Origin of the sequence: Hylemonella gracilis ATCC 19624 (assembly GCF_000211835.1) — a bacterium.
GTDB classification, from domain to species: Bacteria; Pseudomonadota; Gammaproteobacteria; order Burkholderiales; family Burkholderiaceae_C; genus Hylemonella; species Hylemonella gracilis.
Map to the genome: position 1 here is coordinate 113347 of NZ_AEGR01000029.1, position 54847 is coordinate 168193.

Below are 54847 nucleotides of genomic sequence, written 5' to 3' on the forward strand. Positions count from 1 at the left end.
CGGCGGCCAAACCAGACGCTGGGCAGCACCACCAGCACCAGCACGCCCAGCACCTGGGTCATGATCCACGGATTGGTCCAGATCAGCATGGCCAGCGCACCCAGGCCGGTCACGGCGCTGCGCAGGCCCATCGAGAAAGACGAGCCCACCACGGTTTGCACCAGGGTCGTGTCAGCGGTCAGGCGCGAGAGCACCTCACCGGTCTGCGTGGTTTCGAAGAACTCGGGACTTTGCCGCAGCACGTGGGCATAAATGCCGTTGCGCAGGTCGGCGGTGACGCGCTCACCCAACCAGCTCATCAGGTAGAAACGCACGGCGGAGAACAGGCCCAGGGCCGCTGCCACGCCAAACAGCAGGGCGAAATGCTCGCGCAAGGCCAGCAATTGTTCGCCGCGGCCTTGCGCCGAGGCGGGGGAGCTCAGGCCTTGGTCAATCAGCGCACGCAGGGCGAGGGGAAAAGCCAGCGTGGCGGCCGCGGCCAAGGCGAGGAAGACCAGGGCCAACACGATGCGACCCCGGTAGGGCCGCAGAAATGGCCCGAGCCCACTCAAGGACTGAGGGCGAGCGCGCGGCGGCTCAGAAGAGGAGGGGGTGGCGGAGGGCGGGGGCGTTGCGGTGTCGGGCATGGCGGCAGAGCATAGCCGCCTGGCGTGAAATGTGTTGCGGGTAGACGTTGTGTCCGTGGCCGCGCACGGTTACGCGCGGGCTTGGCAGGTGCTTCGCGGCCACCGTGCCGCTTGTGTTGCCCCCGGCAGGGGCACCATCCGCCGATAGACCCCCACGCGCGGTCGGGAACGGCGTGCTCAGCGCTTGGCCAACACCTCGCGCAGCTTGTCCGCGAGTTCGTCGATGTCGAACTTGGTGATGTAGGCGTCCGCCCCCGCGCTCTTGGCCTGAATCTCGCTCGCGCTGCCCGTGAGCGAGGAGTGGATCACGACGGGGATGTCACTGAACTGCGGGTTCGATTTCACCAGACGCGTCAGATTGAAACCGTCCAGTTCAGGCATTTCCAGGTCGGTCAGCAGCAGGGCGACTTTGTCCTTGGCGCGTTTGCCTTCCCGAGCCGCCTGGGCGGCCAAGACTTGCAGCTGTTCCCAGGCTTCCTTGCCGTTGTGGGTCATGACGCAGGGAACGCCCAGCGCCTCCATGCCCTTTTGGATCAGCTCGCAGGCCATGACGGAGTCGTCGGCGGCCAGCATCACCACGCCCGGCGGCAAGGCGATGCGGCCGCCCGTGGGCTGGTCAAACTTGGCGTGCTCAGGCTGGACGTCGTGCAGGATGCGCTCCACGTCGATGACCTGGGCCAGGCGGGAGTTTTCGGCATCGCCATCGACCCTTGCGATGCTGGTGACGAACTGACCGCCGCGCCCGGCCGCGGTCAGCACATGCTTCCAGTCCACCTGCACGATTTCGGTCACCTCCTCCACCGCGAAGCCCTGGGTGGTGCGCGCGAACTCGGTCACCAGCAGGATGCGGTCTTCCTTCTGCGGTTTGCAGCCCGTGAGCGCGGGCAGGTCAATCACCGAGATGATCTGCCCGCGGATGTTCGCCACACCCAGCACATGGGGCGGCGCGCTCACCATCTTGGTCAGCGCGGGCATGGTCATGATCTCGCGCACCTTGAAGATGTTGATGCCAAACAGCTCGCGTCGATCGCTGTCCGCGGCTTCTCCGAGGCGAAAGAGCAGCAGTTCGAAACGGTTGTTGCTCGACTGGCCCTGGTGTTGGCTTGGGTTCAAGGAGCCAGCAGATGCTGCGGGGGAGCTCATGGGAGTGTCCTTTGCGGTTTGTTCTTGGCCTAGGAGCCTCGACGAGGCACCAGCCTAATACAACGGCAAGAGTTTAAGCAAGTTCAGAGCGGATAAATTGACACATCTGCATCAGAAACGGTGCGAAGGCGTCACTGCTTGCGCCTAAACCACTGTCCGAATCCGCGCAAGCCACGGCGTGAACGGCCAAACACCCGATCGGGGCATCGGTGCACAGGGCTGCGCGGTTCGTGTGCTTGATGCACCATCGACGCTGTTGGATTCTTGTCCCGCTCTTCAACCCGTTTTGACCATCCATACACCATGACCGCTGCTCTTTTTTCTCCCTTGCAAGTGGGCGCCTTGACCGTGCCCAACCGTGTCTTCATGGCGCCCCTGACCCGCGCCCGGGCCGGCGAGGCCCATCTGCCCAACGCCCTGATGGCCGAGCACTACGCTCAGCGTGCCAGCGGCGGCCTGCTGATCGCCGAGGCCACCATGGCCCTGGACGGCAACTCGGCCTTCTGGAAGGAGCCGGGCGTGCATTCCCAGGCCCAGGTCGAAGGCTGGCGGCTGGTGACTGACGCCGTCCACAAGGCGGGCGGGCGCATCTTCCTGCAAATCTGGCATGGTGGCCGCGCCTGCCACCCCGATCTGAATGGCGGTGCTCAGCCCGTGGCGCCCAGCGCGATTCCCATCACCAGCGACATGGTGCACACCCCCAAGGGCAAGGTGGCCTACGCCACCCCGCGCGCGCTGCGTGATGATGAACTGCCTGGCATCGTGGAGGGATTCCGCCAGGCTGCCCGGAACGCCAAGACGGCGGGCTTTGACGGCGTGGAAGTGCATGGCGCCAACGGCTACCTGTTGGATGAGTTCCTGCGCGATGGTTCCAACCAGCGCACGGGCCCCTACGGCGGCTCGCGCGAGAACCGCGCCCGTCTCCTGTTCGAAGTGCTCGAGGCCACCATCGGCGTGTGGGGAGCCGACCGCGTGGGCCTGCGCCTGTCGCCCCTCAACAGCTTCAACAGCATGAAGGACAGCGACCCCGTGGGCCTCACAACCTGGCTGGCCGGAGAGTTGAACCGCTTCGGCCTGGCCTACCTGCACCTGATGCGGGGTGATTTCAAGGGCCTGCAAAAGGGCGACCTGATGACCCCGGCGCGTGCTGCCTACAAGGGCGTGCTGATCGGCAACATGGGTTACAGCGGAGCGGAAGCCGCCCAGGCCATCGCCGAGGGCAAGCTCGACGCCGTGGCCTTCGGCACCGCCTACTTGGCCAACCCCGACCTGCCCGAGCGCCTGCGGGCTGGTGCTCCCCTCAACGCACCCCATCCCGCCACCTTCTACACCGAGGGCCCGGCGGGCTACACCGACTACCCGCGCTGGGACGGTGTGAGCCGGGCCGTCTGAAGGCGCTCACATGGCCGTGTAAGCCTTCTTGGCCTGCACGGCCTTCACGATGTAGCCGCGCGTCTCCTCGTAAGGCAGTTTCAGACGCAGGGCGTTGTAGACCGCGTCCGCGCGCATGGCATTGATGCGGTCGATGGCCTCGTCCTGCCGGGCCTTGCCAGCCTTCTCGCTGAAGGCACGGTACACATTGCCGGTGCCCGTGTTGTAGGCGGCGATCGCGCAGTATTCACGCGCGAGCGGGTCCCGGATGTCGTTCAAGGGGCTGTCATGGAGCAGCAGGCCGAGGTAGGTGGTGCCCAGCTCGATGTTGTTCTCGGGCACGAAGAGAAACTCCTTGCTGGGCGCCAAGTCCTCCCCGCGTGCCTTGCGGTAGGCGTCTCGACCGCCGCTGGAGGGCACGAGCTGCATCATCCCGTAAGCGGGCGCGCTGGAGACGGCGTAGGGGTTGAACGCGCTCTCGATGCGGATGATGGCGTAGATCAGGCTGCGGTTGACTTCGTTCTTCTCCGAATGCTTGCGCACGACGCTGGCGTAGCGCAGCGCGCGCTGGTCGATGCTCGCGTTGACCATCTTCATCTGCACGTAGTGGACGGTCTTGGGCTTGCCATTGACATCAATCTGGCGCTGTTGGACGCTGCGGGTGCTCAGCCAATCGGCATAGGCTTCGGCTTCGCGGCGCGTGTCGATGACCGCGTTGTTCTGGTTGACCACCAAGCCCTGCAGATAAGGCGTGCCACTCAACACCACTTCCTTGTCGGAGAACAGGTCCACCGCGCCCGGATCACTGGGCGTGAGCAGGGCCACGACGCTGGCGCGCCGGAGTTTGTCGCGCACCTGGGGATCGTCCAGATGCTCGATCAGGAGGGTGCCTGCGTCGTAGTCGACCACCACGCGGCTTTTGTAGTCGTCCGTGTACTTGACGTAGCGCGTGCGACTGGGCAGCGTGTTCGATTCGCGCTCACCCCATTGCTTGCCGCTGTTCTTGCGCAAGGCCTCCATGAGCTTGTTGTACTCGGCTTGCGCGCGCTTGATGTCGGCCACCAGCAGTTCGGGGTTCGTCTTGTAGGCCTCGACCCGGTTTTCCGCCAGGGTCTGAAGCGCCGCCTTGGGGTCCTTGGCCATGGCGATGTTGAGTGCCTGCTGGGTGCTGCACCCCGAGAGGGCCAAGGTCACGCCCGCGGAGCCGGCCGCGCCCAGCAGCAGGCGACGGTGCCTGTTCATGCCGTTCTTCCTTCCATCGAGGGGTGGGATGGGCCGCGCGTCGCGACGAACTGTGTCGCCAACTCCAGCACGCGGGCTTGCGCATCCGGTGCATCGCAGGCCACCGCATGGCGCACGAGGCCATCTTGGGCCAGGCCGCGCAGCCAAGTGATCTGGCGCTTGGCCAGTTGGCGCGTGGCGGTGATGCCGCGTTCGCGCAGCTCGTCCAGCGGCGTCGCGGAGGCAGGCTTGCGCGGCCTGACCTGGGCCTGCCCGTGCGCGCCGTCGGTGTCTCGCGCGGCCCTCGCCTCATGGCTTAGCTGGGCGTCCAGGAATTCCCAAGCCTGACGGTAGCCCACGCAGCGCATGGAAGGCAGGTCGGGGTGCAGGTCCCCGCGCGCGCGCAAGGCCCGCACCTCGTCGAGCAAACCGGCTTGCAGCATGGTGTCGAAGCGTTGCGCGATGCGTTCGTGCAGCCAGGCCCGGTCTCGCGGTTCCAGCGCGATCAAGGTGATGGCCGTCGCGGGGGACGACGTGTCAGGTGGTGCGGGGCTCTCCGTGCGCGTGTGGAAACTCGACAAGGGGCGCCCCGTCAGACGCTGCACCTCCAGCGCGCGCTGAATGCGCTGCGTGTCACCCGGTGGCAGGCGCGCCGCGGTCACCGGGTCCACGCGACTCAGCTCCGCGTGCAAGGCGTTCCAACCCCGCGTCCGGGCTTCGGCCTCCAGAGCGGCGCGCACCGTGGCATCGGCCGGGGGCAGGTCGTCCAGGCCTTGCAGCAGGGCCTTGAAATACAGCATGGTGCCGCCGACCAGCAGGGGCAGATGGCCGCGCGCGTGGATGTCATGGATCAGCCGTGTCGCGTCGCGGACGAACTCCGCAGCGCTGTAGGCCTGCGAGGGGTCGAGGATGTCGATCAGGTGGTGCGGCGCCAGCGCCTGCTCCGCCGCGTCAGGTTTGGCCGTGCCGATGTCCATGCCGCGATACACCAACGCCGAATCCACGCTGACGATTTCCACGGGGCAGGTGTCTGCCAGGGCCTGTGCGATGGCCAGCGCGGCCGCTGTCTTGCCGCTGGCGGTCGGGCCGGCGATGGCCAGCGTGGCCGGCAGCGGGCTGCCCAAGTCGGTGCTGCGGAGCGGTGGCGAGTAAGGGCTGCGGGCGGACATCGCCGCAAGGCTAGCAGATCAGCGGGTTCGCCCGGAGTCCGAAGCGGTGCTTGGATTCAGCGGCTGGCTTGACGCGGCGAATGGAGCGTGCCGGAGTTGCTCACGGCGGCGCCCAGACCGAACAGCTCCGCCAGCGCCTCGCGGTAATACGGCCGACCGATGGTGTTGGTGTTGTGGTGGGTGCCGCCTTCGACCAGCACGAAGCGCTTCGGGCCGGTCGCGGCGTCGAACAACTGACGTCCGAGCGCGGGCGGGATTGTGCTGTCCTCGCTGCCATGCACCACCAGCAGGGGCGAGCCGATGTGGCCGACACGCTGGATGGCTTCCATCTTCTGGGTGATCAGCGCGCGGTCCAAGGGCCAGAACAGCAGCCAGCCCCATTTGTAGCTGCTCACCACGTCGGGGATGGAGGTGAAGGTGCCCTCGACGAGGGTGCCTCGCTCGTCGGGCACCTCGGCCGCCAGGTGGATGGCGATGGCGCCCCCGAGTGAGTGGCCGAAGATGTAGCGCGGCCGATCCGGGTACTGGCGCGCCAGCCAGTCCCAGGCGGCACGCGCGTCCTCGTAGGCGCTCGCCTCGGACGGCAGGGCGGCCGTGCTTTTGCCAAAACCCCGGTAGTCGATCGCCAGCACCGAGAACCCCAGTTCTTGCATGTGACGCGCGCGCAGGGCCGAGCCCACCACGTTGTAGCGCGCGCCATGCAAGTAGAGCAACACGGGGGCTTCGTCGGGCTTGAGATGGCGTCGCGACAGATCGGGGTGGGCCAGCCAGAGTCCGTGCAGGCGGGCGGGTCGAGGCGTCCCGGCGTCATCGTCATGCTCCCGCGCCATGAAGTCGATCCAGACCTCGCTCATCCCTTCCGCGGCGCTTTCGCCACCCCACCAACTGCGGTCGGAAGGCTGGAAGATCCAGCCGCGTTGCTTTTCGTCGAGCGTGCCGCAGCCCGCGAGCAGCCCGAGAAACGTCAACAGCAGGAGCAGGGGCAGCAGGGGAATGAGCCAGAGTCGCCGGTTTTTCATGGAGGCCGATGATGCATTGCCGGATGAGGAGCCTGCTGCCGTGGGGGCATCCGCTCAGCGTCCGCGCAGGAAGAGCGCGTCCAGGTCCTTGAGCGTGACCTGGCGCCAAGTCGGGCGACCATGGTTGCACTGGTCCGAGCGCTCGGTGCGCTCCATGTCGCGCAGCAGCGCGTTCATTTCCGCCAGGGTGAGCTGGCGGTGGGCGCGCACCGCACCGTGGCAGGCCATGGTGCCCAGGATCTCGTTGCGGGCGCGCTCGATCACCCGCGCGCCTTCGCCGTGGGGCAACTCGGCCAGCTCGGCCAGCACGCCGCGAGCCAACTCGACCGGGTCGCCCTGGGCCAGGGTGCTGGGCACGGCCCGCACCGCCAAGGTCTTGGGCGACAGGGCACTGACTTCCATGCCCAGGCTGTTCAGCGTGTCCGCGTGGGCCTCGGCCGTGGCCACTTCCTGGGGCGTGGCGGCGAAAGGCGCCGGGATCAGCAGGGGCTGGCTGGTCAGGGTGTGCAAGTCCAGCTGCTGCTTCAGCCGTTCGTAGACGATGCGCTCGTGCGCGGCGTGCATGTCGACGATGACCAAGCCCTGCGCGTTCTCGGCCAAGATGTAGACGCCCTGCAACTGCGCCAGGGCCTTGCCCAGGGGCCAGTCCGATCCGTCCGAGCCTTCTTGCGTGGAGCTGTCTCGCATCACCGCGGATGCCTGGGCGTCCGCGCCGATCGTACCGCCCGTGCTGTACACGTCGTTCGTCATCGCCTGTGCGTCGCCGATTGGCGTGGTGCGAACCGTGGACGGTTGCCAGAGCGCGGCCAGGTCCTGAATCGGGTGGCCACGGGGGGCGTCCGCACGCGCACCGCTCCAAGGAGCCCCGTAACTCCGGGGCGCGGCTTCGCGTGCCTCGGTGTCGGAGGCGTCGAAGCGCATGGCGGGTTGTGTCCAGGCCGGTGCGGGGGGCGACAGCGTCGCGCTCAGTTGCGCGTAGGCGGGAGCAATGTCCCCACTCACGGCGGCCTGCGCGCGCGGCGCGGCGAGTGCATCCTCCAGCGCATGGCGCACCGCCTGGTGCACCTCGCGGCTGTCGCGAAAGCGCACCTCGATCTTGGTGGGGTGCACGTTCACGTCCACCCGGGTTGGGTCGATCTCGATGTGCAGGGCGTAGACCGGCTGTCGCTGGCCGTGCAGCACGTCTTCGTAGGCACTGCGGGCCGCGTGGGTCAACACCTTGTCGCGCACATAACGGCCGTTGACGTAGCTGAACTGCTGGTCGGCGCGGCTGCGCGCGGTGTCGGGCACGCCGGCCCGACCGCGCACGCGGATCGCCCTGCCGCTGGCGTCGCGGCCCCGGTAGTCCACGGCGACGGAGGCGGTGATGAAGTCCGCGCCCAGGACGTCGGCCAGCCGTTGGTCGAAGGCCCGGCTGCCTGCGGCCTCGTCAGCGTCATCTGACGTCACCGTTCCATCCTTCCCGCAGGCGCGCCATTGCTCGACCAGCTTGCCCTCGTGCCAGATCGCGAAGCCGACTTCGGGCCGTGCCAGCGCGTGGCGCCGCACGGCGTCGATGCAGTGGGCCAGCTCAGTGGCGTCCGTCTTGAGGAATTTGCGGCGTGCGGGCGTGCTGAAAAACAGTTCCTTCACCTCGACCGTGGTGCCGGGCCCGCGCGCCGCCGGCTGGATCTCGCCCGTGCGGCCATCGAGCATGAATGCAGTGGCTTGATCCGCCGAGCGCGAGAGCAGGGTGAGTTCGGCGACCGAATTGATGGCCGCCAAGGCCTCGCCCCGAAACCCCATGGTGGCGACCGATTCCAGTTCTTGCAGGCTGGCGATCTTGCTGGTGGCGTGGCGCTTCAGAGCAATCGCCAGTTCACCGGGCGGGATGCCTCCGCCGTCGTCCTCGACCGTGATCAGGCGCACACCCCCGGCCAGCAGGCGCACGGTGATCTGGTTCGCGCCCGCGTCCAGCGCGTTGTCCACCAGCTCGCGCACCACCGAGGCCGGTCGCTCCACGACCTCGCCCGCGGCGATCTGGCTGATGAGCTCATCGGGCAGTTCGCGGATGGGGCGTCGGGGTGGGGCGGAAAGGGGGGCGTTCACCAGCGGAATTGTAGGGCGATGGGCGCGGGCAGAAGGTGCAGGTGACTGGGCAAGTGCACTCAGTGCTTGCGCTGCTCGCGTTCGAAGGCGGCGGCCACGAAGTCGATCAAGGCCTGGATGCGCACGGAGGATTTGTGCCGCTGCGCGTAGACCGCGTAGATGTCGGCGTCCGGGGTGGTCCAAGGCCGCAGCAATTGAACCAGGCGCCCGCTGCGCAGGTAGCGGGCCACATCCCATTCGGCGCGCAGCAGGATGCCCCGGCCATCCAGCGCCCAGTTGACGGCGATCTCGCCGTCGTTGGTGGTGAGGTTGCCCCGGATCTTTACCTGCTTGCCACCACCGCTGGGGGTCTTGCTTGCCTTGGGGCTGCTGAAACGCCAGACGCCATAGGCTTCGTCACCTTGGCGAATGCCGATGCAGTTGTGCCGAACCAGGTCTTCTGGTGCGCGCGGCTCGCCGTGTTTGCGCAGATACGCGGGTGAGGCGACGACGATGCGTCGGTTCGGCGCGATCAGTCGAGCGATGACGCGGGAGTCGGGCGGGTGTCCGAAGCGGAAGCAGACGTCGCAGGCGTCGTCCGTGATCGGGGGTGGGTTCACGGAGAGCTGCAGCTGGATGTCCACTTTGGGATTGCGTTCCACGAATGCGGAGATCAGGGGAGCGATGCGGATGCGGCCGAAGCCCAGCGTCGCGTTCACGCGCAGCAGCCCCTGCGGTTCGCTCTTCGCGCCCCTGAGCTGGTGCTCCAGATCGTCGATGTCGCCCAAGATGCGGCGCGCATGCTCCAGATACACCTCGCCCTCGGGGGTGAGGCTCATCCGTCGGGTGGTCCGATTGATCAGGGTGAGGCCCAGGCGTGCCTCCATCTGAGCCAGATGCTTGCTCACGGCGGGTGTGGTGACGCCCAGTTCGCGGGCTGCGCCGCTCAGGCTGCCCGCCAGCACGAGCGTGGAAAAGAAGCTCAGATCAGCGGGATGAACACTTTGGGGCATCGATGGATTGTTGAATATTAGTTATCAAATATTTTACTTTCGCGGTTAATTTTTATTTCCAGCGGTTCTAGAGTTCGAGCCAGCCCAAAGCCTGTGAACGGCTGGCTTCATAAAAAACCCGAGGAGATACCCATGTTGAAGTGTTTTTTCAGAGGACTGGTCGCCGTTCAACTGGCTGCCGCGTCCTTCCTGGTCGCTGCACAAGGCTGGCCCGCCAAGACCGTGACCATCGTCGTCCCCTTTCCCCCGGGCGGGACCACGGATGTGCTGGCCCGTGCCGTGGCGAACAAGTTGTCCCCCGTGCTCGGACAACCGGTGATCGTGGACAACAAGCCGGGTGCTGGCGCCACGCTGGGCGCGTCCTTGGTGGCCAAGGCCCCCGCCGATGGCTACACCCTGCTCATGGGCGCGGTCCATCACACGATCGCTCAAAGCGTGTTCAGGAAGTTGCCCTATGACTTCCAGAAGGATTTCGCCCCCATCACCACCGTGGCGATCGTCCCCAATGTCCTGGTGGTGAATGCGCAGAACCCCGCCGCCAACGTGCAGGATTTGGTGACCATCGCCAAGAGTGCCGCGAACAAGCTTTCTTACGGCTCCAATGGCAATGGCACCGCGCAACACATGATCGGCACCCAGTTCCAGCAGATCACGGGCGCGCAAATCCTGCATGTGCCCTACAAGGGCAGCGCGCCTCTGACCACCGATCTGATCAGCGGTCAAGTCGACATGTCCTTCGACACGGTCACGCCGGTCCTGCCCTTCATCAAGGAAGGCCGCCTGCGTCCACTGGCCGTGACCACGGCCAAGCGTTCCTCGGCCTTGCCCGACGTGCCCACCTTGCAGGAGGCCGGGGTGCCCGGCATCGCCATCGGCACCTGGTTCGGCCTGCTGGCCCCGGCGGGTACTCCCGCGCGTGTGGTGACGCGACTCAACGGCGAGCTGGTCAAGATCATTCAGTCGCCCGATTTCAAGAAGCAGATGTTCGACATCGGCGCCGAGCCGGTGGGCGACAAGCCCGAGGAGATGGCGCGTCAGATCAAGGAAGAAACCGCGAAGTTCGCCAGCCTGATCAAGGCCGCGAACATCACGCTGGATTGAATTTTTTTGCCCAATGCAGGAGTCTCTCGTGAACAAAGAAGCAGCGGTCGCTGACCTGACCCATCTCATGGCCAGATTCACGGCCTACATCGGCAAGCGCCTGCCGGTGGACGTGACGCACAAGCTGGGTGAGCTGCGCGCGCAGGAAGTGAATTTCCTGGCGAAGGAGGTCTATGAGTCCATGCGGGCGAATCAGGAAGCCGCTGACAAGCTGGACCGTCCGAGTTGCCAGGACACGGGCGTGATCCAGTACTTCCTCACCGCCGGCGCGCGCTTTCCGCTGCTGGGTGAGTTGGAGGACATCCTGCGCAACGCTACCTTGGGTGCCACCCGCGATGGCCCGCTGCGCCACAACGCGGTCGAGACCTTCGAGGAAAAGAACACGGGCACCAACACGGGCTCCAAGATTCCCTGGCTGGACTGGGACATCGTGCCCGACGACGACACGGTCACCATCGACGTCTACATGGCCGGTGGCGGCTGCACCCTGCCGGGCGCGGCCAAGGTGCTGATGCCGGGGCAGGGTTACGAGGGCGTGGCGGAGTTTGTGTTCGACGTCATCACCTCGCGCGGCGTCAACGCCTGCCCTCCGCTGCTGGTGGGTGTGGGGGTGTCGACCTCGGCCGAGACTGCCGCGCGCCTGTCGAAAAAGGCCATCCTGCGCCCCGTGACTTCGCGCAATGCCAATGACAACGCGGCCCTGATGGAAGAACTGCTGGCCGAGGGCCTCAACGAACTGGGTCTGGGTCCCCAGGGCCTGACCGGCAACGCTAGCGTGATGGGCGTGAACATCGAATCGTCGGCGCGCCATCCGTCCACCATCGGCGTCGCGGTGTCCACGGGCTGCTGGGCCCATCGCCGCGGCAAGATCAAGATCAAGTCCGACATCTCTTACGAAGTCATCTCGCACCAAGGATTCAAGCTGTGAAGAAAATCCTGACCACGCCCATCAAGGACGAGGACCTGGAGTCGCTCACTATTGGCGACGTCGTTTACCTGACAGGCACTCTGGTGACCTGCCGCGACGTGGCGCACCGCCGCCTCATCGAACTGGGCCGCGAACTCCCCGTCGATCTCAAGGGCGGTGCCATCTTCCATGCGGGTCCCATCGTGCGCGACAAGGGCAATGGCGAGTATGAAATGGTGTCCATCGGCCCGACGACCAGCATGCGCATGGAGAAATTCGAGAAGGAGTTCATCCGGCAGACCGGCGTGAAGCTGATTGTCGGCAAGGGCGGCATGGGGCCGGAGACCCAGGAAGGCTGCGCCGAGAACAAGGCCGTGCACGCGATTTTTCCCGGCGGCTGCGCGGTGCTCGCGGCGACCAAGGTGGAGAAGATCGAGGCGGCCGAGTGGAAAGACCTGGGCATGCCCGAGACACTGTGGGTCAACCGCGTGCGGGAGTTCGGTCCCCTGATCATTTCGATCGACACCCAGGGACGCAATCTGATCGAGGAAAACAAGAAGGTGTTCAACGAGAAGAAGAAACCGATCCTAGAGCGCATCAATGCGCAGGTGCGCTTCATCAAGTGAGCTCCAGGCGTGGGTTAAATCCCCACGCCACATCGGGATGCCGTTGCATCGCCGGGGATAATCCCAGGCATGGAATTCCTCTCTTTTCTGATCGACTTCATCCTGCATGTCGACCAGCATCTCCAAGCCTTTGTTCAAGCCTACGGTGTCTGGGTCTACGCCCTGCTGTTCTTGATCGTGTTTGTCGAGACGGGCGTGGTCGTCATGCCCTTTTTGCCGGGGGACTCCCTGCTGTTCGTGGTGGGGGCCCTGGCGGGCGCCGGCCTGATGAGCTACCCGGTCGCCGTCGCCGTGCTGCTGGCCGCGGCGATTCTGGGGGACCAGTGCAATTACACGATCGGTCGCTGGGTGGGGCCGCGGGTTTTCCAATGGGAGAACTCGCGCTTCTTCAACCGGCAAGCGTTCGAACGCGCGCATGCTTTCTACGAGAAGTACGGCGGCATCACCATCGTGGTGGCGCGTTTCATGCCTTTTCTGCGCACCTTTGTGCCCTTTGTCGCCGGCGTGGCGGAGATGAGCCGCATCAAGTTCACCCTCTACAACATCCTGGGCGCGGTGATCTGGGTGTTGGGTATTTGCACGGCCGGGTATTTCCTGGGCAGCTTGCCCTGGGTGAAGCAGAACCTGGAATTCATCATCTGGGGGATGATCCTGCTGCCAGGGGTGATCGTGCTCATCGGGGCCTGGCGCGCGCGCCAGCGTGCCGTGGCGACATGAGGTCTCTTGCACGCGCTCAGGTCATTCCATGATTTGATACGAACGTTACGGCAGTGGATGAATGTCCAGCTTGCGGATCAGGCTGTGCTGCGTGAATATCCGTCCATGCCGAGCAAGAAATCGCTCCCCCTCGAAGACAACACGGTCCCCGTCACGTCTTGCATGAAAGCCGTGCCGGAGGCCGAAGAGCAATTCGTGGGGCAGGTCATCAAGCGACCGGGCGGTTACTACTGGAGCTTGGCCGACGCAGAGGGCAAGGAAGGTCGGGAGTACGGTCCCTACGAGACTTTCGCGGAAGCCCAGGCCGACATGGAAGCCGCGGCCGACCTCGATGCGCCAGAGCCTGGCGAAAGCCTGGAAGAGGCTGAGAGCGAACTGGGCATCGCCGATTGGATTGACCCGGAAACCGGCGAGCCGGCCGAAGGGCAGTCTCGCCCCCACCTCGACGACTGAAGCCCGAGGCCTTTGCATCCCCGACGGGGTGCTTCAAAGGCTGCGCGTCCTCGCCAGGGGCGGGTTCTTCGCGAAATAGCCCTCGATGCCCTTCATCAGCGCATCGGCGAGTTGGGCCTGGTAGCTCGCGCTGTTGAGCCGGGCTTCCTCGGTCGGGTTGCTGATGAAGGCCGCTTCCACCAGCACGCTCGGGATGTCCGGCGCCTTCAGCACCGCGAAGCCGGCCTGCTCCACCTGCGGCTTGTGCAGCTTGCCCACGCGGCCGATCTCCTGCAGCATCGCGCCGCCCAGCTGCAGGCTGTCGCGGATTTGCGCGCTGGTGCTCATGTCCAGCAACGCACGCTGCACTTGGACGTCCTGCGTCTCGATGTTGACCCCGCCGATCAAGTCCGCCTTGTTCTCCTTGGCGGCCATCCAGCGCGCCGCGCTGCTCGAGGCGCCGCCGTGGCTGAGCGCGAACACGCTCGCGCCCTGGGGGCGCGGCGTGTAAAAGGCATCGGCGTGGATGCTCACGAACAGGTCGGCCTTGACCTGGCGCGCCTTGTTGACGCGCACGTGCAGGGGGACGAAGAAGTCTCCATCGCGCGTGAGGAAGGCCCGAAGGGTGTGGCCATTGACCTGGGCGGCGTTGATGCGGTCGCGCAACTGGCGCGCCAGGCGCAGCACCACATCCTTTTCGCGCGTGCCGCGCCGACCAATCGCACCAGGGTCTTCGCCTCCGTGACCCGGATCGAGCGCGATGATGATGAGCCGATTGGTGCCGCTGGTGCTCTCGCGCACCAGCTCCGGCGGAATGCTGCCCGGCTGCGCGGGTGACGTGGCATTGGTGCTCTGCGCGTCCGGCGAGGGCACCTTGCCCTGTTTGGCCATCAGTTCGGCCAGCGGGTCGATGACCTCGGGCACCGCATGCCCGGTGCCCACGGTGCCCTTGCCGCCGGTGGGGCCGTTGACCACCGGAGGCAGCTTCTGGTCGGCTTCCTGGGTTTGACGCAACTGCTCGGCGATCAGGGCGGTCAGCGGGTCGGTGCTGACCTTGGGGTACAGGTCGAACACCAGGCGGTGCTGGTAGGGCTCGATGGGCTTGAGCGCGAAGACCTGGGGCTCGATCGCCTGTTTCAGGTCAATCACCAGTCGCACCACGCTCTTCGTGTATTGGCCGACACGGATGCCGGCGATGTTCGGGTCATCGGCCTGCACCTTGGCCACCAGCTCGCGCAGGGTGGGGTTGAGCGTCAGGTTGTCGATGTCCACCGCCAAGCGCGGCGGCTGGCTGATGAAGGTTTGCTTGGCGTGCAGGGGCGCATCCGACTCCAGCGTGACGCGGGAATAGTCTTGGGCGGGCCAGACGCGCACGGCCACGATGGATGGGGCATTGCGCGTGATGGCGCTGTGCGCCAGCTCGGAACGGCCGAGCAGCAGGACCACGGCACCGGCATGGAGGAGCTCGCGTCGCTGCGTCATGCGGGGGTCTCGATGTTGGCCATGCCACGCAGCAGCGTGGCGCCGGTGGCGCTGCGCGCGGTCAGCGTGGCTTGGCGGGCCGTGCTTTCTGAACCGGCCCCATCTTGGCTGGGGTCGGGCAGAGGGGCCAAGGTGATCTCGAGGTCGGGCGGGGGCAAGAGGCCACCGGCCTGCTCAGGCCACTCCGCCAATTTCAGTCCAGGGCTGGCGTACAGATCTCGCAGGCCCGCGTCTTCCCACTCGTTCGGGTCCTTGAAGCGGTAGAAGTCGAAGTGCCAGATGGGCAGCGCGGGCTGGGTCGCGGTGGCGGGTGCCTCGTGGGGTTCCACCACGGCGTAGGTGGGGCTCTTGATGCGACCCGTGACACCGAGGGCGCGAAGCAAGTGGCGCACGAACGTGGTCTTGCCCGCGCCCAGGTTGCCATGTAACTCGACGATGGCGCCGCGCGCCGCGAGGGATGCGGCCGGCAAGGCCGCGTAAGCCGTCGCGAGCGTGGATGCGAGGGCCTGCGTGGCGGCCTCGTCACGCAAGAAGCGGTTTTCTACAATGGGTGCGTGCAGGTCAACAGTCACATCGACAAGGGGCAATTCATCTCGCAAGTCCGGGTTTGGGCTCGTGAGCTTGGATTTTCGCAAATTGGCGTGCACAACGTGGATTTATCTTCGGCCGAGCCGGGATTAAAGGACTGGTTGTCGCATGGCTTCCACGGCGAGATGGCCTACATGGCCGCCCATGGCATGAAGCGCGCGCGGCCCGCCGAACTCGTTCCGGGGACGGTCAGCGTGATCACCGCGCGCATGGACTACCTGCCCCGCAATACCCCGCAGGGCTGGCAGGCCGCCGAGCTGGCCCGCGTTCAATCTCCGGCCTCGCCAGGCGAGGGCGTCATTTCGATTTATGCGCGTGGCCGGGACTACCACAAGGTGCTGCGGTCCCGCCTGCAGAAGCTGGCCGAGCGCATGGCGCTGTACCTGCGGGAGCAGTCGGCCGCGTCCGGCAGCGCTGAGGACCTGCGCGGCGTGGCCGGCGGGGCGGACCAGGACGCGTCGGAGGCTTTCCAGTACCGCGTCTTCACCGACTCCGCTCCGGTGCTGGAGGCCGAGTTGGCGGCGCGCAGCGGTTTGGGCTGGCGTGGCAAGCACACCCTGGTGCTGAACCGCGAAGCGGGGTCCATGTTCTTCCTGGGTGAAATTTTCCTCAACGTGGACTTGCCGCCGACCGAGCCCCTCAGTCCTCACTGCGGCAGCTGCAGTGCCTGCATCGCCGCCTGCCCCACGCAGGCCATCCTGGGGCCGGGCCGCCTGGACGCACGGCGCTGCATTTCCTACCTCACCATCGAGCACCCTGGGGCGATCCCGGAAGACCTGCGGCCCCTGATGGGGCAGCGCATTTACGGCTGCGACGACTGTCAATTGGTCTGTCCCTGGAACAAGTACGCGCAGCGCAGCACCTTGCCGGATTTCGATGTCCGCGAGGGCATGGCGGGGGGCGAACTGCTGACCTTGCTGGCCTGGGATGAGGCGGAATTCCTGCACCGCACCGAGGGCAGCGCCATCCGGCGCATCGGTCACGAGCGCTGGCAGCGCAACATCCTCGTGGCCTTGGGCAATGCCTTGCGCAGTGGCTTGCTCGGTGCCACCGATTCGGCTGTGGTTCGTTCGGCGCTGCAGCGTTACGCAGACCCCACGGCGGAGGTGTCAGCCTTGTTGCGGGAGCATGCGTGCTGGGCTCTGGCGCTGCCCGTGTCCGGGGGGCAGGCGCGGGCCTGAGGTGTTTTAATCCGGCGATATGGCGCGTGCCGTGGCCTGAGCCCTAGGCCGGCCAGGTCGGCAAAGACAAACGAGGAGCAAGCGGCGATGAGCGGAACCGGTTACTACACCCACGGCGACTGCCGAAAGCATGAGATGGGGCCGGACCATCCCGAGTGCCCGCAGCGCCTGGACGCGATCGAGGACCGGCTGATCGCCAGTGGCTTGGACGTCGCCCTCACCCGCGTGGAAGCGCCGCTGGCCTCGCTCGACGAGCTTGAGCTGGCGCACGAGCGCATGCACATCGCCGCGCTGCGCGGCCTGAGCGCGACCTTGGCCGACGACGAGGCCGCGGGCGGTCCGCGCTACGCCGTGATCGATCCCGACACCTCCATGAACACCGCCACCTGGGACGCCATCCTGCGCAGCGCGGGTGCGGCCATGGCGGCGACCGACGCGGTGATCGCGGGTGAGTTCCAGAACGCCTTTTGCGCCGTGCGCCCGCCGGGCCACCATGCGATGCGCGACAAAGCCATGGGCTTTTGTTTCATCAACAACGTCGCCGTGGCCGCGAAGTACGCGCTGGAGCGCCACCGCCTCAAGCGGGTGGCCATCGTGGACTTCGACGTGCACCATGGCAATGGCACCGAGGACATCATCGCGGGCGACAAGCGCATTCTGATGGCCAGCTTCTTCCAACATCCCTACTATCCGCACAGCGGGGAGCCGCCGAGCGCGGACAATATGATCAACATCCCCGTGCCGGCCTACACCAAGGGCATGGAAATCCGAGAGTTGGTCGAGACTTACTGGATGCCTCGACTGGAGACGCATCGGCCCGAGATGATCTTCATCAGCGCGGGCTTTGACTCGCACCGCGAGGACGAGATGGGTCAGCTCGGACTGGTCGAGGCCGATTACGCCTGGATCACGGAGCGCTTGATGGACGTGGCCCGCCGCCATGGCAAGGGACGCATCGTGTCCTGCCTGGAAGGCGGCTACAACCTCAGCGCCCTCGGCCGCAGCGTGGAAGCCCATGTGCGCGTGTTGGCGGATGTGTAATGGACGGATATGGAAATCACTGAACTGCGCAATCTGTTGAAAGAGTGGGACGAAGCCGTCGTCTGGATCGAGGCCCTGGTGTTGCTGGCCTGCCTGGGCCTGGCCTGGGGCGTGACCCGGTACGCGGGGTACCGCGTGGGGCGTGGGAACGTGCCGAGCAACTCCGAGCACAAGCCAGAGTCGCACCGTTTCGAGTCGGTGTGGTTTGGCCAGCACACCATCGATGGCCTGCTGTTTCCCTTGCTGACCTTGCTGCTGATCTACGCGGCACGGCACGGCGTGGCGCTCTACCAGCCCGTGCTGCTGCTCAAGGTGGCCTTGCCCATCTTCGTGTCGCTGGCGGTGATCCGCCTGTTCGTGCGCGTGCTGCGGGCGTCCTTCCCGGAGTCGGCCTCGGTGAAGTTCATCGAGCAGTCCGTGTCCTGGCTGGCCTGGGCCGGCGCCGTGCTGTGGATCACGGGCTTGCTGCCCGCGGTTCAGGCCGAAATGGAGGACATCACCTTCGCCTTCGGACAGACGCGCATCAGCCTGCGCACCATTTTCGAAGGTGCCATTTCCTCGTCGGTGATGCTGGTGGTGGTGCTGTGGATTTCCGCCACCCTGGAGAAGCGCATCCTGCGCGGCGGGGTGGGCGATCTGTCCATGCGCAAGATCGCGGCCAACGCGATCCGCGCTGGCCTGCTGTTCATCGGCCTGCTGTTTGCCTTGTCCGCCGTGGGGGTGGACCTGACAGCGCTCTCGGTGCTGGGCGGCGCCTTGGGGGTCGGTTTGGGTTTTGGCCTGCAGAAACTGGCGGCCAACTACGTCAGCGGTTTCGTGATCCTGCTGGAACGTTCCCTGCGCATCGGCGACATGGTGCGGGTGGATGGCTTCGAGGGCGTGGTCACCGATATCAAGACACGGTACACCCTGATCCGCGCGCTCAATGGCCGCGAAACCGTCGTGCCCAATGAACTCTTCATCACCCAGCGCGTGGAGAACCTGTCGCCGGGCACCTACGTATCGCTGACCCTGAACATCTCGGTTGGGTATGACAGCGACACAGCGCAGGTGATGCAAATTCTGGTGGATGCCGCATTGAACCAGCCGCGCGTGCGTCGCAATCCCGTGCCCGTGGCCACCCTGGACAACTTTGGGGCCGATGGTTTGGATTTTTCGCTCACATTCGCGATCGACGATCCGGAACTGGGCCACGGCGCCCTGCGTTCCGCCATCAATCTGGGCATCCTGGAGGGCTTGCGTGCGGCGAAGATTGACATTCCCTACCCGCAGCGTGTGGTGCATTGGCGGGGCGAAACCCCTTCGCATCCCACACGGACCGATGGCGGGGGCAAAAGCTCCGTTTAGAATGCGGCCTCACAGAAATCGCACGGTCGTTCTATTTTCTTAATTTTGCAGGAGAGCGCGCATGAAAGTCCTCGTCCCCGTCAAACGCGTGGTGGACTACAACGTCAAGGTCCGCGTCAAGGCGGATAGCACCGGTGTGGACATCGCCAACGTCAAGATGAGCATGAACCCCTTTGACGAAATCGCCGTCGAGGAGGCTGTGCGCCTGAAGGAAAAAGGCGTCGCGACCGAGGTGATTGCAGTCTCCTGCGGTGTCACCCAGTGCCAGGAAACCCTGCGCACGGCCATGGCGATTGGCGCCGACCGCGCCATCCTGGTCGAGACGAGCGAGGAGCTGCAGCCCCTGGCCGTGGCCAAGCTGCTCAAGGCCCTGGTGGACAAGGAACAGCCCGGGCTCGTGATCCTGGGCAAGCAGGCCATCGACGACGACGCCAACCAGACCGGTCAGATGCTGGCCGCCCTGGCCGATTTGCCGCAGGCCACCTTCGCCTCCAAGGTGGAAGTGGCCGATGGCAAGGCCAAGGTGACCCGCGAAGTGGACGGTGGCCTGGAGACGCTTTCGATCACTTTGCCCGCCATCATCACGACCGATCTGCGCCTGAACGAGCCGCGTTACGTGACGCTGCCCAACATCATGAAGGCCAAGAAGAAGCAGCTCGACACGCTCAAGCCCGAAGACCTCGGCGTGGACGTGAAGCCGCGCCTCAAGACCCTCAAGGTCAGCGAGCCGCCCAAGCGCGGCGCCGGCGTGAAGGTGCCCGATGTGGCCACCCTGGTGGCCAAGCTGAAGAATGAAGCGAAGGTGATTTAACACCCCTGAGGCGCTGCGCGCCTTCCCCTCAAGGGGACGCTCCCGTGGCCTGGCCCAGCCGGTTCCTCGGGAGCCCTGAAAGGGAAACCAGATACGTCAAGGATCAAAAAATGACTTCTCTCGTGATTGCCGAACACGACCATGCGTCCATCAAGGGCGCGACCCTCAACACCGTGACTGCCGCCGCGCAACTGGGCGGGGACGTGCATGTGCTGGTGGCGGGCCACAACGCCAAGGCCGCCGCCGAAGCCGCCGCCAAGATCGCGGGCGTGGCCAAGGTCATTCACGCCGATGCGGCGGGTCTGGAACATGGCCTGGCCGAGAACGTGGCCGCCCAGGTCCTGGCGCTCGTTCAAGGTGGGGCCGGCAACTACAGCCACATCCTCTTCCCGGCCACGGCCTCGGGCAAGAACGTGGCGCCGCGCGTGGCGGCCAAGCTGGACGTGGCCCAGATCAGCGACATCACCAAGGTGGTGAGCGCCGACACCTTCGAGCGACCCATCTACGCGGGCAACGCCATCGCCACCGTGCAGAGCGCGGACAAGGTGAAGGTGCTCACCGTGCGCACGACGGGTTTTGACCCGGCGCCGGCCACCGGCGGCTCGGCCGCGGTGGAAAGCGCTGCAGCGGCTGCGGACAGCGGCAAGAGCAGCTTCGTGGGCTCGGAAATCGCCAAGAACGACCGCCCCGACCTGACCGCCGCCAAGATCATCGTGTCCGGCGGACGCGCCCTGGGTTCGAGCGAGAAGTTCAACGAAGTGATGACCCCGCTGGCCGACAAGCTGGGCGCCGCCATCGGCGCCTCGCGCGCGGCGGTGGACGCGGGCTACGCGCCCAACGATCTGCAAGTGGGCCAGACTGGCAAGATCGTCGCGCCCCAGCTCTACATCGCGGCCGGCATCAGCGGCGCCATCCAGCACTTGGCCGGCATGAAGGACTCCAAGGTGATCGTGGCGATCAACAAGGACCCCGAGGCCCCGATCTTCAGCGTGGCCGATTACGGCCTGGAAGCCGATCTGTTCGTGGCCGTGCCCGAACTGGTGAAGGCGCTCTGATCGAGTGCACACGGGGCGTCACGTCGCCGTGACGCCCCTTTTTTGTTTCCGGAGACAAAGACCATGAGCTACAAGGCGCCCCTGAAAGACATGCTGTTCAATCTGCGTCACCTGGCGCGGATCGACGAGATCGCCAGCCTGCCCGGCTTCGAAGACGCGGGTTTCGAGACGGCCCAGGCCGTGCTGGAAGAAGCCGCCAAGTTCAATGAGCAGGTTGTTGCCCCGCTGAACCGCGCGGGCGATGTCCAGCCTTCGAGTTGGAAGGACGGCACCGTTACCACCACGCCGGGCTTCAAGGATGCCTTCCGCCAATTTGCCCAGGGCGGTTGGCAGGGCCTGCAACACCCGGTGGACTTTGGCGGCCAGGGCCTGCCCAAGGCCATTGGTGCGGCCTGCATTGAGATGGTCAACAGCGCCAACCTGAGCTTCGCGCTGTGCCCCTTGCTGACCGACGGCGCCATTGAAGCCCTGCTGACCGCGGGTTCGGACGAACTCAAGGCGATCTACCTGGAAAAGCTGGTCAGCGGCGAGTGGACCGGCACCATGAACCTGACCGAGCCACAGGCCGGCTCTGACCTGGCCCTGGTACGCAGCCGTGCCGAACCGCAGCCCGATGGCAGTTACAAGGTCTACGGCACCAAGATCTTCATCACCTATGGCGAGCACGACATGGCGGACAACATCGCCCACCTGGTGCTGGCACGCGTGACGGGGGCGCCCGAGGGCATCAAGGGCATCAGCCTCTTCCTGGTGCCCAAGTTCTTGGTGAACCCGGATGGTTCCCTCGGCAAGCGCAATGACGTGCAGTGCGTGAGCATCGAGCACAAGATGGGCATCAAGGCGTCGCCGACCGCCGTGCTGCAGTACGGCGACGGCATGGTGGCGAGCATCGCGAGCAGCACCGGGCCCGGTGCCGTGGGCTACCTCGTGGGCCAGGAGAACCGCGGTCTCGAGTACATGTTCATCATGATGAACGCGGCCCGCTACGCCGTGGGTGTGCAGGGCATCGCCGTGGCCGAGCGCGCCTACCAGCAGGCCGTGGCCTACGCCAAGGACCGCGTGCAAAGCCGTCCGGTGGATGGCAGCATCAAGGCCAGTGCGGCCATCATCCACCACCCGGACGTGCGGCGCATGCTGATGACCTCGCGCGCACTCATCGAGGGCTGCCGTGCCATGGCCAGCGTGGCCGCTGCCGCTTACGACGCCGCGCACCACCACACGGACGCCGAGGCGCGCAAGCAGAACCAGACCTTCTACGAATTCCTCGTGCCCCTGGTCAAGGGTTACAGCACGGAGATGAGCCTCGAAGTGACGTCGCTCGGCGTGCAGGTGCACGGCGGCATGGGCTTCATCGAAGAGACCGGCGCGGCCCAGCACTACCGCGACGCCAAGATCCTGACCATCTACGAAGGCACGACCGCCATCCAGGCCAATGACCTCGTGGGCCGCAAGACCCTGCGCGATGGCGGTCAGACCGCCAAGGCGATTGCCGCGCAGGTCGAGGCCACCGAGGCCGAGCTCAAGCGCCAGGGCGGCGTGGACGCGCTGGCCGTCGCCCGGCACCTGGCTGCCGCGCGCGCGGCCTTCGTGGACGTGGTGGACTTCCTCGTGGCTCAGCAAGACCCGAACGCCGTCTATGCGGGCAGCGTGCCCTACTTGATGCTGGCGGGCAACCTGATGGCAGGCTGGCAACTTGCCCGTGCCCTGCTGGCCGCCCAGGCGAATCTGTCAGAAGACGCGGCCTTCATGCAAGCCAAGATCACGACGGCACGCTTCTACGCCGAGCACATCCTGACGCGCACGGCTGGCCAGCGCGCTGCCATCGTCGAAGGCGCGGCCAGCGTGACCGCGCTGCCCTTGGAAGCCTTCTGAGGCAGATTCGTCTCAGAGCCACGAACAACATCCACGGAGACGCTCCGCCCATGTCCCGACTTCCCGCTGTCTTCAGCAAGCTGCGCCTACCCGTCATCGGCTCGCCGCTCTTCATCATCAGCAATCCGCAACTCGTGATCGCCCAGTGCCAAGCCGGCATCGTTGGCTCCATGCCCGCCTTGAACGCACGGCCTGCCTCGCAGCTGGACGAGTGGCTGGCCGAGATCACCGAAGCCCTGGCTGCCTGGGACAAGGCCCACCCGGATCGTCCCGCCGCGCCCTTCGCGATCAACCAGATCGTGCACAAGAGCAACGAGCGTCTTGAGCAGGACATGGCCTTGTGCGTCAAGTACAAGGTGCCGCTCTACATCACTTCGCTGGGCGCGCGTGAGGAAATCAACCAGGCCGCGCACAGCTATGGCGCCGTGGTGTTGCACGATGTGATCAACGACATCTTTGCCCACAAAGCGATCGAGAAGGGCGCGGACGGCCTGATCGCCGTGGCCTCGGGCGCGGGCGGGCATGCGGGCACCAAGAGCCCCTTCGCCTTGGTGCAGGAAATCCGACAGTGGTTCGATGGGCCCTTGGCCTTGTCAGGTTCCATCTCGACCGGCGCCTCCATCCTGGCGGCGCAGACCATGGGCGCGGACTTCGCCTACATCGGCACGGCCTTCATTGCCACGCACGAGGCACGCGCGGTGGACGCGTACAAGCAGGCCATCGTGCAGGGCACGAGCGACGACATCGTCTACAGTAATCTGTTCACGGGGGTGCACGGCAATTACCTCAAACCCAGCATCCGCGCGGCGGGGCTGGACCCGGATCACTTGCCCGAGAGCGACCCGAGCAAGATGAACTTCGGCGGCGATGCCAAGAAGGCCTGGAAGGACATCTGGGGCTCCGGTCAGGGCATCGGCGCCATTGATCGTGTGCAAGGCGCGGCGGAGTACGTCGCGCAGTTGGCGCGCGAGTACCAAGCGGCGCGAGCACGCTTGCTGGACCTTGCGAACGCGGCGGTCTGAGCGGGCACACTGCCTTTCGCTGTCGCTTCACGGCCCGGGTTCACCGGGCCGTTTCATTTCAGATGGCCGTTTTGGGGTGCGAGTGCCGCCGCTGGCGCGGCGGTGTTGATGCTCAAGCCTGGCGTTGGAAGGCGCTGCGGCGCGCCTCGCCGCGTTCCAGATGGCGCGCGATATTGCCGCAGACCAGGTCACACAAGGCATTGACCGAGGGATCGGCGATCCGGTAGTAGGCGTTGGCACCTCGGCTGTCGCGCTCCACCAGGCCATGCTTGGACAGCAAGGTCAGGTGCCGCGACACGTTGGCCACGCTGCAGGCGCAGGCTTCGGCCAGTTCGCTGACATTGGCTTCTCCACCGCGCAACTGATTCAGGATCATCAAGCGCGTGGGCTCCGACAGGGCCTGGAAATAGGCAGCGACGTCCCGCAGGGCCTCCAGCGGCATCGATTCCATGGCGAGCTTGTTCTTGGACATGGGCGGATGATAACTTTATTCGATCATTTGCGCAATTGCGCAAATGATGGAATAATGCCGCTCATCGATGTTTGGCAGGGAGTTTCAACCATGCACTACCGCTCTACTTTCTCTCGGCGCGCCAGCCTGAACGCCTGGGTGGCTGCGGCCCTCTCGGTGGCGATATGGCCGCTGTCGGTTCAGGGTGCGCAGGCGGTCCCGCAGGATGTGCAGGCGTCGCCGCCGCCCTCGATCGTCGTGCGGGCAGCGGCCCAGCCGCGCTGGGTCAGCCTCGAAGCCACGGTCGAGGCGGTGCGGGAGACTACCGTCTCGGCCCAGGTGCAAGGGGCCATCCTGGAGTTGCGCGTGAAGGCTGGTGACACCGTGCGGGCCGGTCAGCCCCTTGTGCGCATCGATGGCGAGGCGGCCCAGGTCCAGCGCGATGTGGCTGCGAAGGAATATGAGCGCCAGCGCCAGTTGTTCGATCAGCAATTCATCAGCCAGGGTGCGCTGGACCGGGCCTTGGCGCAGGCCCGTGCCAGCCAGGTGCAGACCGATTTCCATGTGCTCACCGCGCCCTATGCCGGCGTGGTGCGCGAGGTGCCGGTGGCGCTGGGTGACATGGCGATGCCGGGGCGACCGTTGCTGGTGCTGTATGACCCGGCCGCTCTGCGCGTGACGGTCTCGGTGCCCCAAGCCCTGCTGTCGAGCGTGGGCACCGAACCGGTGTTGCGTTATGAACTCAATGGCCAGCCCTCACGGATCGTGGAGTCGACACGTCTGCTGCCCGCCGTGGACCCGGTCTCGCACACGGCGCAGCTGCGCTTCGATTTGCCGAAGTCGGCTTCGGGCGTGGTTCCGGGCATGTACGTCCGGGTCTGGCTGGCCGCGCCGGAACAGGCCGCGGGTCGCATTCTCGTTCCAGCGACGGCCTTGGTGCGGCGCGGTGACATGACCGGCGTTTACGTGGTGGGCGCGGGTGGCCAGGCACGCTTGCGCCAAGTGCGGCCAGGACCGGCGGAAGGCGAACGCGTTGAAATCCTCAGTGGCGTGGCGGACGGCGACCGGGTGGTCACCGACGCACAGCGCGCCTTGCGTTTGCCCTGAAATCGAAAGGTCAGACATGTCGAATCCTTCCCCTGATTCCCGAACCGGCGCTTCAGGCGCCGGCCGGCTTGGCATCTCCGGCCGTGTGGCGGCGCTATTCCAGTCCGCGCAGATCACGCCGCTGTTGGCCGTGGTGGCGCTGCTCTTGGGTGTTTTCGCCGTGGCGGTCACGCCGCGGGAGGAAGAGCCGCAGATCGACGTGACCATGGCGAATGTGATGGTGCCCTTCCCGGGCGCCTCGGTGCGGGATGTGGAACAGGTCATCGCCACGCCCGGCGAGCAGGTGCTGTCGCGCATGGCCGGCGTGGAGCACGTGATGTCGGTCTCGCGTCCTGGTCTGGCGGTGTTGACCGTGCAATTCAAGGTCGGTGTCGCGCAGAGCGAGGCGCTGGTCCGGCTGCACGACACGTTGCGCGACCATGCCGACTGGCTGCCGGCCAACCTGGGCGCGCTCACGCCCATCGTCAAGCCCAAGGGGATCGACGACGTTCCCATCGTCAGCCTGACCTTGTTCGATCGGCGGCCCGAGGCCAGCGCCTTGGATTTGGAGCGTGTGGCCCACGCCATGGAAGTGGAGCTCAAGCGCGTCAAAGGAACCAAGGACGTGCGCACCCTCGGCGGACCGGGTCGCGCCGTGCGGGTGCAAATCGACGCCGCGCGCATGGCCGCCGCGGGCGTCAGCGTGTCGGATGTGCGCGCCGTGCTGCTGTCGGCCAACGCGGGCGCGTCCGTCGGCGAACTGATCGCGGGCAATCGGACCGTGGCGCTCGAAGCCGGCCCCTGGTTGGAGCGGGCCGAGGACGTCGGGTCGCTGGTGGTCGCTGCGCGAAGTGTCGCTGGTGATCGTCGCCCGGTCTACCTGCGTGACGTCGCCGTCATCGCCGACGGACCACCGCCGCCCCAGTCCTACGTCTGGCATGGCATTCCCGCCGAGAAGGCGGGTGTGACCGGTGGCGAATACCCGGCCGTCACACTGACTCTGACCAAGAAGCCCGGCGAGAATGCCATCGATGTGGCGAATGCCGCCATCGCGCGGGTCGAATCGCTCAAGAATACCTTGATCCCCGGGGACGTGGAAGTCGCCGTGACGCGCAATTACGGCGCCACCGCCAACGACAAAGCCCAGAAGCTGATTCAGAAGCTGCTGTTCGCCACGGCCTCGGTGGTTGCCCTGGTGTTCCTGGCCCTGGGTCGACGCGAGGCGGCCATCGTGGGATCGGCCGTGCTGTTGACCTTGACGGTGACGCTGTTCGCATCCTGGGCCTGGGGCTTCACGCTCAACCGCGTGTCGCTGTTCGCGCTGATCTTCTCCATCGGCATCCTGGTGGACGACGCCATCGTCGTGGTCGAAAACATCCATCGACATCAGACCCTCTACCCCGACAAGACCTTGGCCGAGTTGATTCCCGGCGCGGTGGACGAAGTGGGAGGTCCCACGATCCTCGCGACACTGACCGTCATCGCGGCCTTGTTGCCCATGGCTTTCGTGAGTGGGCTGATGGGCCCCTACATGAGTCCCATCCCCATCAACGCCAGCATGGGTATGCTGCTCTCGCTGGTCATCGCCTTTGTCGTCACGCCTTGGCTGGCTCGCTTGTGGATGAGGTCTTCCCCTGCCCATGGCGTTCAGACCGAGGGCCCGCCGCAGGGCTTGGGCGCGCGCTTGGCGCCTTACTTCCGCCGGCTGTTCGCGCCGCTGCTGGACGCGCGGCGCGGCGCGGGACAGCGCCGCAAACTTTGGCTGAGCATCCTGGCGCTCATCGCCGTGTCGGTGCTGCTGCCGGTGGTCGGCTGGGTGCAGCTGAAGATGCTGCCCTTTGACAACAAGTCGGAGTTCCAGGTCGTGGTGGACATGCCCGCGGGCACGCCGCTGGAGCACACCGCCGCCGCGCTGCGTGAAATGGGGGCCTACTTGGCCACCGTGCCCGAGGTCAGCGACTACCAGGCTTACGCGGGCACGGCCGCACCGATCAACTTCAATGGCCTGGTGCGTCAGTACGATCTGCGCGCGGGCGGTGACGTGGGGGATGTGCAGGTCAATCTGGTGGACAAGGCCCATCGCAAGGCCCAGAGCCACGCCATCGCCACGCGGGTGCGGCCCAACTTGCAGGAAATCGGTGCGCGTTTTGGCGCCAACGTCAAGGTGGTGGAGGTTCCGCCCGGTCCGCCGGTGCTGGCGCCCATCGTGGCGGAGATCTACGGCCCCGAGGCCGAGGGTCGCCAAGCCGTGGCGCGCCAGGTGCGCGAGATCCTGAAGGCCACGTCGGGCGTGGTGGATGTGGACGAGAGCGCCCTCGCGTCGGCACCCCGGCAGTTGCTGCTGGTCGATCGCGCCAAGGCGGCCATGGCGGGTGTTGCCCAGGCCGACCTGGTCGCGACGTTGCGTGCGGGGCTGGCGGGGGAATCCGTCACCTGGATGCGGGATGGGAGCAAGTACCCGACGCCGGTGGTGCTGCAACTGCCTGCTGAGCGCCATGGTGATCTGGACGCCTTGTTGCAGTTGCAGGTGCATGGCAACGCGGGCCAGTTGGTGCCCATCCGCGAGCTCACGCGCGTGGTGGACGCTCAGCGCGAGCAGCCGGTCTATCACAAGGACCTGCGGCCGGTGAACTACGTCGTCGCCGACATGGCCGGCCGATTGGACAGCCCGATCTACGGCATGTTCGCGGCCCGCGCTGACATATCGCGCATCACGCCGCCGGGTGGTGGCGCGCTGAACGAGTATTTTGTGGCCCCGCCCGATGACACGCTGCGCGGCTACGCGATCAAGTGGGATGGCGAATGGCAGATCACCTACGAAACCTTCCGCGACATGGGCCTGGCCTATGCCGTCGGCCTGGTCTTGATCTACCTGCTGGTGGTGGCGCAGTTCGGTTCCTACCTCACGCCGTTGATCATCATGGCGCCGATCCCGCTCACGGTCATTGGCGTGATGCCCGGGCACGCCCTGCTGAACGCGCAGTTCACGGCCACCAGCATGATCGGCATGATCGCGCTGGCCGGCATCATCGTGCGCAACTCCATCCTGCTGGTGGACTGCATCCACCTGCGCTTGGCCGAGGGCGTGACCTTTGCCGAGGCGGTGGTGCAGTCGGCGATCACCCGGGCTCAGCCCATCCTGTTGACGGGTCTGGCCGCCATGGCGGGAGCCTTCTTCATTCTGGACGACCCGATCTTCAACGGTCTGGCCATCGCGCTGATCTTCGGCATCCTGGTCTCCACCGTACTCACGCTGGTGGTGATTCCGACGCTGTACTACGCGGCCTACCGCAAGACGTACGAGCCGACCCCGTTCGCCCCCCACGTGGCCAATGCGACCACGGCGTCCTGATCCCCATCCATTTTCACTGTCACCTCTGTTTTCACTGCCACTTCATCAAGGAGAACCTCATGACTTCCTGGCGCATCGTCCGCATCATTGCTGGTCTTTTTGTATTGCTGTCCCTGGCCCTGGGCGTGCCGAGCAGTCCGCTGTTTGTCAGCCCTTGGTGGCTGGCCTTTACCGCCTTCGTCGGCCTCAACCTGCTGCAAAGCGGCATCACGCAGTGGTGTCTGATGGAGTTCATCCTGCGCCGCCTGGGCGTGCGAGGCGGCTGTTGAAAGCAGCGCAGCGCTGTGGGTGTTTGGGTGAAGCCGCGCGCGGCGGCAAGCTGTTCCATGATGCCCCGCCGCCGGGAAGATGCACACCGGCCTGGATGGCTTCCGTGCGTCTGCCCACCGAGGAGGACAATGCCAAGTCCTGTTTCAGCATTCTCTTTAAGCTGCCCCTATGAACTCTTCTGCCATGACCGTGAGCGCGCGGCGCAATCTGGGCTTGTTGATCGCCGCTCAGTCCCTGGGCGCGGCTTCCGCGCCCATCATCATCTCCCTGGGCGGCATCGTGGGACAGATGCTGGCCAGTCGTCCCGCGCTCGCCACTTTGCCCGTGAGTCTCTACAGCCTGGGGCTGGCTTTGTCCACCTTGCCTGCTGCTTTCCTGATGCGTCGTCTGGGGCGCCGCGTGGCTTATGTGCTGGGCGCGTTGCTGGCGGTGGTGTCCGGGGGCGTGGCAGCGACCGGGATCGTGCAAGGCGGCTTCCTGCTGTTTTGCCTGGGCACGGCCCTGGCTGGGTATTACGGCGCCAATGTGCAGAGCTACCGCTTCGCGGCGGCTGACACCGTCGCGCCACCGCTGCGCGCGCAGGCCATCTCGCTGATCATGATTGGGGGGCTGGTGGCCGCCGTGATCGGACCGCAGGCAGTGATCTGGACGCGTGATGCCTGGCCCGACGCACCTTTCGCAGGCAGCTTCGCGGCGCAGGCCGTGCTGGCGCTGCTGGCTTTGCCCTTGCTGATCGCGTTGCGCATACCCAAGGGCTCGGAGGCCGCCGATTCGGCGAAGGGGCTCGAAGCCGAGGCTCGTTCCCTCGGCCAGATCGCGCGCAGCCCGCGCTTCATCGTCGCCCTCTCGGCGGGGGTGGTGTCCTACGGGCTGATGGCCTTCATCATGACGGCGGCGCCCATGGCCATGGTGGGCTGTGGCCACACCGTGGGCGAGGCGGCACTGGGCATCCAGTGGCATGTGCTGGCCATGTTCGCGCCCAGTTTCTTCACCGGTCGTTTGATCACGCGTTTTGGCAAGACCCAGGTCACTGCGGCGGGCCTGTTGCTGATCGCCGCTTCCGGCGTGCTGGCGCTGGCCGGGCTGGAACTCCTGCATTTCTGGGGAGCGCTGGTGCTGCTGGGCGTGGGTTGGAACTTCGGCTTCATCGGCGCCACGGCGCTTTTGACCGAGGTGTACCGTCAGGAGAACGCGGCCGAACGCGCCAAGGTCCAGGCCTTCAACGATTTTCTGATGTTTGGCGTGGTGGCCGTGGCGTCCTTCGGCTCCGGCAGTCTGCTGGGCAGCGCGGGTTGGGATGTCATCAATGCCCTCATGCTGCCCTTGATCGCCATCGTGCTGGCCCTGCTGGCCTGGGGTGCGCGTGTGAATCGCGAGGCGCCCCGCCCGGTCTGACCGTGGCCAGCGATGGTGGGGCGCTCAGGTTCTGGGCGCTGGCATCAAGGGCTTGGATTCAAGACCCGGTGGACGGGCCGTAGCTCAAGGCACCCGCCCGTCCCCAGAACACGCGGTACATGAAGATGGTGTAGGCGATGATGGCCGGCAGGGTGATGGCCACGCCGATCAGGATGACCACCAGTGACTCGGTCGCGCTCGCGGCCTGCCAGACGGTCAACCGGTCCACCACGATGTAAGGGTAGAGGCTGTAGGCCAGGCCGAAGAACGCGAGCACGAAGACGATGACGGTCGCGACGAACACGACCCAGCCATAGCCTGCCTCCACCACGCGCGGGCGGTGCAGCACCAGCCAGGCCGCGGCCAGCGCGGCGGCGCTGGCCAAGGGGATGGGCAGCAGAGCGAAGAACTCCGGCAGCACGAACCACTTCGCATAGACCGCTGGACTGGCCAGCGGGGTGGCGATGGAAATCGCGCCCAGCGCCGCGGCCATGGGCCAGAACACGCGTCGGCCCCACGCCATGGCACGCGAGCGCAGCTCGCCCTCGGTCTTCATCAGCAACCAGCCCGCGCCCAGCAGGGCATAGGCCGTGGGCAGCGTGATGGCAATGCCGGCCGAGAACAGCAACGCAAAGGGGGCTAAGTCGAAACCGGTCAGGTAGCTGCCCAGCATCCAACCCTGTGCCAGCGAGGCCAGCAGAGAACCCAACGCGAACAGGCGGTTCCACAAGGTCTTGTGGCCGGCCGGCGCCTTGACGCGGAAATCGAAGGCCACGCCACGCAGGATCAAGCCAATCAGCATCACCGCCACCGGCAGGTACAGCGCCGACAGCACGATGCCGTGGGCGAGGGGGAAGGCCACGAGCAACACGCCCACGCCCAGGACCAGCCAGGTTTCGTTGGCATCCCAGAACGGGCCGATGCTCGACACCATGAGGTCTTTCTGCGCCTCGGTGGCGAAGGGCAGCAACAAGCCCACGCCCAGGTCGTAGCCGTCCAGGACGACGTAGACCAGCAGGGCCAAGCCCATCACCGCCATGAAAATCAAGGGGAGCACGGTGGCCCCGTTCAGCGACAAGTCCATGGTCGTCTCTTTCGTCAGGCTTGGGGCGCGCGCGGGTTCACCGATGCGCGGTTGGGCTGGGTATGGGGCGTGACAGGGGATGAAGGCGTTGGGTGTTCGGCCATGTACTTCAGCACGCCGATGTAAGCGAGCAGCAGCAAGGCGTAGACCACCAGATAGGCCACCAGCGTGGTCACCACCATGCCGGTGGCGTGGTCGGCCACGACGTCGGCCGCGCGCACGAGGCCGTAGACGATCCAGGGCTGGCGGCCGATCTCGGTCACGTACCAGCCCGCCAGCGTGGCGACCCAGCCGGAGAAGGTCATCGCCGCCAAGGTCCATAGCCAATAACGGGGCAGGCCGGCGCTGCCGACGCGGTACAGCTTCCAGGCCGACAACCAGGCCACGGCCAGCATCAGCAGGCCGATGCCCACCATCACCCGGAAACTCCAGAAGACCGGTGCCACCGGCGGATGCTTGCCGGCGAAGGCCTCCAAACCTTGCAGTTCGGCGTTGGCGTCGTGCGCGAGGATGAGGCTGGCCCCCTTGGGAATCTGCACGGCGTACAGAGTGCGGCCTTCCTTCTCGCTGGGCCAGCCCAGCAGCGTCAGTGGGGCACCGCGCTCGGTGTGCCAGATGCCTTCGATCGCGGCGATCTTGGCGGGCTGATGGGCCAGGGTGTTGAGGCCATGCAAGTCGCCCATCCAGATCTGCAAGGGAATGGCGACCGCCGCCGTCACGATGGCCGTGCGCAAGGCCTTGTGCGTACCGGGCGTGGCGGTGCGGCGCAGCAATTGCCAGGCGCTCAGGCCCGCCACGAGGAAGGAAGCGGTCAGCGCCGAGGCCAGCAATTTGTGGCCCAGGCGGTAGGGGAAGGACGGGTTGAAGACGATGGCCCACCAATCCTGCGCATGGAAGCGGCCATCGATCAGCGTGTACCCGGCTGGTGTCTGCATCCAGGAATTGAGCGCGAGAATCCAGAAGGCCGAGAGCGTGGTTCCCAAGGCCACCAAAAGCGTGGCGATGAAATGCGTGCGCTCGGAGACCCGTCCGCGTCCGAACAGCATGATGCCCAGGAAGGTGGCTTCGAGGAAAAAGGCCGTGAGCACTTCGTAGCCCAGCAGCGGGCCGGCGATGTTGCCAGCACGCTCCATGAAGCCGGGCCAGTTGGTGCCGAACTGGAAGCTCATGGTGATGCCCGACACCACGCCCAGCGCGAAGGTCAGGGCGAAGACCTTGGTCCAGAAGTAATAAGCCTGCTCCCAGGCCAGCGCATTGGCGCTCTCCGCGCCTTCACGCCGGGTGGCCAGGGACTGACGGATGCGGAAGAAGAGCAGCAGCCAGCACAGGGCGATGGTGATGGTCGGGAACAGGATGTGAAAGCTGATGTTGGCGGCGAACTGTATGCGCGCGGCGAGCAGGGCGTCCATGGTCATGTCCTCTGGTTGTCCGGGTCGCGCCGGGGGGTGCGTCCCGTCACGCGGTCCTTGAATTCGAGCACCTTGGTCACGGCGCTGCCCATGCCCATGAGCTGCAGCGCGGTCTCGTTGCTGAGCTTTTGCACGTCGTCGAACCAGGTCATGAGCCGGTCGATCAGCTCGTGCATCTGGCGCATCCGTTCCTGGGCATGCCGTTCCGCCTCGCTGCTGGGTTCCTCCAGCAGGGCCATGCGCAGCATGGACAGCGTGGGTTCGATCTCTCGGCGGCGCCGTTCCTCGGCCAGCACGCGGAAGATTTCCCATACGTCGGACGGTGCCTCGAAGTACTCGCGACGGTCGCCGGGCTGGTGGCGCAAATGAACCAGGCGCCAGGCCTGCAGTTCCTTCAGCCCCATGCTGACGTTCGATCGGGAGAACTCGAGGGTCTCGGCGATATCATCCGCGTTCAGCGGGCGTTGAGAAATGAAGATGAGCGCATAGATCTGGCCCACCGTGCGGTTGATCCCCCAGCGGCTGCCCATTTCGCCGAAATGCGAGACGAACTGGCGCGAGAGAGGGGCAAGAGAGTGCTTGTCTGACATGCCGACATTCTGTCATGTCCTTGCTGAATTTTCAGTAAATACTGAAAATTCAGGATGCCAACAGGGTCATGTCGTTCCTGCTGGGCTCAGCGCACCAGACTGAGCAAGGTGTTGAAAGGGGTGAGCAAGTCAATCCAAGGGGTGCTCTGCAAGACCGGCAGGAAGGAATTCCGTCCGATGAACCAGACCGCTGCGAGCGCGGTGGCCCAGAACAGCGCCAGCAGCAGATTTTGCGGGAAGCGCCGGCCCAGCCGTACCCGGCGGATGTTGAGGTTCCACAGCCAGAGCGTTGGCAGGGCCGCGAGCAGTCCCAAGAACACAAGGTGTTGCCACCACGGACGTTGGCTGACGTGGGTGATCAAGCCGCCCAGATCGCTTTTCAGATGACCAACGTCCAGCAACAGCGCGGTCTGCCCGGTCCAGAGTAGCTCTGTGTTGAGGGCGGTGAGCCACAGCAACATGGTGGCCACGATCTTGAAGAGGGCGGACCAGTTGAATGCGGTCAGCAGCAAGCCCAGGGACGTCGCGCAAAGCAGGGCGAAATACAGGGTCAGGCCGAAGACGCTGTGTCCTGCCAGTGCGGCTTCCGGAGCGCGCGAGATCGCGCGCCACAAGGGAACATTGCCCGCCACGGTGATCCAGAGGTTGATCAGCACCAGCACCGTGGTGGGGTGCCAAGATGAACGCTGAGCCGCCGGAGAGATGGAAGATTGCGCGAATTCAGTGACGTGAAAGAGACGCAGAGCCATGGCGAGGCATTGTGGTCCCGTTCATCCAACTTTCCTACGGCTTTGGGGTAACAAGGCGTTAATCCCTGCAGCGAACGTAATTTTCAAGGAGGGGCCATGGCAGCCCCCGTGGCCCTTGGTGCGTGGGCCATGCCGCCCGCCGGGGGCGAGCGGCGCGGGTCAACGCGGTCAGCTGAAGAAGCTGCGCAGCCGGTCGGCCCAGCCTCCTTGGCTGGGGGAATGCTTGGCGCCGCCTTTTTTCAGCAGATCGTCCAGTTCGCGCAGCAGCTTGCGTTGGGCCTCGGTGAGCTTGACCGGCGTCTCCACGCTGATGTGGCAATACAGGTCCCCCGGGTAACTGGAACGCACGTCCTTGATGCCCTTGCCGCGCAGGCGGAACTGCTTGCCCGTCTGAGTGCCTTCGGGGATGTCGATGGCCGCCTTGCCTTGCAAGGTCGGCACCTCGATCTCTCCGCCCAGCGCCGCCGTCACGATGCTGATGGGCACGGTGCAATGCAGGTCGTCGCCGTCGCGCTCGAAGATATCGTGCTTCTTGATGCGGATCTCGATGTAAAGGTCGCCCGGCGGCCCGCCATTGATGCCCGGCTCGCCATGGCCGGTGCTGCGGATGCGCATGCCGTCGTCGATGCCGGCGGGGATCTTCACTTCCAGCGTCTTCTGGCGCTTGATACGGCCCTGGCCAGCGCAACTGGGGCAGGGTTCGGGAATGATCTTGCCCGTGCCCTGGCAATGCGGGCAGGTCTGCTGCACGCTGAAAAAGCCCTGGCGCATCTGCACCTGGCCCGAGCCGTGGCAGGTGGTGCAGGTCTTGACCTGGGTGCCGGGCTTGGCGCCCGTGCCACTGCAGGTGGTGCAACCGTCCCAGCTCGGGATGCGGATCTGCGCGTCCTTGCCGCGCGCCGCTTCCTCGAGCGTGATTTCCATCGCGTAGCTCAGGTCACCGCCCCGGTAGACCTGACGCGCGCCGCGCGCACCGCGCTGCTGGCCGAACATGTCGCCAAAGATGTCACCAAAGGCTTCCGCGAAACCGCCCGCGGCAAAGCCACTGTCCCCGCCGCCGCGCATGTTCGGATCGACGCCCGCATGACCGTATTGGTCATACGCCGCGCGCTTTTGCGCGTCGGTCAGCATCTCGTAGGCCTCCTTGGCCTCCTTGAATTTTTCCTCCGCAGCCTTGGCGCCTTCACCCTGATTGCGGTCGGGGTGGTACTTCATTGCCAGCTTGCGGTAAGCCTTTTTGATGTCGTCCTCGCTGGCGCCTTTCGCGACGCCCAGGACTTCGTAATAGTCACGCTTTGCCATCTGCTTGTTCCGATGTTCTTTCAAGCGAAACCGCCGCGCCGACGCACGGGGCGGACCCGTTCGTCGACGCGGCAGCGTCAACCGTCCAGGGCGGCGACGTCCCGTCCAAGGAGCCAGGACGGGCGCCGCCCCGCATCACTTGCGGACTTCCTTGACTTCGGCATCCACCACGTTGTCGTCCTGGGGGCGTGACGTGCCTTGCGGCTCGGCCTTGTCCGTGGCATGTCCGGCGGCGGCTGCACCTGCGGCGGCGGCCTGCTGCTCGGCATACAGCTTTTCGCCCAGCGTCTGACTGGCCTTGAGCAAGGCCTCGGTCTTCGCGTCGATCGCGGCCTTGTCGTCGCCTTTGATGGCCTCTTCCACTTCCTTGATCGCCGTCTCGATCTCGGACTTCTCCGCCTCGGACAGCTTGCTGCCATGCTCGTCCAGGCTCTTCTTCACGCCGTGCACGGTGGCGTCGGCCTGGTTGCGGGCCTGGATGATTTCCAGCTTCTTCTTGTCCTCGGCGGCATTCAGTTCCGCATCCTTCACCATCTTCTGGATTTCCTCCTCGGACAATCCCGAGTTGGCCTTGATGGTGATCTTGTTTTCCTTGCCCGTGCCCTTGTCCTTGGCGCTCACGTGCAGGATGCCGTTGGCGTCGATGTCGAAGGCCACTTCAATCTGCGGCAGGCCGCGCGGCGCCGGCGGGATGCCTTCCAGGTTGAACTCGCCCAGCAGCTTATTGCCGCTGGCCATCTCGCGCTCGCCCTGGAAGACCTTGATGGTCACGGCCGGTTGGTTGTCGTCGGCGGTGGAGAAGGTCTGCGCGAACTTGGTTGGGATGGTCGTGTTCTTGCTGATCATCTTGGTCATCACGCCGCCCAGGGTCTCGATGCCGAGGGACAGCGGGGTGACGTCGAGCAGCAGCACGTCCTTGCGGTCACCGCTGAGCACCTGGCCCTGGATGGCCGCGCCGACGGCAACAGCCTCGTCGGGGTTCACGTCCTTGCGCGGTTCCTTGCCGAAGAACTCCTTGACCTTGTCCTGCACCTTGGGCATGCGGGTCATGCCACCGACGAGGATCACGTCCTGGATGTCTCCCACGGCCACGCCTGCGTCCTTGATGGCCGTGCGGCAGGGAGCGATGGTGCGATCGATCAGCTCTTCCACCAGGCTTTCCAGCTTGGCGCGGGTCAGTTTGATGCTCAGGTGCTTGGGGCCCGAGGCGTCGGCCGTGATGTAGGGGAGGTTCACGTCGGTCGACGTGCTCGAGGACAGCTCGATCTTGGCCTTTTCCGCGGCTTCTTTCAGGCGCTGCAGGGCCAGAACGTCCTTGGTCAGGTCGACGCCAGACTCTTTCTTGAACTCGGTGATGATGTAGTCGATGATGCGCTGGTCGAAGTCCTCGCCGCCCAGGAAGGTGTCGCCATTGGTCGACAGCACTTCGAATTGCATCTCGCCATCCACATCGGCGATTTCGATGATGGAGATGTCGAACGTGCCACCGCCCAGGTCATAGACGGCGATCTTGCGGTCACCCTTGCCGCCCTTGTCCAGGCCGAAGGCCAGCGCCGCGGCGGTGGGTTCATTGATGATGCGCTTGACTTCCAGACCGGCGATGCGGCCCGCGTCCTTGGTGGCTTGGCGTTGGGCGTCGTTGAAGTAGGCCGGAACGGTGATGACGGCCTCGGTGACCGGCTCGCCCAGGTAATCCTCGGCGGTCTTCTTCATCTTGCGCAGCACTTCGGCGCTGACTTGCGGAGGGGCCAGCTTCTTGCCACGCACCTCGACCCAGGCATCGCCGTTGTCGGCCTTGGCGATGGTGTAGGGCATGAGGTCGATGTCCTTCTGGACTTCCTTTTCCTCGAACTTGCGACCGATCAGGCGCTTGACCGCGTACAGCGTGTTGCGCGGGTTGGTGACCGCCTGGCGCTTGGCGGACGCACCCACCAGCACTTCGCCATCTTCCTGGTAGGCGATGATGGACGGGGTGGTGCGCGCGCCTTCGGCGTTCTCGATCACCTTGGTGGTGTTGCCTTCCATGATGGCGACGCACGAGTTCGTGGTGCCGAGGTCGATGCCAATGATCTTGGCCATGTGCTTACTCCTGGAATGGTGTGAAATTCGGGTGAGGATTACTTGTGGATAAGTCGCCGGCTTTCAAGGCCTCACTTGGGCGCGGCCACCGTGACCAAGGCCGGGCGCAAAACGCGGTCCGCGATGGTGTACCCCTTCTGCAGCACGCTCACCACCGTGTTGGCTTCTTGCTCGGCCGGCACCATGCTGATGGCTTGGTGTTGGTGCGGGTCGAACTTCGTGCCCGGCGCGGGGGCGATGGCGATCACTTTGTTGCGTTCCAATGCGGCCGCCAACTGGCGCAGCGTGGCTTCGGCGCCCTCGCGGATTTGGGCCGGCGTCGCGTCCTTGATCGCCAGACCCGCCTCGAGGCTGTCGGCCACGGGCAGCAGGCTTTCCGCGAAGGCCTCGATGGCGAACTTGCGAGCCTTGGAAATCTCTTCATCGGCCCGGCGTCGGGCGTTCTGCACATCCGCTTGGGCCCGCAGGTACTGGTCTGCCAATTCAGCGCTCTTGGCCTTCAACTCGGCCAACTCGGCGTGTGCCTGAGCCAGCGGATCGCCATTCAGATCAACATGGGTGCTCTCGGTGGAGGGCGTGGCTTGGGGGTCGGTCATCGGTGAAAAGAGGACAAAAGAAAACAATAGCCGCCCAGATGGGGGCGGCTTTTATATTTTCAAGGGCTCAAACGGCTTTGATCGCCGAAAAAAGCCAGGTTTTGGCCCAAAACCCGGCCAGTTTGGCCGAGACGGCATCAGCGCCGAACTTCCGTCCGTGGGTCTCAGCCCGCGAGGGACAGCAGTTCGATGTCGAATTTCAGGGTGGAGTTGGGCGGAATCACGCCACCGGCGCCCAACAGGCCATAGCCCAGCCCCGGGGGAATGATCAAGGTGCGCTTGCCGCCGACCTTCATGCCGGTGACGCCCTGGTCCCAGCCCTCGATCACCATGCCAGAGCCGAGCGCGAATTCAAAAGGCTCCTTGCGGTCGCGGCTGGAATCGAATTGGGGGCCTTGCTGGCCATTCTTGTAGAGCCATCCGGTGTAATGCACCGTCGCAGCTTGGCCACGTCGGGCCGCAGGGCCCTCACCGACGACGGTGTCTTCGTATTGCAGGCCGCTCGGAGTGGTGATGAATGCCATGGAAATCCTTCTGATCCGGGGAGGGCAGCGCAGCCTCGCACGAGGAGCGCTCCATTTTTGATAGCTTGTCCTCGATTATGCCATTCGAGAACGGGCTTGTTACATATTGTTGTGCTCGCCATTCCTCGGATCGCACGCGCTGACGGTATCCGTTGTCATGCACTTTGCTTCTTCGGGTACCCAGGCGTGTCGCGTTGCTCGAGCAGTTTCAGCTCTTCTTCGGTGTTGAGGTTCGCAAAGGCAAGGGCATCGTCTCCCTGCAGTCCGTAAGGAACTTCCACCCAGCGATGTTGTCGGGCCCAGGTTTCGACCTTGCGTTCACCCGCGTTGAGGTAGTTGGCCAGGCTATCGCGCAATGATGTGGCGACCAGGCAGAAGGCCGGTTGAAGCCGGTCCGTCACGGGCAAGGCGATCTCGGCCCCCTGCCTTTGGGCCGCGTGGTACAGGCGGGAAGCCAGATCCGTTGGGAAACGCGGTGCATCGCAGGGCACAGTGAGCACCCAAGGCGTGGTCGCCCGCGTGAGCCCGCTCAGCAGGCCTGCCAGCGGACCGGGGTAGCCTGGGAGAGGGTCCGGCCAGACCGGCACGCCATACGCCTCGTAGGTCGTGAGATGGCGATTCGCGCTGATGGCCACGGCCGAGACCTGGGGGCGCAGCCGCCTCAAAGCATGCAACACCAAGGGCTCGCCCTGGAAGGGTTGCAGGCCTTTGTCCACGCCCCCCATGCGGCTGCCTTGCCCGCCAGCCAGGATCAGGCCGGTGATGTCCGCGTCAGCCACCGATGTAACTCATCTCGATGCGCGGCCGCATCGCGCCCAAAGACTCGGGAGGCAGGGACGCGCGGAGTTCCGAATAGCGGTCCGTGCGTTCCTGCCAGACGCCCGAGATCGCCGCGGCGATGTCTTCGTCGCTCGCGCCAGCGCGCAGCAGGCCACGCAGATCATGGCCTTGGTGGGCGAAGAGGCAGAGGTAGAGCTGGCCCTCGGTGGAAAGACGGGCGCGATTGCAATCTCCGCAGAAGGCATGGGTCACGCTGCTGATGAAGCCCACCTCGGCGCTGCCATCGGCATAGCCCCAGCGCTCGGCTGTTTCACCGGGGGCCGCGCGTTCCAGGGGCGCGAGCGCGGGCAGCATGCCTTGCGCCGCCGCGTGTTGCAAGCGCTCCAGCACCGCGGCGCTGGGCAGCACTTCGTCCATGCGCCAGCCATTGGTTGCGCCCACGTCCATGTACTCGATGAAACGCAGGGTCAGTCCCTCGCGCTGGAAATGCCGTGCCATGGGCACGATCTCGTGGTCGTTGACGCCGCGCTTGACCACCATGTTGATCTTGAGTGGGCCCAATCCCGCCGCGCGCGCCGCCGCGATGCCTTCCAGCACGCCGGCCACGGGATAGTCCATGTCGTTCATCTGGCGGAAGATGGTGTCGTCCAGGGCGTCCAGGCTGATGGTGGCGCGGCGCAAGCCGGCCGCCTTCAGCGACGCGGCTTTGCGCGCCAGCAGGGTGCCGTTCGTGGTCAGGGTGAGCTCCAGGGGCTGTCCCTGCGGGGTGCGGATGTCGGCCAGTTGCTCGATCAAGGCCTCGATGTTCTTGCGCAGCAAGGGCTCGCCACCGGTCAAGCGGATCTTGCGCACCCCCAGGGATACGAAGGCCCGGGCAAGGCGAGCGATCTCCTCAAAGGTGAGCAGGTCACCGTGCGGCAGATAGGGGTAGTCCTTGGTGAAGACCTCCTTGGGCATGCAATAGCTGCAGCGGAAGTTGCACCGGTCGGTGACGCTGATGCGCAGATCGTGCAGGGGGCGCTTCAGGCGATCGAGTGGCGGCAAGGCGTGCAAGGAGTCCGGCAACAGCAAGTCACCGGTCCGGCTGGAAGCCATTGGCGCAGGTACTCTGCCGCGGCTCGGTCGCGGGGGGCGTTGGTCAACGATGGGGATAACGCGCGGAGAAGTCATGGGTTTGGCAAAGGTATCCGGGGCGGCACCTGCATACGTCAGATTGTGCAGCGGGATTCATTTTCAGAAGGGGCGCGGTGCAAAATAGCCGGCACAGGGAGTGTGGAAGTCACAGTGCACGAGCGGAAAGCCGGTCCATGCTTGGGAAGACCCAGCCTTTGCGCAAGGGCCGCCTCTTTTTCAGCCGCCTTTGCCTCTGGTACGCCTGCCTATGAAGTTTCCCCCGATTTCTTTACACGACATGGCCCAGTGGCTCCGTGCTTTCCCTGCATTGACGCTGGTCGGGGGGGTGATTTTCAGATCCCTTGCGGCTTCGGCGGCCGAGCCAGCCCAGCAGCCGAGCGCGCCCGCGCCTGAATATGCGCCGGATACCCGAGGGCAAGACGACCTGCTTGCCTTGATGCCTTCCGAGCGGGACTATCTGGATGCGCAGGTTCCCGTGGTGCTGTCCGTTTCGCGCCTGCCCCAGAGGCTGGATGAAATACCCGGGTCCGTCACCATCATCGACCGACAGATGATCCATGCGAGCGGGGCGCGGGATGTGGCGGATCTGCTGCGACTGGTGCCGGGTTTTGCCGTTTCCGACGCATTCGAGGATGGCACCGCTGCGGGAAGCTATCACAGCCAAATCCGGACCATGTTTCCTAACCAGATGCAGCTCATGGTGGATGGGCGTTCCGTGTACTCCCTGTATCTGGCGGGAAGTGTCGGGCCGGGCCTGCAGACGGTGGCGCTGGACGATATCGAGCGCATTGAAATCTATCGGGGCTCCAACTCCGCCGCCTATGGCGCTCGCGCATTTCTGGGCAGCATCAACATCGTCACGCGCGATCTGGTGGACACGCATGGTGTGATGGCGCGCCTCTCGGGGGGCGTGGGCGAGCATGGCGCGGGCGTGGAGGATTGGGGCCTGCGTCTGGGGGGCAGCGGTCAGGTCATGCAGAACAGTGACTTCGGCATGACAGGCTGGCGTTTGAGTGCCGACCGTCGACGCGATGACAACCTTCGAGGTGCTAGCGGTTCCTTGACCGTGCAGCGCATCAATTTGCGCACCGATCTGAATATCAGCGTGCAGGATCAACTTGAATTGCGCGCGGGACAGAGCCAGATCGAGAACTGGTTGGGGCGAGAAGACAATCCTCTTCCAGGCCCCCACACGCGCACGATCACCACGGGGTATGCGCAAATCGACTGGCGCCGCGCCCTGAATGAGGATGGCGACCTGCTGGTGCAGTTGTCACATACGGACGAGGATGTGGATGAACTGACCTATTTCTCTTCTCGATCGCCACTGAATCGGCGTTATTACTCGGACATCGCCTGGAACTTGAGTGGCCGTGCGCGCAGCACAAACCTCCTTGCCCAGCATACGGTGCGCATCAGCCCAAGCTTGCGCGGGGTGTGGGGTGGGGAGCTGAGACGAGAGGAAACTACCTCCGAACCGCTCTACGACACGAGTCGTTCCTTCATCGAGGACTTCACCCGTCTGTTCACCAATATCGAGTGGCGCTTTGCCGAGGATTGGCTGCTCAACGCGGGGGCATTGGCCGAGCGCAGCAGCCTTGCCGACAAGGACGAAATTGCTCCGCGTCTCATGGTCAATTGGCGGGTGGCCGACACGGATACCTCGCGCCATACCTTGCGCGCAGGGGTGTCGCGGGCCTTCCGCCCGGTCAGTGTTTTTGAACGCAATGCCGATATTCGCTTCAAGGATCCAAACACAGGCGCGGATATTGGCTACATGTATGACGCCTCACTCGGCGGTGGCGTGGAGCCCGAGAGCATAGACGTGAAGGAGTTGGGGTGGCTGGTGGAAGCCGGATCGGCGCTGAGTCTCGACTTGCGTGTGTTTGAGGAGCGGTTGCACGATGTGGTGATAGACAACTGGGTCAATAAAGCGGGAGGTACTGCGGACAGAGGCAGAAAGGTCTTCACTTACGTCAATGGAGAGGACTTTGATGTGCGGGGCGCGGAGGCGCAGCTGCGCTGGAAGCCGTGGTCGGGCGCGCAGCTGCACTATGCCTGGACTCAGTTTGAAAGCGAGCAACGGATGCGTTTGTCGCCGGCGGCCCAAGGCACTGCTGTACCCACGCATTACAGCCAGAGCCTGCTTTACATCCAGCGCCTGCCCTGGGGTCTGACCGCCAGCGCGTTTTATTACGAGATGGGCGATCGCATCTATTCCAACGACATCAAGTACGCGCAGCCCTACAGCCGGGTGGACTTGCGGCTGGCCAAGGCGTTACGCCTGGATGACCGCTGGTGGTCGGGGCGGAACGCCGAGCTGGCAATGACCTGGCAGAACATCGATGGCGACGACGTTGACTACAGCGAGGACAACCCGCGGTACTTCCAGCGCCGCGTTTTTTTCACGCTTCAGCTGGGGTATTGAGGCGACCGCAATGGAGCCTCGTGCGCAGGCTGCGGCGTCGCGGCGATCGCAGCGCGTGACATCGCCCTGGAGCCGTCTGCCCTCTGCGCATCGCGATGGATGGGGCGAGAACGCAAAAGATGCGCCGGGGCATGACTGACCAGCACTGGGTGACGTTCGGAGGATTTGCGCAGGGTGGACGAATTTCGGAGGTCCCAGGGCAAAATGAGCGACATAGGGAGTGTGGAAGTCGCAGATGTTCGCGTTGATCAAGTTTTCGCCGCTTTTATCGGCCCGCAGGCCTCGGCCATTCCGCGCCTTGCCTGCGTCGGTGATATTGCTGGGGGGGCTGGTTTTCAAGACGCTTCCGGCGTCGGCTTCAGAAGACTCCCTCAAACCCGAGCCACCCGTGTCCGAATCCGCGCCGGGAATCCGACAGAATCCGGAAGACCCGTCGTCTCGCTTGCTTTCGGAGCGGGACTACCTGGAGCCGCAGGTGCCCGTGGTCCTGACCGTCTCGCGTCTGCCTCAGCGGCTTGATGAGGTTCCGGGCGCTGTCACGGTGATTGACCGCGAGACCCTACGCGCCAGTGGAGCGCGTGACGTGGCCGATCTGCTGCGCTTGGTGCCGGGCTTCTCGGTTTCCAACTCGTTCGAAGAAGGCGCGTCCGCAGGCAGTTACCACGGTTTGAGATCCACTTTTCCGAACCAGATGCAATTGTTGGTCGATGGTCGTTCCGTGTATTCCCTCCATCTGGGCGGCAGCGTGGGGCCAGGCTTGCAGACCGTGGCGCTGGACGATATCGAACGCATTGAAATCTTCCGCGGCCCGAACTCCGCCACCTACGGTGCGCGGGCGTTCAAGGGCAGCATCAACATCATCACCCGTGATTTGGTGGACACGCAGGGGGTGATGGTCAGGCTCACGCGGGGCGTAGGCGGCGATGGCGCGGGCATCAACGATTGGGGCGTCCGATTTGGCGGTGTCGCGGACAGCGATCCCGCGTCCATCGTGGGTGATCAGGTGTCTGGACTCGGGTTCACCGGTTGGCGGTTGAGCGCGGACCGGCGGTTGGACGACGGCTTGCAAGGTGCGGGAGGCCCTGTGGAAGTGCGGCGCGTTAACGCCCGCGCGGATGCCTATGTCAGCCAACAGGACCAACTGAGTTTTCGGGCCGGGCAGAGCTGGATCGAAAGCTGGATCGGCGAGCATTACGATTTTCCAGGGTTGCACACCAGGGGCATGACAACCTCCTATGCGCAGGTGGACTGGAATCGCAACCTGGACGTCAACGCCGATCTGTGGATTCAGTTCTCGCACACCGATGAGCAAGTGCTCGAGCGCGAGCGCGGAACCATGCCCTATCCCCCGCAGGGCTCGGATGGGCAAGGCGTCCTGTACGACCGCAGTGGGCGCACGAGCAGCACCAATCTGCTGGCCCAGCAGACCCGGCGTCTCAGCCCGGCGTTGCGCGGTGTGTGGGGTGCTGAGTTGCGTCGTGAGACCTCGGACTCCTACGCCCTGTATGCCACCTACCAGCCTTATGTGGAGGATTTCGCCCGATTGTTCGGCAATGTCGAATGGCATTTCGCCGACGATTGGTTGCTCAATGCCGGTGCCTTGATCGAGCACAGTAGCCTCGTTGAGGAGAACGAATTGGCGCCTCGCCTCATGCTCAATTGGAACGTCGGGAAAACGGGCTCGGCCACGCACACGTTGCGCGCGGGCGTCTCCCGGGCTTTCCGTCCAGCGAGCATGTTCGAGCGCGAGGCGGATGTGCGCTACCACGACCCGCGGACCGGACAGGAAGTCGGCTATGAATACGACGCGGCCCTGGGAGACCCGTCGCGTCCCGAGCGTGTGGACAGCGCGGAGCTGGGCTGGTTGGCGGATGCTGGCACGGCGTTTAGCTTCGACTTGCGCGTTTTCCAGGAAAGGGTGCGTGGCGTCATCGTCGATCGCCGCGCCAGCAAGATCGGAGGGCAGTTGGCCAGGCGTGGCAGGGTGTTCACGTACGTCAACGGCGAGGATTTCGACCTTCAAGGGGCGGAGGCGCAACTGATCTGGCAACCCTGGCGTGGCGCGCAACTGCGCTATGCCCACGCACAGTTCACAAGCGACCAAGTCATAGGCCGTTCGGAGCAGCCGGTTTACCGAAGTCACAGCCTGCTCTTCACCCAACGTCTTTCCAGAGGCTGGAGCTTCAGCCTCTGGGACTACTACATGGACGAGCGAATCTATCCGAACAATATCGAGGTCGCTCCCCCACACAGTCGGGTCGACATGCGGGTGGCAAGGACATTCAATTGGGGCTCTGGCAAGGACGTGAGGCGGCAAGCGGAGTTGGCCTTGACCCTGCAAAACATCGACGGTGCGGACGCGGACGACGTGCCAGAGATCCGCTACCAGCGTCGTGTTTTTCTCACCCTGGAACTGGGATATTGAACGGCCGTGTGGAACTGGCGCCCCCATTCTCACGGCCTTGCGGCTGTCCAACACCAGCGGCATGGCAAGCTGATCGTGCTGTTCTGGATGGCGCAGACCTTGCTGCCCGTGGGCGCGCAACCTGCTGCCGCCCCCCAAGCCCCGATCTCCACGTCGCCTGCGGGTTCCACGGTGGTCGCGGTGTACAGCGGTACCGGCGAGGCTTATGAGCAAGCCGCGCAAGCCTTTGAGAAATCTCTGTCTCAGGCCTTGCGCCAGGACGGCAAGGTGGCTGTCTTTGCCCGGTCGAACGTACCGGCTGATAACTTGCCGCTTACACCAATGCAGCCACCACCTCGGCTTCACATCGCCCTTGGCGTTCAAGCCTGTGCCCAATTGGCTCGACAGACCCTGTCCGCGCTCGCTGGCGCCCCGGTGCTGTGCACCTTGTTGCCGAGGCAGAGCTTCGAATACCTGATGCGCGAGGCCGGTCGCCGTGCTGGACCGGAGTTTTCCGCCCTGTACTTGAACCAACCCTTGGCACGTCAATTGGACTTGATCCGCTTGGCCCTGCCGCAGGCCCGTCGGGTTGGCGTGCTGGTGGGCACGGTGCCTGGGGCACTGCAAATGGAGGAGCAACTCGCCGAGTTGGCGCGTGAACGTGGTCTGCGCTTGGTCAGCGCGCGCCTCGGAGTCAATGACCCCATTTTCCCTGGCTTGAAGCAGGTCCTGGACGAATCCGACGTGCTGCTTGCCATGGCGGACCCGCAAATCTACAACAGCCACACCATCCAGAACATCCTGCTGGCATCTTTCCGCGCCAAGGTACCGATGCAGGCGTTCTCGCCAGCGTACGTCCGCGCGGGTGCGCTCCTGGCTTTGTACGCCACACCGGAACAAATCGGCGCGCAGGTGGCCTTGCTGGTTCGCGATGCCCTGACCGAACAAAATGGAAAAGCGCGCGGCTTGGGGCTGCCGCAGTACACGCAATGGTTCGAAGTGAGCGTGAATGCGCACGTGGCGCGCTCTCTGGGTTTACAACTCGACGCCGCGGACCTGGCCGAACGCCTGCGCCGTCTGGAATCCAGAGGGGGGCAGGAGCGCAAGTCATCGGCGTGGCCACTGGATTCCTCACACCACCTTGCGCAGACCGGTGCGCAAGAGGAGAGTCGGTGATGCTGAGCCGCAGTCGCTTTATCCTGCCGCCAATCCTGGCCCGTTTCTGCGCGACCCATCTTCGTCCGTGGTTGCGGCGCCTGATTCCCTTCAGACTGCTGCGCGACATCCGCGCCCGCATGGCTGTTGCCGCCATGCTGCCGGTCACGCTGGTGACCTTGGTGCTGTCGGCGGTGTTTCTGACCGGCCGTTATGACGATCTTGATGAGGCTCATCAGCAGTGGACACGTACGCTGGCGCGCCAGTTGGCCAGTGCCAGCGAGTACGGACTGTTTTCCGCCAATCTTGAAAACCTGCAAGCGTTGACGACCGGCGCCTTGCGTGAATCGGGCGTGCGCATGGCCCTGGTGCTGGACCCCCGGGGACAGGTGTTGGCCGCATCTGGCGGTGCCCGCGTCGATCCCAGCACGCTCGCGCCGCGCGTCGTCATGCGGCTTGAGGACCTGTACCTGCCTCCCGATCTCTTGCCTCTGTCCGGCCGTGAATGGCGCTGGATCGATCCCTCCAGCGCCGACGAATTCCTGGTCCAGCCCGTATGGTCTTCCCGCCTGCGCCTGGATGAGGTGTACGAGGGCGAGGGAATCGCCATGGATCTGGGCACGCCCAGCGTGCTGGGCTATGTCATGGTGGAAATCTCGCGCGAGGTCGTGGCCGAGCGCAGCCGTTTCATGCTGGGCATCGGCTTGGCCGTGATGGTGGGGGGGCTCTTGCTGGGCTTGTTGATGGCCTGGGCTTTGGGGCGAGGCGTCGTGACTCCCGTGCTGCGGGTGTCACGCATGATCGGACGCATTGGTGCAGGTGATTTGTCCGTGCGCGGTGAACTCCGGCCCGATGACCCGCTGCGCGAGCTTCAGGCGGGGCTCAACCAGATGGCGCAGCGTTTGCAAACGCACCACGAGGAACTTGAGCAGCGCGTGGCCCAGGCGACCACGGAGTTGCGAGCGCGCAAGGAGGAAGCGGAACTGGCGACGCAAGCCAAATCCCGCTTTCTCGCGGCGGCCAGTCACGACCTGCGCCAGCCCATCCACGCGCTGGGCATGTTCGTGGCACGTCTCACGCAGCTGCCTCATGATTCGGAAACGCGTCGCCTGATTGGCAATCTGGAGGCCTCGGTCCGCGCCATGCAGGACCTGCTGGACGCCTTGCTCGACGTCTCTCGTCTGGACGCCGATGCCGTGCAGGCCCAGATTCGGCCAGTTCCTCTGCCCCCGTTGCTCGCCCAACTGCGCGGTGCACTGTTGCCGGTGGCCCAAGACAAGGGCCTGCAGTTCAGGGTGCGTCAGCCCCGCGACACGGAGCTCTGGGTCCATACCGACCCCGCGCTGCTGCACCGTATCCTGCTCAATCTTTTGAGCAACGCGCTGCGCTACACCGGGGAAGGTGGGGTGTTGCTGTCGTGTCGCGCCCGCCTGCCCAAGGGCGGTGAGTCCGTGGCCTGGGAGAGAGGGGTGGTGCTCATCGAGGTTTGGGACACGGGCGTGGGCATCGCGCCCGAGCACCAGGAGGACATTTTCCGGGAGTTCTATCAGATCGGTAACCCCGAGCGGGATCGCGCCAAGGGCTTGGGTCTCGGGCTGAACATCGTGCATCGCACCGCCCGTCTGCTCGGGCATCCTCTGCGCCTGACGTCTCGGCTGCGGCGGGGTACCCGGTTCACGCTGGAGGTTCCTCTCGCGCCAGAAGGGGAGCGTCAGTTCGTTCCGCCCACCGTGGAACCCGCGCGTGCGCCCGATGATCTGCGGGGCTTGCGTGTGCTGGTGATCGAGGATGACGGTGCGTCAGCCCAAGCCTTGGAAGATCTCCTGCAGTCCTGGGGCTGCGCTGTGGCCGTGGTGGATGGCTTGCGCGACGCGCTGTCGGTCATCGACGATGGCTTCGAGCCGGATGTGCTGCTGAGCGACTACCGGCTCCGCGCCGGTGAAAACGGCATGTGGGCCGTGCAGGGTCTGCGCCAGCACATGCGGCGGCAGGCGGGATCAGCCCAGTACCTGGATCGTGACCTGCCCGCAGCCTTGATGAGTGGCGACACGGACCCTGATTTGATCCAGCTGTGCCGTGAAATCAGTCTTCCCCTGCTGCACAAGCCCGTGCGACCCGCCAAGTTGCGCACCTTGCTGCGTCGCCTGAGCCGCCATCAACCCTTGGACATGTGATCTGCCCAGTTACTCATGCCCAATTGGGCATGAATGGTTTAGAGCCCATTTTCCGAGGACAGCCCGGGATCTTCCATGCGGGGGTAGTAGCCGTGCTTGCGCGCGGCCAAAACCGCTTGCGTCCGGGTGGCCACGCCGAAGCAACGCAGGATGTTGCTGACGTGGTTTTTCACCGTTTCGTCTGAGAGGTCCAGCAGGCGGCCGATTTCCTTGTTGGTCAGACCGTCCAGGAGCAATCGCAGAACTTCTTCCTGCCGGGGTGTCAGGGCGGGAAGAGCTGGTGCGGGCGCGGGTGTCGCGGGTGAACCACCAGCGAGCACCAGTCGCGTGACGGAGAGCAGCTCATCGCTCATGCCCGATTTGGTGAGGAAGGCGGCCGCGCCACGTTCCATGACCTGTTGGCGCACCCGCGGATTCACGGAGCCCGACAACATGATGATGGGCAAGTCGGGATGGCGGCGCGCAAAGACGTCCAGGGCCTCCAGTCCGTTCATGTCCGGCAGGTGGTAGTCCAACAACACCAAGTCGAGGTCAGTTTCCTTGGCGAGCTCAAATGCTTGGGCGCAGGAAGCCGCCTCAAGCACTTGAAGTGGTTCCGCTACCGGGGTTTCAACCGGGCAATCAGGCCCTGCTGCACAAGCGGTGGTATCGAGTCCTCGCAGGACTTGGCGCAAACCTTCTCGGATCAGGGCGTGATCGTCAACGACGAGAATTTTCAAAACGGACTCTCTTGTGCGCAGTATTCGCATTTGGAATAGTCCTATTTTGCGACAAACGCCGACTGCGCATGGTCACCTTCCATTTTTTGGTTGTGCGTCGCGGGGGTGCGGCTTGTGCTGCGCCGCCCGGAGGCCAGCGGCCGTGGGCCGTCTAGTGCTGCTCGGTGGGTGAACGCAGGGAATGTTGCATTCCACCGACACACAGTCGGGCATCGCCCCACGAGCCCGGTGACACGGGCGTTGATTTTTTGCGCACGGGCGCGGTTGAGCGCCGCTGCCAGTTGGGGCGTGCGCCAGAGCTGATTTCCTGGCCTGTGCCAGGATCGCGCTGTCGGTCGCGTGCGGGTTCTGACAGAGCGAAGAGAAGGGGGCGTTCGGGCTTGTCGCACCGACGCCTGCCCCGCCCGCCGCTTCGGGGCGGGCGATGACGGGGCTCAGCTCAGCCGTGGAATTTCACCACCAGCGGCACGATGAGCAGGGCCACGATGTTGATGATTTTGATCAAGGGGTTCACGGCTGGGCCGGCGGTGTCCTTGTAGGGGTCACCCACGGTGTCGCCAGTCACGGCGGCCTTGTGCGCCTCGCTGCCCTTGCCGCCGTGGTGCCCTTCCTCGATGTACTTCTTGGCGTTGTCCCAGGCCCCGCCCCCCGTGCACATCGAGATGGCCACGAACAGGCCGGTGACGATCGTGCCCATCAGCAGCCCGCCCAGGGCCGCCGGGCCGAGGACCAAGCCGACGACGATGGGCACGACCACCGGCAGCAGGCTTGGGATCATCATTTCCTTGATGGCTGCACCGGTGAGCATGCTCACGGCGGCGCCGTAGTCAGGCTTGCCGGTACCGTCCATGATGCCCTTGATGTCGCGGAACTGGCGCCGCACCTCAACGACGACCGCACCCGCCGCACGTCCCACGGCTTCCATGGCCATGGCGCCGAACAAGTAGGGAATCAAGCCGCCGATGATGAGGCCGATGATCACCAGGGGGTCTGAGAGGTCGAACTTGACGCTCTGGCCCAGGGTGTCGAGCTTGTGCGTGTAGTCAGCGAACAGCACCAGGGAAGCCAGGCCAGCCGAGCCAATGGCGTAGCCCTTGGTCACGGCCTTGGTGGTGTTGCCCACGGCGTCCAGCGGGTCGGTGACGGCGCGCACGCTGTCGGGGAGGTTGGCCATTTCGGCGATGCCGCCCGCGTTGTCGGTGATGGGGCCGTAGGCGTCCAGCGCCACCACGATGCCCGCCATCGAGAGCATGGCCATCGCGGCCACGGCCACGCCGTACAGTCCCGCCAGCGCGTAGGACACCCAGATGGCCGCGCAGACGAAGAGCACTGGCCAGGCCGTGGAGCGCATGGACACGCCCAAGCCCGCGATGATGTTGGTGCCGTGGCCTGTCGTGGAGGCTTGCGCGATATGACGCACGGGGCTGTACTGCGTACCGGTGTAGAACTCGGTGATCCAGACCAGCAGGCCCGTGAGCGCCAAACCCACGACGCAGGCACCGAAGAGCTTCATCTGCGCGCCGGTGCCACCCAGGGCGTTGTCAGGGATCAGCCATTGGGTCACGAAATAGAAAGCGACCAGCGACAGCACGCCAGCGACGATCAGACCTCTGTAAAGCGCTGGCATCACGTTCTTCATGCCGGGCTTGGCCTTGACGAAGAAGCAACCGATGATGGACGCGATGATGGAGACCGCGCCCAGGGCCAGCGGGTAAAGCACGGCATTGAGCGGAGCGGCAGTCACCAGCAGCGCGCCCAGCACCATGCTGGCGATCAAGGTCACTGCATAGGTCTCGAACAGGTCGGCCGCCATGCCAGCGCAGTCGCCCACGTTGTCGCCCACGTTGTCGGCGATCACCGCTGGGTTGCGCGGATCATCCTCCGGGATGCCGGCTTCGACCTTGCCCACGAGGTCGGCGCCCACGTCGGCGCCCTTCGTGAAGATGCCGCCGCCCAGCCGCGCGAAGATGGAAATCAGGGAGGAACCAAAGGCAAAGCCGATCAGCGGGTTGAGCAACTGAGCCAGTGACCGCCCTTGCACGGGCGTGCCATCACCGGCCAGGAGCCAGTAGAACGTGGTCACGCCCAACAGCCCGAGGCCCACGACCAGCATGCCGGTGATCGCGCCACCTCGAAAGGCCACGTCCAGCGCTGGGCCGATGCCTTGCGTGGCGGCCTGCGCCGTGCGCACATTGGCGCGCACCGAGACGTTCATGCCGATGAAGCCGCAGGCGCCTGACAGCACCGCACCCACCACGAACCCAAGTGCCGTGGTCGGGTCCAGGAAGAGGGCGATCAGCACGGCCAGCACCACGCCCACGATGGCGATGGTCTTGTATTGCTTCGCGAGGTAGGCCGCGGCACCGGCCTGGATGGCGGCGGCGATCTCCTGCATGCGGGGGTTGCCGGGATCCTTGCCGAGGATCCAGCTGCGCGCCCAGATGCCGTAGGCCACGGCAATCAGACCGCAAATGAGCGCCAGTATCAGTGCACTGTTGCCTGTCATGTCGAACTCCTCTGTGATGTTGTGAGTGGACGCGTGAGGGGCGGCAACGCGAGGCGGGGCCGCCGCTGCGTTGCTTCCTCGCCGCGCCGCCGCCCAGTGAGCAGAGGCATGACGATTGGCCAACGCGACCATTCTGGGGGGCGGAGTGCGCCGGTAGAATCGGGGTTACTCCTGACGCAACCCAAGGAAACACAAAGGAAATCATGGCTCTCGACAACGTCCCCGCCGGCAAGAACATCCCCGAAGCCTTCAACGTGGTCATCGAAATCCCGATGAACGGCGATCCCATCAAGTACGAGGTCGACAAAGAGACCGGCGCCATCTTCGTGGACCGCTTCATGAGCACGTCCATGCACTACCCCACGAATTACGGTTACGTGCCCCAGACCATCGCGGGTGATGGCGATCCCGTGGACGTGCTGGTGATCACGCCCGTCCCCTTGATTCCTGGCGTGGTCGTGCCGTGCCGCGCCATCGGCATCCTGAAAATGGAGGACGAAGCCGGCGTTGACGGCAAGGTGCTGGCGGTGCCGACGGACAAGATTTTGTCGCTCTACACGCAGTGGCAGAAACCCGAAGACATGAACCCCATGCGACTCAAGACCATCGAGCATTTCTTCGAGCACTACAAGGACCTCGAAAAGGGCAAGTGGGTCAAGGTGCAGGGCTGGGAAGGTCCCGAGGCCGCCAAGAAGGAAATCATGGACGGGGTCGCCGCCTACAAGAAGTCCCTGGCCTGAAGCAAGGCCAGGGCAAGGCACGCCACGGCGGCGCCGTGGCGTGTATCATGGCTGTGCAGCTGTCCGGTTTTCCCGTTTCCTCACCACGGCGCGCAGCGCCCGCCCAGGAGCTTTCATCATGTCCTTCAGCGAAACTCAGACCCACATCGGCGCGATCGCTTCCACGACATCCGGCCAGTACCTGACGCTGCGCCTGGGTGACGAAGATTACGCCATCGATATCCTGCGTGTGCAGGAGATTCGGTCTTACGAGGAGCCCACCCGCATGGTCAATGCGCCGGCTTACGTCAAAGGCGTGGTGAATTTGCGCGGGGTCATCGTGCCCATCATCGACTTGCGCATGAAGCTGCAACTCGACAAGGTGGCCTACAACGAGTTCACGGTGGTCATCATCCTCAACGTGCGAGGGACCGTGATTGGCGTGGTGGTCGATTCTGTCTCCGACGTGGTGACGCTTTCGGCAGACCAAATTTCTCCCGCGCCGCAGTTTGACACCACGCTGGACGCGCGGTTCATCACTGGCCTCTCCAACGTGGGTGATCGCATGCTGATCATCATGAACATGGAGGCGCTGATGGGCAGTGCCGAAATGGGGATGCTGTCCTCCGTTTCGGGCTGACGAACAGGGCTCGAATAGGCAAAGCACAAGGGCGCTGATCGGCGCCCTTTTTTCATGTTTTTTTCTTGACAGGCTGCCGATGTGGCACGGCCCACACATGATTTCTGGCCCCTTTTTTGCATGAATCTGGCGGTCGGGAGATGTGTGACATTCCCGGGGAAGCTGCAAATCCGGCAATTGGCATGGGGCGGATATTGACAATGACACAGAGCAAGAAAACAAACATCCAGAGTTTCGGATCGCGCATGCCCATCGGCATGCGACTGGGGCTGGCTTTTGCCTTGCTGCTGCTGATCATGGCCACCGTGGCGGGTGTCGGCATCTGGCGCTTGAATACGCTCAAGAATGCCAGTGAGAAGGTCTCGACCCTCGAGATGCGGCGCAGTCTGCTCGCCGAGCGCTGGGGGGCTCTGATCGAGCTGAACTGGACCCGGGCCGAGGCAGCGCTCAAGACGAGCAACGGTTACTTTCGTGATCAGCTTCAGGATGCGATCAACGTCACCTCCAAGGCCATCAGCGCCGACCAGGAGGAGCTGGAGAAGCTGCTGGCCGGTGACGAGCAGGGCCAGACCCTGCTGCGTGACGTCGCGCGTCGGCGCAGTGAATACGTCAACGCGCGGGCGGCACTGATCAAGCAGCAGCAGGCCGGCAAGGATGTGCTGATCGCGATCGACAGCGAATTGCAGCCCTTGGCAGCGTTGTACCTGCGCGATGCGCGCAAGGTGGCCAAGTACACCAGCCAGATGCTGGTGGATTCCCAGACCGAGGCCCAGGCGAATGCATGGCAAAGTCAGATCATCCAGATCGTTGGCGCCGTGACGGCGATACTGGCGGGCATCGTTTTGGCCATATTGGCCACGCGTTCCATTGTTCGTCCGGTGCGGCGCGCTTACGAGGTCACTCAGCGCATCGCCGAGGGGGATCTGCGCTTGGATGACCGTCAACGTGCTGCCTTGCTCAAGGGTGCCGATGGGCATCTTGCCAACCAAGCCCCCAGCGCGGATGAAGTGACGCATTTGCTGCGCGCTCTGTTGCGCATGCAGCAGAACTTGTCCAGCATCGTGGGCCGGGTTCGCTTGGGCAGCGAGTCGGTCTCGGTGGCCAGCGTGGAAATCGCCCAGGGCAACCAAGATCTGAGCGCGCGCACCGAAAACCAAGCGGCCGCTCTCGAACAAACCGCCGCGTCAATGGACGAATTGGGCAGCACGGTCAAGCAGAACGCGGTGAATGCCCAGCAGGCCAACCAGCTTGCGCAGAGCGCCTCGACCGTGGCCGTGCAGGGTGGCGAGGTTGTGGCGCAGGTGGTGGGCACCATGAAGGGCATCAGCGAGAGTTCTCGCAGGATTTCCGACATCATCAACGTCATCGACGGCATTGCTTTCCAGACCAACATCCTGGCCTTGAACGCGGCGGTCGAAGCCGCTCGCGCGGGCGAGCAAGGTCGTGGCTTCGCCGTGGTGGCGGGCGAGGTGCGCGCGTTGGCGCAGCGC

Annotated in this window: 46 protein-coding genes (1 of these 46 cut by a window edge); 24 read left to right on the forward strand and 22 right to left on the reverse strand. The window is 64.9% G+C overall.

Features of this window, described 5'->3' with window-relative positions; genetic code table 11:
- Positions 1 to 626, reverse strand: partial view of an ABC transporter transmembrane domain-containing protein gene (locus tag HGR_RS02555; protein WP_039852085.1) — the beginning only. It extends 1198 nt beyond the left edge of the window; only the first 626 of its 1824 coding nucleotides appear in the window; its start codon is at positions 624 to 626; its stop codon lies beyond the left edge, outside the window.
- A 177-nt stretch (positions 627 to 803) separates the two neighbouring features.
- Complete coding sequence (locus HGR_RS02560) at positions 804 to 1769, reverse strand: chemotaxis protein (RefSeq protein WP_006296508.1); 966 nt, start codon at positions 1767 to 1769, stop codon at positions 804 to 806.
- Positions 1770 to 2072: 303 nt separating this feature from the next.
- On the opposite strand from HGR_RS02560, the gene HGR_RS02565 reads away from it, so the two are divergent.
- Complete coding sequence (locus HGR_RS02565; RefSeq protein ID WP_039852087.1) at positions 2073 to 3161, forward strand: alkene reductase; 1089 nt, start codon at positions 2073 to 2075, stop codon at positions 3159 to 3161.
- 6 nt (positions 3162 to 3167) lie between these two features.
- Here the strand turns inward: HGR_RS02565 and HGR_RS02570 are convergent, their stop codons facing one another.
- Genes HGR_RS02570 through HGR_RS02590 form a run of 5 tightly spaced genes read right to left on the reverse strand, consistent with a single transcriptional unit; the run spans position 3168 to position 9629 of the window.
- Positions 3168 to 4382, reverse strand: a complete 1215-nt coding sequence (locus HGR_RS02570) for a murein transglycosylase domain-containing protein (RefSeq protein ID WP_006296510.1) — start codon at positions 4380 to 4382, stop codon at positions 3168 to 3170.
- The gene (miaA, locus tag HGR_RS02575; RefSeq protein WP_006296511.1) at positions 4379 to 5530 is read right to left on the reverse strand and encodes a tRNA (adenosine(37)-N6)-dimethylallyltransferase MiaA; all 1152 of its coding nucleotides are present in this window, start codon (positions 5528 to 5530) and stop codon (positions 4379 to 4381) included. The genes HGR_RS02570 and miaA overlap by 4 nt, the downstream gene beginning before the upstream one ends.
- A gap of 56 nt (positions 5531 to 5586) precedes the next feature.
- On the reverse strand, positions 5587 to 6549 hold the full coding sequence (locus HGR_RS02580; protein ID WP_006296512.1) for an alpha/beta hydrolase: 963 nt from the start codon (positions 6547 to 6549) through the stop codon (positions 5587 to 5589).
- 54 nt (positions 6550 to 6603) lie between these two features.
- Positions 6604 to 8637, reverse strand: coding sequence for a DNA mismatch repair endonuclease MutL (gene mutL, locus HGR_RS02585; RefSeq protein WP_006296514.1), 2034 nt, complete (start codon positions 8635 to 8637; stop codon positions 6604 to 6606).
- A 59-nt stretch (positions 8638 to 8696) separates the two neighbouring features.
- On the reverse strand, positions 8697 to 9629 hold the full coding sequence (locus HGR_RS02590) for a LysR family transcriptional regulator (RefSeq protein ID WP_006296515.1): 933 nt from the start codon (positions 9627 to 9629) through the stop codon (positions 8697 to 8699).
- Between the two features lie 132 nt (positions 9630 to 9761).
- On the opposite strand from HGR_RS02590, the gene HGR_RS02595 reads away from it, so the two are divergent.
- The 5 genes from HGR_RS02595 (at position 9762) to HGR_RS02615 (ending at position 13433) form a co-directional block, all read left to right on the forward strand.
- Positions 9762 to 10730, forward strand: coding sequence for a Bug family tripartite tricarboxylate transporter substrate binding protein (locus tag HGR_RS02595; protein WP_006296516.1), 969 nt, complete (start codon positions 9762 to 9764; stop codon positions 10728 to 10730).
- 28 nt (positions 10731 to 10758) lie between these two features.
- Positions 10759 to 11658, forward strand: a complete 900-nt coding sequence (gene ttdA, locus HGR_RS02600) for a L(+)-tartrate dehydratase subunit alpha (protein ID WP_193365399.1) — start codon at positions 10759 to 10761, stop codon at positions 11656 to 11658.
- Positions 11655 to 12263 (forward strand): L(+)-tartrate dehydratase subunit beta, encoded by a 609-nt coding sequence (gene ttdB / locus HGR_RS02605; protein WP_006296518.1) that lies wholly within the window; start codon positions 11655 to 11657, stop codon positions 12261 to 12263. The genes ttdA and ttdB overlap by 4 nt, the downstream gene beginning before the upstream one ends.
- Positions 12264 to 12332: 69 nt before the next feature.
- Entirely contained in the window at positions 12333 to 12980 is a 648-nt protein-coding gene (locus tag HGR_RS02610; RefSeq protein ID WP_006296519.1) for a DedA family protein, read from the forward strand.
- A 162-nt stretch (positions 12981 to 13142) separates the two neighbouring features.
- The gene (locus HGR_RS02615; RefSeq protein ID WP_039852135.1) at positions 13143 to 13433 is read left to right on the forward strand and encodes a hypothetical protein; all 291 of its coding nucleotides are present in this window, start codon (positions 13143 to 13145) and stop codon (positions 13431 to 13433) included.
- A 33-nt stretch (positions 13434 to 13466) separates the two neighbouring features.
- Here the strand turns inward: HGR_RS02615 and HGR_RS02620 are convergent, their stop codons facing one another.
- Together HGR_RS02620 and tsaE are read right to left on the reverse strand one after the other, a co-directional pair.
- Entirely contained in the window at positions 13467 to 14894 is a 1428-nt protein-coding gene (locus tag HGR_RS02620) for an N-acetylmuramoyl-L-alanine amidase (protein WP_006296521.1), read from the reverse strand.
- Entirely contained in the window at positions 14891 to 15466 is a 576-nt protein-coding gene (gene tsaE, locus HGR_RS02625; RefSeq protein WP_138922366.1) for a tRNA (adenosine(37)-N6)-threonylcarbamoyltransferase complex ATPase subunit type 1 TsaE, read from the reverse strand. The genes HGR_RS02620 and tsaE overlap by 4 nt, the downstream gene beginning before the upstream one ends.
- On the opposite strand from tsaE, the gene queG reads away from it, so the two are divergent.
- The 7 genes from queG (at position 15449) to HGR_RS02660 (ending at position 23811) form a co-directional block, all read left to right on the forward strand.
- Complete coding sequence (gene queG / locus HGR_RS02630; RefSeq protein ID WP_081463417.1) at positions 15449 to 16663, forward strand: tRNA epoxyqueuosine(34) reductase QueG; 1215 nt, start codon at positions 15449 to 15451, stop codon at positions 16661 to 16663. The genes tsaE and queG overlap by 18 nt on opposite strands.
- An 87-nt stretch (positions 16664 to 16750) precedes the next feature.
- Positions 16751 to 17704, forward strand: coding sequence for a histone deacetylase family protein (locus tag HGR_RS02635; RefSeq protein WP_006296524.1), 954 nt, complete (start codon positions 16751 to 16753; stop codon positions 17702 to 17704).
- 9 nt (positions 17705 to 17713) lie between these two features.
- Entirely contained in the window at positions 17714 to 19051 is a 1338-nt protein-coding gene (locus tag HGR_RS02640; RefSeq protein WP_006296525.1) for a mechanosensitive ion channel family protein, read from the forward strand.
- A gap of 61 nt (positions 19052 to 19112) precedes the next feature.
- A complete protein-coding gene (locus HGR_RS02645; RefSeq protein WP_006296526.1) occupies positions 19113 to 19862 on the forward strand; it encodes an electron transfer flavoprotein subunit beta/FixA family protein in 750 nt (249 codons plus the stop codon).
- Between the two features lie 110 nt (positions 19863 to 19972).
- Complete coding sequence (locus HGR_RS02650) at positions 19973 to 20917, forward strand: electron transfer flavoprotein subunit alpha/FixB family protein (protein WP_006296527.1); 945 nt, start codon at positions 19973 to 19975, stop codon at positions 20915 to 20917.
- A 63-nt stretch (positions 20918 to 20980) separates the two neighbouring features.
- Entirely contained in the window at positions 20981 to 22789 is a 1809-nt protein-coding gene (locus tag HGR_RS02655) for an acyl-CoA dehydrogenase (RefSeq protein WP_006296528.1), read from the forward strand.
- Positions 22790 to 22839: 50 nt separating this feature from the next.
- Positions 22840 to 23811, forward strand: a complete 972-nt coding sequence (locus HGR_RS02660; protein WP_006296529.1) for an NAD(P)H-dependent flavin oxidoreductase — start codon at positions 22840 to 22842, stop codon at positions 23809 to 23811.
- A 112-nt stretch (positions 23812 to 23923) separates the two neighbouring features.
- Here HGR_RS02660 and HGR_RS02665 read toward each other — a convergent pair whose 3' ends face one another.
- Positions 23924 to 24262, reverse strand: coding sequence for an ArsR/SmtB family transcription factor (locus HGR_RS02665; protein ID WP_039852140.1), 339 nt, complete (start codon positions 24260 to 24262; stop codon positions 23924 to 23926).
- Positions 24263 to 24373: 111 nt separating this feature from the next.
- On the opposite strand from HGR_RS02665, the gene HGR_RS02670 reads away from it, so the two are divergent.
- The 4 genes from HGR_RS02670 to HGR_RS02685 all read left to right on the forward strand — a co-directional run bounded on the left by HGR_RS02670 (position 24374) and on the right by HGR_RS02685 (position 30365).
- Positions 24374 to 25369: an efflux RND transporter periplasmic adaptor subunit gene (locus HGR_RS02670; protein ID WP_006296531.1), complete on the forward strand. Its 996-nt coding sequence runs from the start codon at positions 24374 to 24376 to the stop codon at positions 25367 to 25369.
- A 16-nt stretch (positions 25370 to 25385) separates the two neighbouring features.
- Positions 25386 to 28700 (forward strand): efflux RND transporter permease subunit, encoded by a 3315-nt coding sequence (locus HGR_RS02675; RefSeq protein ID WP_050797366.1) that lies wholly within the window; start codon positions 25386 to 25388, stop codon positions 28698 to 28700.
- A gap of 59 nt (positions 28701 to 28759) precedes the next feature.
- Positions 28760 to 28969 (forward strand): YgaP family membrane protein, encoded by a 210-nt coding sequence (locus HGR_RS02680; protein WP_006296533.1) that lies wholly within the window; start codon positions 28760 to 28762, stop codon positions 28967 to 28969.
- Positions 28970 to 29138: 169 nt separating this feature from the next.
- Positions 29139 to 30365 carry an MFS transporter gene (locus HGR_RS02685; RefSeq protein ID WP_039852089.1) on the forward strand — a complete coding sequence of 409 codons (1227 nt, stop codon included), beginning with the start codon at positions 29139 to 29141 and terminating at the stop codon, positions 30363 to 30365.
- Positions 30366 to 30423: 58 nt separating this feature from the next.
- On the opposite strand, the gene HGR_RS02690 is transcribed toward HGR_RS02685, so the two are convergent.
- The 10 genes from HGR_RS02690 to moaA all read right to left on the reverse strand — a co-directional run bounded on the left by HGR_RS02690 (position 30424) and on the right by moaA (position 40648).
- Entirely contained in the window at positions 30424 to 31449 is a 1026-nt protein-coding gene (locus tag HGR_RS02690) for a cytochrome d ubiquinol oxidase subunit II (protein ID WP_006296535.1), read from the reverse strand.
- Between the two features lie 14 nt (positions 31450 to 31463).
- Positions 31464 to 32858, reverse strand: coding sequence for a cytochrome ubiquinol oxidase subunit I (locus HGR_RS02695; protein WP_006296536.1), 1395 nt, complete (start codon positions 32856 to 32858; stop codon positions 31464 to 31466).
- Positions 32859 to 32860: 2 nt separating this feature from the next.
- Positions 32861 to 33448, reverse strand: coding sequence for a GbsR/MarR family transcriptional regulator (locus tag HGR_RS02700; RefSeq protein ID WP_006296537.1), 588 nt, complete (start codon positions 33446 to 33448; stop codon positions 32861 to 32863).
- A gap of 86 nt (positions 33449 to 33534) precedes the next feature.
- Positions 33535 to 34197, reverse strand: coding sequence for a phosphoethanolamine transferase domain-containing protein (locus HGR_RS02705; RefSeq protein ID WP_006296538.1), 663 nt, complete (start codon positions 34195 to 34197; stop codon positions 33535 to 33537).
- 168 nt (positions 34198 to 34365) lie between these two features.
- Entirely contained in the window at positions 34366 to 35499 is a 1134-nt protein-coding gene (gene dnaJ, locus HGR_RS02710; protein WP_006296539.1) for a molecular chaperone DnaJ, read from the reverse strand.
- 135 nt (positions 35500 to 35634) lie between these two features.
- Positions 35635 to 37605 (reverse strand): molecular chaperone DnaK, encoded by a 1971-nt coding sequence (dnaK, locus tag HGR_RS02715; RefSeq protein WP_272941482.1) that lies wholly within the window; start codon positions 37603 to 37605, stop codon positions 35635 to 35637.
- 44 nt (positions 37606 to 37649) lie between these two features.
- Positions 37650 to 38174, reverse strand: coding sequence for a nucleotide exchange factor GrpE (gene grpE, locus HGR_RS02720; RefSeq protein ID WP_006296541.1), 525 nt, complete (start codon positions 38172 to 38174; stop codon positions 37650 to 37652).
- Between the two features lie 164 nt (positions 38175 to 38338).
- Positions 38339 to 38698, reverse strand: coding sequence for an FKBP-type peptidyl-prolyl cis-trans isomerase (locus HGR_RS02725; RefSeq protein ID WP_006296542.1), 360 nt, complete (start codon positions 38696 to 38698; stop codon positions 38339 to 38341).
- Positions 38699 to 38853: 155 nt separating this feature from the next.
- A complete protein-coding gene (mobA, locus tag HGR_RS02730) occupies positions 38854 to 39477 on the reverse strand; it encodes a molybdenum cofactor guanylyltransferase MobA (RefSeq protein WP_006296543.1) in 624 nt (207 codons plus the stop codon).
- Entirely contained in the window at positions 39470 to 40648 is a 1179-nt protein-coding gene (moaA, locus tag HGR_RS02735; RefSeq protein WP_039852092.1) for a GTP 3',8-cyclase MoaA, read from the reverse strand. The genes mobA and moaA overlap by 8 nt, the downstream gene beginning before the upstream one ends.
- A 241-nt stretch (positions 40649 to 40889) precedes the next feature.
- Here moaA and HGR_RS02740 point away from each other — a divergent pair, with 241 nt between their 5' ends.
- The 4 genes from HGR_RS02740 (at position 40890) to HGR_RS02755 (ending at position 48773) form a co-directional block, all read left to right on the forward strand.
- On the forward strand, positions 40890 to 43040 hold the full coding sequence (locus HGR_RS02740) for a TonB-dependent receptor plug domain-containing protein (protein ID WP_237701360.1): 2151 nt from the start codon (positions 40890 to 40892) through the stop codon (positions 43038 to 43040).
- Positions 43041 to 43428: 388 nt separating this feature from the next.
- Positions 43429 to 45465, forward strand: a complete 2037-nt coding sequence (locus tag HGR_RS02745) for a TonB-dependent receptor plug domain-containing protein (RefSeq protein ID WP_237701361.1) — start codon at positions 43429 to 43431, stop codon at positions 45463 to 45465.
- A gap of 6 nt (positions 45466 to 45471) precedes the next feature.
- Positions 45472 to 46620, forward strand: a complete 1149-nt coding sequence (locus tag HGR_RS16705; protein WP_006296547.1) for an ABC transporter substrate-binding protein — start codon at positions 45472 to 45474, stop codon at positions 46618 to 46620.
- Positions 46620 to 48773, forward strand: a complete 2154-nt coding sequence (locus HGR_RS02755; protein WP_006296548.1) for a hybrid sensor histidine kinase/response regulator — start codon at positions 46620 to 46622, stop codon at positions 48771 to 48773. Before HGR_RS16705 ends, HGR_RS02755 begins: the two co-directional genes overlap by 1 nt.
- Positions 48774 to 48811: 38 nt before the next feature.
- Here HGR_RS02755 and HGR_RS02760 read toward each other — a convergent pair whose 3' ends face one another.
- The gene (locus HGR_RS02760) at positions 48812 to 49522 is read right to left on the reverse strand and encodes a response regulator transcription factor (protein ID WP_081463419.1); all 711 of its coding nucleotides are present in this window, start codon (positions 49520 to 49522) and stop codon (positions 48812 to 48814) included.
- A 409-nt stretch (positions 49523 to 49931) separates the two neighbouring features.
- A complete protein-coding gene (locus tag HGR_RS02765) occupies positions 49932 to 51998 on the reverse strand; it encodes a sodium-translocating pyrophosphatase (protein ID WP_006296550.1) in 2067 nt (688 codons plus the stop codon).
- 203 nt (positions 51999 to 52201) lie between these two features.
- Here HGR_RS02765 and ppa point away from each other — a divergent pair, with 203 nt between their 5' ends.
- The 3 genes from ppa to HGR_RS17940 all read left to right on the forward strand — a co-directional run.
- Positions 52202 to 52738, forward strand: coding sequence for an inorganic diphosphatase (ppa, locus tag HGR_RS02770; RefSeq protein WP_006296551.1), 537 nt, complete (start codon positions 52202 to 52204; stop codon positions 52736 to 52738).
- A 118-nt stretch (positions 52739 to 52856) separates the two neighbouring features.
- On the forward strand, positions 52857 to 53357 hold the full coding sequence (locus HGR_RS02775) for a chemotaxis protein CheW (protein ID WP_006296552.1): 501 nt from the start codon (positions 52857 to 52859) through the stop codon (positions 53355 to 53357).
- A 200-nt stretch (positions 53358 to 53557) separates the two neighbouring features.
- Positions 53558 to 54847 (forward strand): methyl-accepting chemotaxis protein (locus tag HGR_RS17940; protein ID WP_006296553.1); only part of this gene is annotated, 1290 nt, incomplete at its 3' end.

What these genes read in the sequence shown, in the direction of transcription:
- HGR_RS02775 (WP_006296552.1), top strand. Translation starts at nt 52,857, where the DNA reads ATGTCCTTCAGCGAAACTCAGACCCACATCGGCGCGATCGCTTCCACG.
- HGR_RS02695 (WP_006296536.1), bottom strand. Translation starts at nt 32,858, where the DNA reads ATGGACGCCCTGCTCGCCGCGCGCATACAGTTCGCCGCCAACATCAGC.
- HGR_RS02590 (WP_006296515.1), bottom strand. Translation starts at nt 9,629, where the DNA reads ATGCCCCAAAGTGTTCATCCCGCTGATCTGAGCTTCTTTTCCACGCTC.
- HGR_RS02635 (WP_006296524.1), top strand. Translation starts at nt 16,751, where the DNA reads ATGAGCGGAACCGGTTACTACACCCACGGCGACTGCCGAAAGCATGAG.
- miaA (WP_006296511.1), bottom strand. Translation starts at nt 5,530, where the DNA reads ATGTCCGCCCGCAGCCCTTACTCGCCACCGCTCCGCAGCACCGACTTG.
- HGR_RS02610 (WP_006296519.1), top strand. Translation starts at nt 12,333, where the DNA reads ATGGAATTCCTCTCTTTTCTGATCGACTTCATCCTGCATGTCGACCAG.
- HGR_RS02725 (WP_006296542.1), bottom strand. Translation starts at nt 38,698, where the DNA reads ATGGCATTCATCACCACTCCGAGCGGCCTGCAATACGAAGACACCGTC.
- HGR_RS02665 (WP_039852140.1), bottom strand. Translation starts at nt 24,262, where the DNA reads ATGGAATCGATGCCGCTGGAGGCCCTGCGGGACGTCGCTGCCTATTTC.
- HGR_RS02615 (WP_039852135.1), top strand. Translation starts at nt 13,143, where the DNA reads ATGAAAGCCGTGCCGGAGGCCGAAGAGCAATTCGTGGGGCAGGTCATC.
- HGR_RS02565 (WP_039852087.1), top strand. Translation starts at nt 2,073, where the DNA reads ATGACCGCTGCTCTTTTTTCTCCCTTGCAAGTGGGCGCCTTGACCGTG.
- HGR_RS02640 (WP_006296525.1), top strand. Translation starts at nt 17,714, where the DNA reads ATGGAAATCACTGAACTGCGCAATCTGTTGAAAGAGTGGGACGAAGCC.
- HGR_RS02765 (WP_006296550.1), bottom strand. Translation starts at nt 51,998, where the DNA reads ATGACAGGCAACAGTGCACTGATACTGGCGCTCATTTGCGGTCTGATT.
- HGR_RS02705 (WP_006296538.1), bottom strand. Translation starts at nt 34,197, where the DNA reads ATGGCTCTGCGTCTCTTTCACGTCACTGAATTCGCGCAATCTTCCATC.
- HGR_RS02570 (WP_006296510.1), bottom strand. Translation starts at nt 4,382, where the DNA reads ATGAACAGGCACCGTCGCCTGCTGCTGGGCGCGGCCGGCTCCGCGGGC.
- moaA (WP_039852092.1), bottom strand. Translation starts at nt 40,648, where the DNA reads ATGACTTCTCCGCGCGTTATCCCCATCGTTGACCAACGCCCCCCGCGA.
- grpE (WP_006296541.1), bottom strand. Translation starts at nt 38,174, where the DNA reads ATGACCGACCCCCAAGCCACGCCCTCCACCGAGAGCACCCATGTTGAT.
- dnaJ (WP_006296539.1), bottom strand. Translation starts at nt 35,499, where the DNA reads ATGGCAAAGCGTGACTATTACGAAGTCCTGGGCGTCGCGAAAGGCGCC.
- HGR_RS02675 (WP_050797366.1), top strand. Translation starts at nt 25,386, where the DNA reads ATGTCGAATCCTTCCCCTGATTCCCGAACCGGCGCTTCAGGCGCCGGC.
- HGR_RS02580 (WP_006296512.1), bottom strand. Translation starts at nt 6,549, where the DNA reads ATGAAAAACCGGCGACTCTGGCTCATTCCCCTGCTGCCCCTGCTCCTG.
- HGR_RS02560 (WP_006296508.1), bottom strand. Translation starts at nt 1,769, where the DNA reads ATGAGCTCCCCCGCAGCATCTGCTGGCTCCTTGAACCCAAGCCAACAC.
- HGR_RS02620 (WP_006296521.1), bottom strand. Translation starts at nt 14,894, where the DNA reads ATGACGCAGCGACGCGAGCTCCTCCATGCCGGTGCCGTGGTCCTGCTG.
- HGR_RS02755 (WP_006296548.1), top strand. Translation starts at nt 46,620, where the DNA reads ATGCTGAGCCGCAGTCGCTTTATCCTGCCGCCAATCCTGGCCCGTTTC.
- ppa (WP_006296551.1), top strand. Translation starts at nt 52,202, where the DNA reads ATGGCTCTCGACAACGTCCCCGCCGGCAAGAACATCCCCGAAGCCTTC.
- HGR_RS02660 (WP_006296529.1), top strand. Translation starts at nt 22,840, where the DNA reads ATGTCCCGACTTCCCGCTGTCTTCAGCAAGCTGCGCCTACCCGTCATC.
- HGR_RS02650 (WP_006296527.1), top strand. Translation starts at nt 19,973, where the DNA reads ATGACTTCTCTCGTGATTGCCGAACACGACCATGCGTCCATCAAGGGC.
- HGR_RS02685 (WP_039852089.1), top strand. Translation starts at nt 29,139, where the DNA reads ATGAACTCTTCTGCCATGACCGTGAGCGCGCGGCGCAATCTGGGCTTG.
- HGR_RS02760 (WP_081463419.1), bottom strand. Translation starts at nt 49,522, where the DNA reads ATGCGAATACTGCGCACAAGAGAGTCCGTTTTGAAAATTCTCGTCGTT.
- HGR_RS02690 (WP_006296535.1), bottom strand. Translation starts at nt 31,449, where the DNA reads ATGGACTTGTCGCTGAACGGGGCCACCGTGCTCCCCTTGATTTTCATG.
- HGR_RS02670 (WP_006296531.1), top strand. Translation starts at nt 24,374, where the DNA reads ATGCACTACCGCTCTACTTTCTCTCGGCGCGCCAGCCTGAACGCCTGG.
- HGR_RS02680 (WP_006296533.1), top strand. Translation starts at nt 28,760, where the DNA reads ATGACTTCCTGGCGCATCGTCCGCATCATTGCTGGTCTTTTTGTATTG.
- HGR_RS02740 (WP_237701360.1), top strand. Translation starts at nt 40,890, where the DNA reads ATGGCCCAGTGGCTCCGTGCTTTCCCTGCATTGACGCTGGTCGGGGGG.
- HGR_RS02655 (WP_006296528.1), top strand. Translation starts at nt 20,981, where the DNA reads ATGAGCTACAAGGCGCCCCTGAAAGACATGCTGTTCAATCTGCGTCAC.
- HGR_RS02645 (WP_006296526.1), top strand. Translation starts at nt 19,113, where the DNA reads ATGAAAGTCCTCGTCCCCGTCAAACGCGTGGTGGACTACAACGTCAAG.
- HGR_RS02700 (WP_006296537.1), bottom strand. Translation starts at nt 33,448, where the DNA reads ATGTCAGACAAGCACTCTCTTGCCCCTCTCTCGCGCCAGTTCGTCTCG.
- HGR_RS02595 (WP_006296516.1), top strand. Translation starts at nt 9,762, where the DNA reads ATGTTGAAGTGTTTTTTCAGAGGACTGGTCGCCGTTCAACTGGCTGCC.